The organism is uncultured Abiotrophia sp., from assembly GCF_963520105.1.
Classification (GTDB): Bacteria; Bacillota; Bacilli; order Lactobacillales; family Aerococcaceae; genus Abiotrophia.
Genome location: NZ_CAUQPN010000007.1, coordinates 56,120 through 112,485, shown reverse-complemented (window position 1 = coordinate 112,485; position 56,366 = coordinate 56,120). Strand labels below are relative to the sequence as shown.

Sequence of the window (56,366 nt, the reverse complement as noted above, 5' to 3'; positions counted from 1 at the left end):
GACTAACAAAGAGCTGGCCACCCCCGCGATGGCTAAGCCAAGTTGGTAGGGTCAGTCCCACCATTTCGGCCATGGCTAGACAGAGCAAGGGCAGAGCGAAAATAGCCGACTGCCAGAAACGACGCCAGAGGGCTGCTTGGTGGCTGGCCTTGGCTTGGGCCGCTTGATCCGCCTCTTGCTGGATTTGCGCCTGGCTAGCTCCAGCTTGATCTGCTAGGACCTGGGCTTGATAGCCGGCCTCTGCCACGGTTTGGCAAATTATTTCTTCATTAATAGCGCCTGGCTGGTAGGTCACCGACAGGACTTCAGTGGCCAGATTGACGCTAGCCGCGCTGACTTCTGGCAGGCTGCCGACTGCAGACTCAATATTGGCCGCGCAAGAGGCACAGGACATGCCTGTCAGGGCGAAGTTTTGCGTAACTTGGGGCAGGACCAAATCATAACCGGCCGCCTGGACCGCTGCCTGCAAGTCTAGGGGGCTGACACTCCCTTCTGTCTCCAGGCTGACTTTTTCAGTTGCTAAATTCACTTGTGCTGACTTGACGCCCGTTACGGCCTGCAGGGCCACTTCCACTGCATGGGCACAAGAAGCGCAAGACAAGCCTTGAACCGCATATTCTTGTGACATGGTCATCACCTTCCTTAATCTCATTTTTAAGATTACAAGTGTAATCCACATTTCTAGTATAACACTTTAGATTACATTTGTAAACCCCTCTTTTTTCTCAGACTTAAGACCGATTTTACTCTTTATGACAGAATATCCCTTGACGCATTATACTATGCGTTGTATAGTATAGGTGTAGAAAGGAAGAACGCCTATGGAAGCTCAACTCAAGCGTGGCCTTTTGGAAGTCTGTGTATTGGCCGCCCTGCGCCAAGAAGACTCCTACGGCTACAAAATTGTCAAAGATGTTTCGGATTACATTCCTATCTCCGAATCCACCCTCTACCCCATCCTCAAGCGACTGGAAGCCAACCAGGCGGTGGCTGCCTACTCGATTGAGCATAAGGGACGCCTACGCAAGTACTACCGCCTGACCCATGTCGGCCACAGTCAAATCCAGAACTTTCTTCAGGACTGGGACGCCGTCATGAAAGCCTACCACTTTATCCTAGGAGATGATCGACATGAATAGATACGACTTCAAACACCAACTAGCCCGACGCTTGTCCGGCCTACCCGAGGAAGAACTGGCCACCACCCTGTCCTTCTTCGACGAAATGATTGATGACCGCCTAGACGAAGGCATGACCGAGGACCAAGCCGTAGCGGACTTGGGTGACTTAGATGAAATTGCCAACCGGATTCTAGCGGAAATGTCACCCTTTGAGCGGGTCAAGCAAAAACTCAAACCCAAACGCCCTATTTCGGGTGGCCAATGGGTCTTGATTGCCCTGACCTTCCCTATCTGGTTGCCACTTATTATAACGGTCGGCGCTATAGGCTTTGCCTTGGTATTGGTGATGGCATCCCTACTTTTCGCCTTCTATGTCACGGTCTTTGCCCTTATTTTCGGCGGTGCATTCATAGCGGTGACCAGCCCCTTCACCTCCGGTTTCAACCTGGTGAATGCCCTCTTCAACTTCGGGGCAGGTCTTTCCCTAGTCGGTCTAGGTCTCCTATTCTTGCCATGGGCCCAACGCGGCTTCCGCAATCTCAACCATCGACTGCGCTGGATTCACTCTCGTCGCGACTAGACTCACCTAGAAAGGAGCTTATTTATGAAAAACCTGACCAAAATCGCCATTTTACTCATTATCATTGGTCTCTTGTCCATTGGGACGGCCTTCGCCCTATCGGGTGGCGACCTGACCCGCTTCAGTATGGCCGGAACGCCAGAGAACAAGCAATACCAAGCCTCAGCTAGCGATGTGACCGAGTTGGTTGTCAATGCTTCGATTGCTGATGTGACCGTCACAGGCGCTGACCAATCCGACATCAAGATTGACTATACCGAAGATCGTAGCATCAACTATAACATCAAGCAAGAAGGCTCCCGCCTGATTATGCAATCCAAGGGTCAGTTCTTCTTCTTCAATTTCTGGGTCTTCAACCCCTTCGGCATTTTCAACTCCCACAAGATTAACATTACGGTGCCTAAGGAGTTGGCCGCCAAAGTGGACGTCAAATCTTCAACTGGGTCCATCACCGTCCGCGACCTTAACCTCAAGGACAACCTCAAACTCGACGACTCGACTGGCGACATCCAGCTAGAAAAGGTTAAGGTTAGCAAGGATATTAACGTCTCTGCCTCGACGGGTAAGATTAGCCTTGACCAGGTTTCCGGCCAAAACTTTGACCTATCTGCTTCAACGGGTGATATCCGCACCAAGCAAACCCAGGCTAGTGGTACGACCTTCAAGGCCAATAGTTCAACTGGGGAAGTGGACATTCAGGACTTGAATGACGTGTCAGACATTGATCTCTCCTCCTCAACGGGTGATATCAAGGCCAAGATTCAAGGCAAACGCAAGGACTATCAAATCGACACCAAGACCATGGGCAACAAAACCCAAGAGAACGAAGGCGCCAGCAAGAAATTCAAGGCCCATTCGTCAACTGGTAATGTTAACGTCCAATTCTCGGAATAATAGAAATCAAAAAAGAGGCCCTAGGGCCTCTTTTTTTGTCTGCCTGCTTCTGGCTTGTTCTGGCTTGGCCACGGCGACCGCTCTAGGCAAAGTTAGGCCCTTGTGGCGGACCGGCTTCAGCCAGCCTACGGCTGTCTTCCGCCTTGGCGGTCTATGGTGGCCTAAGTCGCTTTGCTCCAAGGCCACTCATACGCCCGCCATCCTAATGCCACAAGGGCTACTTTACCCCGCAGCCTCCGCGGCCAAGCCTATTAATTATTGTATCCAACCTCACCACTTATTTCTAAAAAAATGTTTAAACGATAAATGAACTACTTCTTTATACTGTTTCTGTAGTATAGCAATAAGTATTTAAAAGATAGGAAAATCTTACACTAACTATATCTCTCTGACACTGTTTTCGCGATATGTGCAATCTCTGGATATATGAATCCTTCATCTATTCCAATATATTTCAGCTGCTTAAGGATCTCCTCTTTTTTTTCCGAAGGAATTTCAATTTCACAAAGGTTGGTGACAGAGGACTTGATTGAATCGTCTACTTTTTTTTGTATTTCTTCTAGGGCCTTTCCACTAACTGTGATATAGCTAGGAACAATAAATGCCCCTCTTTGATTTTTGATTCTTTCATTAATTTTGGATGACTTAACTACATAACTCTTTAGTATGTCTTCATAAATTGCGTATGGAAAATTCAAGGGTTCGGTAACACCTGAGTATAATCTTAATTTATCAAGGAAATCGACTATAATATCTAGTATGAATCGTAACATAATTTTTTGATATCCAGATAAATTTAGTTCATTCTTGCCTTGGTTCCTTAGATAGTTAATAAATTTGTAAGAGCTATCTACCTTTTCTATATAATCTACTATATTATCCTTAACTTCCTCTATCTCCCCACCCTCTTCGATATTATCTTCTTTCTCAGTGTCTTGCTGAACAACAAAAGGTATATCAGGTTCTTCTAATCCAAGAATTCTTTTATTCATTTGAGACCTGTTATTTTTGAATTCATCATCGAATATATCCTTAATGCCATCAACGGTAATTTCTCTACTACATACCCTTTTATATAAAGTTGATTCATTTGGAACCTCTTTTCTAAAAACAGAAAAGAGTCTAATAAAACGGTCAATATCTACCTTATCTATAAAACTTAAGGCTGTTTGCAAAGCAATTTCTTTCTCAAAATAGTGTTTCTCCCTTGATATATCTGACCCATAAATATATACCATTCCATTTTCTTGACTGTCACCGTAACACGCAAAAAATAATCCCACTAAAGGATTCGAACTAAGATCTAAGATATTCGTCACCGCTCCATAATGCTGAACTTCAACAATTTGTTCAAACACTTTACTACCGAATGTTTGAATGGGCCACCCTAATTCTTCAAATAACTCAAGATAATAGTTTTTTGATCCAACTTCTAGCATTTTTTTATGTTGACCTCGATAAATACCTGGGACTCTATTGTCAAATTTTCCATTTTCACCTCTATAGTATATATTGTAATCACTCCCTTTTTCGTCCCTTTCCCTCATTAGTTTTTCTATTTTCTCCATATATTGAACAAGCGATTTAATTTTGCATACCATTATAATTCTTATCCCCCTAAAAATAGAATGCTATTCACGATATAGATACACGTTATCATATAATCTAGGTCAAATCAGAAATATAAGTAAGGTGCTCCAATAATAAGATTCCATTCATTTTGAATTTTTTGCATATGTATTCTGAATTATAGATTCCCAAACTTATGTTAGTTTTCCAACTCATTGTAGGTCCAGTTAACGACCTTATGTACTCTCAAAAAAATTGCAGGATATGATAATTATCAACAACTCATACGGCTTCACCCTTGGACTTATGACTTTTACTTACAGTCTTATTATAGTCCTCACAAAGAAAAAAACAAGGGCTTACATGGCTTAAATATAGACGATTTGTGTCTCATTCTAGACTAATTCCCCCTAACTTTGCCACTACCTTAAGGAAATTGGGGCGGTCAAAGACTTGCGCCAGGGGCTCAATTTTTAACGCTAGTCCCCAGCCTTGACCTGGTCGGGTGCGGGCAAAGTGGCCCTTGTGGCCTGAAGGATGACGGGCGTATGAGTGGCCTTGGAGCGCAGCGACTTAGGCCACCATAGCCCACCAAGGCGGAAGACTCGCCCGGCGAGGCTGGAGCCGGTCCCGCCACAAGGGCTCCACTTTGCCCTAAGCACCCGACCAGGCCAAGGCAGTTCAAGCCACACAAAAAAGGACCCAGCCCCTAACAAAGAGGCTGGGTCCTTTTTAAAACTAATCAAATGCTGGCATTAACTCTGGGTTCTGAGTGGTTTGGAAGGAGACCTGACCCTCTTGGTCAGGTTGGGCTGTGGCTTCCAAAATATAGGCATGATTGTGCCGCTTAACGAAGGCAATCACCTGTTTGCCATCTAGGCGCACATAAATAGCCGTCACTTCATAGTTGAGGTCGCTCTTGCCTAGCTGCATGCCATAGAATTGGAAGCTTGCTGCTTGGCCGTCCACTTTGGCTTGGTTAAGGACTTGGTCGGGAACCGCCAAATCATAATATGACAAGGCTGTAGCTGGGGTTGCGGCCTGGTAAGTTTGGCCTTGGGCCTTACCGTAGGCTTCCATGACTTGGGCAATATGATCCTTTCTAATGTCACTTGGCCCCGCGATTGTGCCCTCATCACTCGTCTGGCCACTGTCCCGATTGTCAGGATTGAGATACTTAGCAAAGCCCTGACTCAATTCCTGATTCTCGGTCTCTTTGAAATCTAACTTATCGCTGTCAGACAAATGGGCCTGACTGTAGAGGACTTGGGGCTGGCCTTGATGGAGAGTGAAGAGGTAGAGATGACGCTGACTTGGGTCCGAATCGGTGGTCTCATAGCTATCCAAGACCAGGTAATCGTACCGAGCGTTTTTGACATTGCCCATGATATTCCAGGTCGCGGCTTGCCCATTAACAGTGGCGTTTTTGAGCCGATTACTGCTGTCGCCAATGCCGACAAAATCCTCCAAATGTAAAGGACGATAGTCTTGCTTCATACCTTGGGCCCACTTGAAGAAGAAGGAAGCAAAGGATTGCTTATCCCAATTGAGATAGTGTTGAAAATCTGCTGATTCCTGCTCAATGCGTTGACTATCTTGGGGGTGGAGACCCTTAAGCCGCTCCCCTTCCTGATAGGCCGCAGTAAAAGGCGCTTGGACTGAAGACCGCGCATCTTCACTCAGCGAATCGCGGTAGTCCAGCTGTTTTTGATAGGCAGCTTGCATCTGCTTGAAATAAGAGGGCTGAGCCTGACTGCTAGCCGGCTCCTGGCTGGCTTGCGAGGCTCCTTGAGATTTGGCCTCACTTGCTGACTGACTACTTGACTGGCTGCGACTGGATTGACTAGTAGACACACTGCTGACGGATTCACTGGTCACAGAATTCGCGACCTGCGTGCTAGTAGCTCCCTGATTGCCTTGACCATGCCCACACCCACTTAGGGCTAGGGCACCAATAACCGTACCGACGAGTAATGCATATCGCTTACTCATGGTGACGCGCCTCCTTTTTGGTTGTGACTTTTACTTACAGCCTTATTATAGTCCTCACAAAGAAAAAAACAAGGGCTTACATGGTTTAAATATAGACTATTTTATGTCTTATTCTAGACTAATTTGTCACCCTAACTTAGGCACCAACTTAAGGAAATTGGGGGCGGCCAAAGACTTGCGCCAGGGGCTCTGTTTTCAACTTGCTCCCCAGCCTTGACCTGGTCGGGTGCGGACAAAGTGGCCATTGTGGCCTGAAGGATGGCGGGCGTATGAGTGGCCTTGGAGCGCTAGCGACTTAGGCCACCATAGACCGGCAAGGCGGAAGACAGCCTTAGGATGGCTGGAGCCGGTCCCACCACAAGGGCCCACTTTGCCCTAAGCACCCGACCAGACCGAGGCAGACACAAAAAGACAGAGGTCCTTCAGACCTCTGTCCTCCACAAGCTATAGCTTGTCTTATTTACCGAATGACTTAACGCGATCTTGGTCAGCCATGTATTCTTTGTCGCCAGCTGGCGCTACCACGCTACCGAATGGTGCTTGAGCACGTAATTTCCAAGTAGATGGGATATTGTATTTAGCGGCTACTTTCTCGTCAACTAATGGGTTGTAGTGTTGCACGTTCATGCCGATGTTTTGTTCAGCCAATGCCAACCATACTGCGTATAAGTTGATCCCGTGGGCTTGTTCTGACCAGATTGGGAAGTTGTCAGCGTAGAGTGGGAAGTTAGCTTGTAAGCCTTCTACGACTTCTTGGTCTTCGAAGAAGAGGATGGTCCCAGCCCCTGCTGCGAAACCTGCTAAACGACCTTTAGTCCCTTCAAAAGCTTCCGCTGGCGTTACCTTTTCAAGTTCGCTATAAGCAATCTCGTTCCAGAAGTCTTCAGACTCTTTGCCGAATAAGATGACGGCACGGCTAGATTGAGAGTTGAAGGCAGATGGTGCTTCCTTCATGGCTTTTTCTACGATTTCAACAAGGGCATCCTTAGAAACTGACAGTTCCTTACCGAGTGCATAAATTGAACGACGTTTTGCTTGTAATTGGTTAAAGTTTGACATATTAATTACCTCTATTCTTTCTATTTTATATATTCTAATCCCCAAGGGATATTTAATTTACTTATATTATTGAGCGCTTTGCGCAATGGCCTTTTCTAAATCATCCACCACATCTTGCATGGTGATGCGCTTGAGTTCATTTTCCATGGCCGCTTGGATCTGTATCAATTTGCCATCCACCGCTTGGTGAATATTGCGGCCTACCGGACAGTCCTGATGTGGGTTAGGATGGAAATTAAAGAGCCCATCCTTGTCAACACTGTCTACCGTGACATAGATATCATAAAAAGTGATGGCATCCAGGGGCTTGGCCAAGCGTGACCCCCCACTGCCTTGACGCGACTCGATAATGCCCGCCGCCTTCAAGCCGGATAGGACCGACCGCACGACCACGGGGTTGACCTGAATACTCTCCGCTAGGAAGTTGCTGGTCACGCGCTGCTGGTCTTGTCTCAAATAGATGACGGCCAATGAATGGATTGCAATGGTAAAGCGACTTGATATTTGCATAGACTCACATCCTATTTCTTACTTTCTTACCATGGTTGTGACGACTTAAGGCTGCTTAAGCAACCGTCTGCCTGGTTTACCATTGGCTACTGGGACAACTCCTTAGTCTACCCTCCTTTATTGTCAAATGCCAACTTGTAACTTTAATCGTTACAAGTTCATGCTTAAATCTTATCACCCACTCTTTTATTTGTCAACCCCATTGACTTATAATTTTTAGAGGTCCATTTTTCCTTGATATAGAGCCATTCTTAGCTAATCAAACTAGGTTAGATCGAGTGCAAGGACAAATTTCTTTGAGTCCTGCAGGTTAGCCCCCTCCCATTTGCCCTAAGCATAAACACGAACGAGGCCATTTTTCTTGGCCCCGGCCATTCGTTTTTTAGCCACAAGGCCTGACATTTCTGTTATAATCATAGCAGAAGCCCCTTGCAAGGGCTGGCCATTACCAAGCATTCTAGGAGGACCGCTAATCCATGACCCATCTATCTGATATTGAAATTGCCAACTCTGTTACCCCTCGTCTCATCGAAGACATCGCTGCTTCAGTGGGCTTAAAACCCCAAAACCTCTTCCGCTACGGCCATCACATCGCCAAAGTGGACCTGGCTTCCCTGCCCAAAGAAGCAAGCAAGCCAGGCAAACTAGTCCTAGTGACTGCTATCACCCCTACGCCTGCCGGCGAAGGTAAGACTACGACTTCAGTAGGTCTGGCTGATGCCCTGAGCCTGATTGGCAAGAAGGCCGCCATCGCCCTGCGCGAACCCTCCCTTGGCCCAGTCTTTGGGGTCAAAGGTGGCGCTGCTGGGGGCGGCTATGCCCAAGTCATTCCTATGGAAGATATCAACCTGCACTTTACCGGAGACTTCCATGCCATCGGCGCGGCCAACAACCTGCTGGCAGCCATGCTGGACAACCACATCCACCACGGCAATGCCCTAGGCATCGACAGCCGTCGCATTACCTGGAAACGGGTGGTCGACATGAACGACCGCCAGTTACGTCATATCGTCAACGGCCTTCAAGGCAAGATTAACGGCGTGCCGCGCGAAGACGGCTACGACATCACCGTGGCTTCCGAAATCATGGCGGTCCTCTGCTTGGCGACTAGCCTGTCCGACCTCAAGGAGCGCCTGGCCCGCATCATCGTGGCCTATACCTTCGACGGTCGTCCCGTGACGGCCGCTGACCTCAAGGCTGAGGGCGCTATGGCCACCCTGCTCAAGAATGCCATCAACCCTAACCTGGTTCAAACCCTGGAAGGCACTCCTGCCTTTGTCCACGGCGGACCATTCGCTAACATCGCCCACGGCTGTAACTCGGTCCTAGCTACCAAGCTAGCCCTGCGCCAAGCCGATTATGTGGTCACCGAAGCTGGCTTCGGCGCTGACCTAGGGGCAGAGAAATTCCTAGACATCAAGTGCCGTCTGGCTGACTTAGAGCCTGACGCAGTAGTGCTAGTTGCTACCATCCGGGCCCTCAAGATGCACGGTGGCGTGCCTAAGACCGACTTAGGTCCTGAAAATGTGGAAGCTGTCAAGGCTGGCTTGCCTAACTTGGACAAGCACTTGGCTACCATCCAAGAATCCTTTGGCCTGCCAGTGGTAGTGGCCATCAACAAGTTCCCAACCGACACTGAAGCTGAACTGGAGGCCGTCTACCAAGCCTGCCAAGCCCGTGGCGTCGACGTGTCCATTTCTGATGTTTGGGGCCAAGGCGGGGCCGGCGGCCGCGATTTGGCTGAGAAAGTAGTGACTCTGACGGAGGCTCCTAAGGACTTCCGCTACATCTACGACCTGGAAGATTCCATTCAAGACAAGATCACCAAAATCGTCCAAAAGGTCTACGGTGGTGCAGGCATCAGCCTGACCCCAGCGGCCAAGCGTGAGCTCAAGGAGCTGGAAGACCTGGGATTCGGCCAGTTGCCAATCTGTATGGCCAAGACCCAGTACTCCTTCTCCGACAATGCTAGCCTGATTGGGGCACCTAAGGACTTCACTGTCACCATTAAGAAACTCAAGGTCTCAGCTGGCGCCGGCTTCATCGTGGCCTTGACCGGTGACATCATGACCATGCCAGGCCTGCCTAAATCCCCTGCCGCTGAACGTATCGACATCGATGCCAACGGCAAGGTGACCGGCCTCTTCTAATCTAATCCGAAACAAGCAAAGAGCCCCTGCCAGATGGCAGGGGCTCTCTTTATTTATCTTGTAAACTTGGTAAGTAATGCAGCAAGGCGTGGGCCACGCCGTCTTCTTGATTGGACAGGGTCACATAGTCGGCCTGGGCCTTAATGGCCTCACTGGCATTGGCCATGACCACCGCCTGACCTACCACCTGGAACATGGCCAGGTCATTGGTCCCATCGCCAAAGGCCATGAGTTCCTGGCGGGTCAGCCCTTCTCGCTCCTGAATATACTGGATACCCAGGGATTTCTGAGCCAGACGCGGCGTCACTTCCAGATAAGGAATGCTGGTCTGGTAGAGCCCGATTTCGGCTTCTGGATAGGCTGCCGGCAAATAGGCTTTGACTTCTTCCATGAGCTCATGGTCGAAGGTTACCAGCATGAGCTTGAAGACCTTGCGCCAAGGGGCCTGGAAGAAGTCCTCATAGTCCACTAGGACATAGTCTAGACCAGTCAAGTTCTGCTCGTAGGCCACACAGTCATCGTAGCGGTCCACAAACCAGGTCTGGTCGTCGAAGACACTAATGCTGAGGTCGGGATAGCGCCCTCTTAAATCCAGGACTAGGGTCTTGGCTAATTCATAGTCCATCCGGACCTCATGAATGACCTGGTAGCCCTCAGGGCTAGCCTGGAAGATATAGCCCCCATTGAAGCCCACATGGACATCATGCAGCCCCAGCTGGTCGATAGCTTCCCGCATTTCCATAGGCGAGCGGGCCGAAACCAGGGTCAGGGGCAGGCCCACTTGGCGAATGACCTGGGCCGTCTCCGGGCTAATGCGGCCGTCCTCCCGCAGAATGGTTCCGTCCATATCGGAAAAAAGATGTCTAATCATGGCTGCCTCCTTGCGAGCTTGTGCTTACTAATCGTTGACAGACGCCTCAATTATTGAGAATAAATTTCTCAAAATTGAATATTTTCATAAGAAGCAAGAAGGTTACAATCACGAGTACTACTAAAACCGTGATGAAGACCACTGTTTCAAAGACACCTAGAATTAAGACCCCTGTGGATTGAGAAAGCAAGATACCGATGATTGGCATTACGATGATCATGGATACCCCTTGGGCTGACTTACTGTTCTTCAAATATTGTGAGCTGCCAATAATCAGCAAGATTGATAAAAAGACCAGCAGAGGCGAAATCACTAGGATTACTAATATCCAGGTCAGATTAGGCAAGATCAGATGCCCAAAATAGCCCCAGCCTAGTGTATTCACCACTAAGGTATAAGCCAGAGAGGAAAGCGTGGACAGGGCCAAGGACGGCAAGGCACAACCTAAGGCTTTTCCTAGAATCAGGACTTTTGGCGATAGGGGCGTGTATAAGAGGCCCTCCAAAGTCTTGTGCTCCTTCTCCCCAATAAAGCTGTTGCTGGCTAATAGCGTCGCAAACATAATAGGCTGCAACATAAATAGCGGTAAGAAGAAGTAGGTCAGGACAGCGTAGAGGGGTATGGTTTCCTTGGTCAGATAAGCTGGATAATCGATCAGCTTAAATTGTTCAAGAAAAGTATTAAGACCCACGATGCTAGCCGACATTTCCTTACTCGTGCCCACTAGTAATATGAGTGTTGGAAGGACAATGCTAAAGATAATGGCCATGGACAGTAAGGACAGCAGTAAGCCTTTCTCCTTGACTAATTCCTTGTATTCCTTTTTGATCATGACCTTTAATTGCTGTCTATTCATGGCTATCTACCCCAATAATTCTAAAGTATATTTCTTTGACGGTTTCCCTTACTTTATAGACATAATGAATGTCATTGCCTTTTTGAACTAAGCTTCTGACCAGGTCAGCTAGCTGATCCTCGTTCTCCACTGACATGGTAAATTCATCCTGCAGATTCCCGCTTACTTGACCATGGGCATCTAATTCTTTGATATGGTCGGGCATAAATTTACCCTTAAAATGAACTTGCTTATCTTGGCGGCGTAGCTTATCCACTGCATCGCTGATCAGTATCTTTCCTTCAGAAATAATGCCAATACTATCGACCACGCCATCCATCCCATATAGATAGTGGGTGGACATGATAATGGTCACGCCCTCTTGCTTGAGGGTCTTAATGAAGTCATAAAACTCATCAATGGCAGCTGGGTCTAGCCCCGTCGTCGGCTCATCCAAAATCAAGACCTCAGGATTATGAAACATGGCTCTAGCCAGCATGACTTTCTGCCGATTACCCTTACTGAGACTCCCTACTGGCATGTTAGAATAGGCTTCTAAATGAAACTTCTGCTTCAACTCATCTAGTCTTCTTTTGATAGTGGCTTGGTCCAAACCATAGATTTGACCCCATAAGGCCAGATTGTCTTCAAGCGTTAGATTTTCATAGAGATTGCCATCATTTTGAACCCCAATACGCAATAAGAGATCAGACCTGGATTGAGCGGTCAGCTCCTGGCCAAAGAGCCTAATGGTCCCCGTCTCGGCTTTCAACAAACCTAAAATGATACGAATCAGGGTAGTCTTCCCTGCCCCATTGGGTCCCAGCAAGGCGAAGACTTGACCTCTCCCAATGCTTAAAGAGACATCTTGAATAACCTGTTTTGATCCAATTTTCTTATTAACTCCATTAATCTCAATTACCATTAGCTTTTCGCGCTCCTCTTACGACATCTATCAAGCAAAGTATAATATATGACGGTGAACTCTGAATCTATTTGTATCTCTTTCTCATACCTTTGGACACTAATTTTGGCGCCTCCTTTGTAGCTAGCGTAACTAATACTCCGCCTTGGCAAAATACTCCTTGAGCTCGTCAATGGCGATTTCCAAGTCCACTTCTTCTACCTTCTTGGGCAGACGTAATTCTAGGACTTGCCAGTTAGCCAGGGACACAATCAGATAGCGAATTTTCTGCAGTCGGCCCCACCAGTTGCGTTGGTGGCGGCTAGGCTCAGCTGGCCGCATATTCTGGTCGGGCTCTTCCCAGTTAATATCGAAGTCCAGGGTCAGAATATCATTGAAATGCCAGACCTCTAGTCCATCGCCCCAAAAGATTAGGTGGTTCTGATAGACCATGCAGGTAATCTCCGGCCACTCCCGGTCGGGCTGGAAGTCATCGCTTTCCACTTGGGGATAGTTTTGGACTAGGTAGTGCCAACGCTCCTTATTGTGGCGGCGAATCAGCCAGCATTGGCGGATTAGCCAGAGCAAGCGAGCGATTAGAAGCGAACCAAAAATTAGAAGCGGGACGCCAACAAGATACATTAAGATTAGACTTACCAGGCAACGGGCAATGGCCCCATAACGAGAGCGAAGGCCAAGGCCATAGATGCGATGCCTCGGAAAATGACTATTAGGCAGAGGACCTGGTGGGGTAGCTTTTTGCGACATGGTTTACTCCTTGATTTGACAATCTAATGCTAAGCGCTCTTCTAAGTAGGCGATCTTAGCGAAGTCTTTATGATTATTTTGATCATTACGATAGGAATCCTGGGAGGAAGCCCGGTAAATGGCCAGATACTGGCTCATGGTAGGTAAATAGAAGCGGACCCCCTGACAGTCTTCCAAGGGCAGGTCCTCCAAGGGCACGCCGGCAAAGTCTGGCAAAGTATCCAGAGCGCCAAACTCTACTGAGCCGGCAGGCCCTTGGAATTCATGCTCGTGTCGGTCTACCAAGACATAGCCCAGATCCTCCATCAGGCCTTCAAGTAGCTCAAAGTCATAAATGCGTAAGTGGTCAGGCGCCTCCCACCCCCGCGGGTCACCCGGCACATGGATGTCCAGGTCGCGCGCCTGCCAGGATTGGCCCGTCCGGACCTCCAGACCGACCGATCCCATCAAGAGGGGCACAAGGCCCCGCTCATTAAGGGCTCTAGCAATGCTTAAAAAGGCTTCAAATAAGGGACTTGTCATCAACTAACTTAGCTCCCTTCTTAGAGGCTGGCCGCTTGGGCTTGAATTTTATCTAGGAAGGCCGCAATATTTTCTGGCTTGCTGCCTCGCACATAGGCTAATTGGCTTTGCTTGACTGGCTTAATGCCCACCATGCGCAGAATATGGCGAGCTAAAACGCGACCATAATCCTGCATGAAGAGGCGGGCGAAGAAGCCTACTGTATCGTGGGTGGTAATGACCCAACCCGTTCGACCCTTCAATAAGGCTTGAGGGATTGGATTATCACTATAATCGTAGGCAAAGCCCTTAACCAAGACGCGATCAACAAAGCCCTTGAGTATAGCAGGCATGCCACCCCACCAAATGGGATAGATGAAGATCAGATGGTCAGCCCAAGTCACCAAGTCGCGATAAGGGGCCATTTGCGGGTCCTTGTCTAAATCGCGACGTTTATGGTCTTGGTCGAAGACTAGGCAGGGATCAAAGCCCTTTTCCTTATGCTCCTGGTAGAGATCTAGGGTCTTGACCTCATGGCGGCCCTCCAGCCCAGCCTGCACTCGGGCTAGAATCTGAGCATTGAGACCTTGATGATTTGGGTAGGCATAAACAATTAAGACTTTCATAGTGATTACCTCCTTATAATCTATGACGTGTTACTCGACTTGCTCCTCCTCGGCTAAGAGACGTTGGAAGCCATACTCGTAGAGGTAGCTAGCCAGACGGGTCAGGACGACAGGACGCTGGGCAATTTCGGCCTGAACCCGGACCATAGCATCCACTGAAACCTGTAATCTCAACATGGCCTGGCGGTAGCGCCAGTGGTTGTAGACATTCATCGCGACTAGGAAGGCTAGGCATAGCGAGGTCAAGTTCCAGACAAACTGGTCCGGCCTTAAGGCCAAGAGCCCCGTCAGCATGGTCCTCAAGAAAGGCCAGGCCTGGTCCAAATGACCATTCAAGAATGTTACCACTAGGACCAAGAGCACGAAGCCCAAGACAAAGAGTAGACCATCTTGTAGGCTATCAAGCAGAGCCAGCAGGGACTGGATGATTTTCTTAGCGGTCAGACCACTCAGGTCCTGTTTAATCAGCTCCTGGTAGCGATCGTAGTCGCGCTCAGTCAGGTCAGCCTCTTCCCGCTCCAGCTGAAGGACCAGCTTGTCCCTGTCCTCTGGACTCAGTTTTCTGACATTGCTTGGCTCCATCTTAACACCTCCTTGATAGCTCTATTATAGCACAAAGGCAATTAGGCCCCAAGTCCTCCCCCTTATCCTTGATTTATGAGCCCAGAATTATTAAAATGATAGATGAATAGTATACTGTAAAGGATTTGACTGCGATTATGCAACTGCTTGAAGGCGTCTATGCCCCCCACCAACACAAACGACTCAAAGACATCCTCTTCCTAGTCATTGGCATCCTACTTTTTAGCGTCTATGCCGGCCTGCTAGTCCCTTATAACGGGATCGGGGCCAGTGGCACTATCGGGATTGGGCTTATTATGCAGAAGTATTTCGGCATTCCCATTGGGACCACCCAATTAGCCCTCAACGTCCCCCTCTTCTACATTGCCTACAAGTATATCGGCAAGCAATTTCTCCTACTAACCGGAGCTACGATCTTCGCCTCCTCCTTCCTCATTAACAACCTGCCCAATATGGTAGCCCCAGTTGAACTCAACGATTCCCTAGTGGCCGCCATCTTCTGTGGTATTATCTCGGGGATTGCAATGAGCTTTCTGCTGATTGCGGGGGCTTCAACAGGCGGGACCGACATTACCGGTAAATTCCTGGCCAAGCGCTTCAAATGGAGCATCCCGACGGTCTTCCTTATGCAGGACATCCTGGTCTACAGCTTGATCTGGCTGACCTTCGACATTCAACACGTCATGTATGCCCTGATTATGAGCTTCGTCCGTAACCAGACCATGAAGAACATCCAACGTTTCTTCTCGGCCTATATCCAATGTTCCATTATCTGTCTCAATCCGCAAGAAGTCGTGTCTGCCATCAACTCCCGTCTGGGCCGGGGCTCGACCATTATTGAAGTGGAAGGTGGCTATTCCCACCAGAAACAATACATGATCATCCTCATTATTCAGCAAAATGAGCTGCATACCCTCAAGAAGATTATCGCCCAAACCAGTCCCAAGTCCTTCATCACCATTACCAACATCAACAACATCTTGGGCAACTTCAAGGAACACTCCTACGAATTATAAGACAACAAAAAGGCCGGTACACACCCTATAAGTTGGATTATTTTATCCAATTTATGGGGTGTCTTTTAATGCAAATAAGCTATTCAGAACTAGTAAAGTATTATAAAAAAGGAGAGCCTAAGCTCTCCTTGTGATCACAACGTTTTATAGAAAGTCTTTTCTAGGGGTCACCTTAAAGCGTGCAGCCAATTCTCTAAGCTGATTATCGCTAATATCTTGTTTTATACGGCCCCCTTGAGCGCCAATTTGACTGTAAATCATTGCCGCTTTTTCAATCACCTCAATCAAGCCGTAGGTCTCATCGAGTGAGTTTCCAGAAGCAAAGAGCCCATGATGGGGCCAGACTACTACTGAAAAATCGCCCATTTTTCTTGCGGTTGCTTCCCCTATCTCTGTTGTGCCTGGTGTCATATAGGGAATGAGACCCACACCTTCTGGGAAAACCACTAAGGACTCGGCCTGCATTTTCCAAAGTAGTCGCGATAAGTGACGTTCATCCAAATCCTGAGTGAACGTTAGAGCAATTAAGTTAGTTGGATGACAATGGAAGATTACCCGATGGGCCGGATTAATCTTCAGACGCTCAATATGACTCATCAAATGGCTAGGAAATTCAGAAGTTGGTCGTCCGCCATCTTCAAAGCCCCAGACAACATCATAGCTTAAGCCATCATTTGAAATACGAACGAGCCCCAAGTCAAGCAAGGGTTGCTTAGTTACATTACGAAAATAGCGTCCCGTCCCCGTTACCAGATAGTATTGTCCAGCTAAATCGGATGCCTTAAAACCCAATTCATGACTTGACCTAACCTCAGAAATATCCTCGTAGCCCACAAGCTCTTCCGCGCTTAAGCGGCAGGAAACGTTGCCGCCGTTTCGCTCATCCCAATATCGTAGATAGGACTCATAGGTTACTTCACACATTTTTTTTACAAAGGAAGATTCTATAAATTTCATAGTTGCCTCTTTTCTAGTTTCGTTTACTTAATACTTCTTTTTCGTATTGACGGACATCGTCTAACCAATCCAGACCTACTGGGACCTTGTTTTGCAAGCAGAAATAATTCCAAACATCTGCATAAGGGAAGTCTTTCAGCTCCTCCGTGTAAGCCAAACGACCGGTAAAGTCAAAATGATTCTCCATAGCCTTCAAGTCAGCTGTTGGCTCAAGCAAGGCTTTTAAGAGAGCTTTTTGAGTATTACGGCTACCAATTACCCAGGCAGCAATCCGATTAATTGTAGCATCAAAGAAGTCTAAGCCAATTACTGTCTTATCCAACAAGTCATTACGTACTAGTTCTTTAGCAATATCTTGCAACTCGTCGTCCATAATCACCACGTGATCTGAATCCCAACGCACTGGACGAGATACATGTAGCATAAGACCTTTCCCAAACAAGGCAAGTGAAGATAATTTATTTGAGATTACTTCAGTTGGATGAAAATGTCCTGCGTCTAGAAGAATCATTTTGTCTCGCGTTAGGCCATAGCCCATATAGAATTCATGGGAGCCGACTGTATAAGCTTCCGCACCAATACCAAACAACTTACTTTCGACCGTATCTTGAGTACAAGCTTCATCCAGTTGTTCAGAGAAGATTTCGTCAAGAGACTCCATCAAGCGTTTACGAGGAGTTAGGCGATCAATCGGATTGTCCTTATATCCATCTGGCACCCAAAAATTGTTGTAACAGACTTGATTCAATTCTCTCCCCATGTATGCAGCAATCTTTCGACTTCGCTTCCCATGTTCAATCCAATAGTCACGCACTTCTTTGTCGGGGTGTGACAAAGTCAGCCCATCCTTCATCATAGGATGCGAGAAGAAGGTAGGATTAAAATCAAGCCCCACACCCTGCTCCTTAGCCCACGCTACCCATTTTTCAAAGTGCTTTGGTTCAATTTGATTCAAATCCACTTTCTCATCTGTATCCAGATAAATGGCATGCAGATTTAGCTTGTGTCGCCCAGGAATCAAGCTATAGGCCTTTTCCAAGTCTTGGCGAAGCTGATCTGGTGTTTTAGCAGCACCTGGGTAATTCCCCGTTGACATGATGCCCCCCGTCAGTTCACCATCCGGTGTAAGGAAGCCTCGTACGTCATCGCCTTGCCAACAGTGTACAGAAATCTTAATATTTTGAAGCCTTTCGAGGGCGTTATCGGTATTAATACCGATTGCTGCATAGCGTTCTTTAGCAACTTGATAGGCTTGTTTAATTTGTAATTCGTTCATGTTTTTCTCCTTAAATTTGCGGTCTGTAACATTCAAAACTACTAGATGACGCTAGCCAGTGACGAGCTTGCGAGAGATTCTCAAATTCTCCAACACTAATCATTTGTACCAGAATATTTCCAATCGCAGTAGCCTCTCCCGGCCCTGCAATGACTTCTTTCCCAATGAGATTGTCAGTTAACTGATTGAGCAAGCTCACGTTAGAACCTCCACCCACTACATGAAGGTAATCAATCGTCTTGCCACTTAAGTCTTCCAATTGCTTCAACTCCCTAGCATAAATACGCGATAGGTTAGAATAGACACACATGACTAATTCTCCCACAGTCTTCGGTATAGGCTGCCCACTTTCACGACAGGCGGCTTGAATCTCCTCAATCATGTTTTTAGGGTTGTTAAAACGATCATGGTTCAGGTCGATTTCTTGTAAAAAGGCATGTAGGCTTGCTGCTTGCTCTGCCATTTCCTGATAGGAAAATTGGTAATCTGTTAGACACGCAATCTCCTGCTAGCACCACATACCTGTGATATTTTTTAAAAGGCGGTAGGTATGATAAACACCCCACTCATTGGTGTAGTTTGCTTGATAGGTCTTAGCATTTACTAGGGGCAAGTCATTCTCTGACCAGGTCCCGCACAATAGAGAACCAAGTCCTTTACTTCAGCTATTTGCTTCTTAGCCTTTTTGGAAGAATCGAACAGAAGACCTGTAGCTATTTTTAGTGGCCTTTAAGCCAAGAGTTCTTCGAAGTCCATGCCACTAGAATTCTTATCGAACTGGCTGTTATAGAGGTCAGCATAGAAGCCGCCTTGAGCCATTAGCTCCTGGTGGTTGCCTTGTTCGATAATACGACCTTCCTGCATGACCAGGATATAGTCGGCATTTTTAATAGTCGACAGACGGTGGGCGATGACGAAGGAAGTCCGCCCCTCCATGAGGGTATCCATGGCCTGTTGAATCAGCTCTTCGGTCCGGGTATCCACCGAAGAAGTGGCCTCGTCCAAGATCAGCAGTGGTGCATCCTTAAGCAAGGCGCGGGCAATGGTCATGAGCTGCTTTTGCCCGACCGACAAGGTGACCGTGTCATCCAGGACCGTGTCGTAAGCCTTAGGCAGGGTCATAATATAGTGGTGGACGCCGGCCGCCTTGGCTGCCTCGACCACCTGGTCGTCACTAATGCCAGTCTGGTTGAAGATCAAGTTTTCCTTGATGGTCCCTTCAAAGAGCCAGGTGTCCTGTAGGACCATGGCGAAGGCATCGTGGACTTCTGACCGCTTCATTTGGGCCAGGTCTACGCCATCAATGGCGATGGTCCCCTGGTTGATTTCATAGAACTTCATAAGCAGGTTAACAATGGTGGTCTTACCTGCCCCAGTCGGCCCTACAATGGCAATCTTCTTACCAGGGCGGGCTTGGGCCGTAAAGTCATTAATGATGGTTTGATCAGGTGAATAACCGAAGGTGACTTGGTCGAAGGTGACCTGCCCCTTAATCTCGGTCAAAGCCTGTGGCAGTTGGTGGTCATCCGCCATTTCTTCTTCATTAAGGAATTCGGAGACCCGACTCATGGCCGCCCCCGCTTGTTGTAGGGAGGTCATGCCTTGGGCCAATTGGGAAATGGGTTGACCGAAGATCCGCACATAGACCATAAAGGCCACGATGGTCCCCATGGTCACGCCACTGCCCTCCTGCAGGGCCAAGATAGCCCCAACGATAATAACCAGGACGTAGGCGAAGTTCCCAATGAAAATCATAAGCGGCATCATAATGCCCGAGATAAATTGAGACTTCCAGATGCTGTCATGGAGTTGGTTATTAAGCTTGGCGAACTGTTCTAGAGACTCAGGCACGGCATTGTAGCTGGTGACCACATTGTGACCTGAATAAGTTTCCTCGACAAAGCCATTGACGGCCGCCAAGTTGACTTGTTGGGCCTTGAAGAAGGCTTGGGCCCGCATACCGATAAACATAATCAGGATAAAGCCCACGAAGACGGAAACCACCGTCACTAGCGATAGGATGGCATTGGCGGTGAACATCATAATCAGAACCGCGATAATCATGATGACCGAAGAAATCACATTGGCCAGACTCTGGTTAAGGGATTGACCGACGGTATCCACATCGTTGGTCACCCGTGACAGGGTATCCCCTTGGGAGTGACTATCGAAGTAGGACAAGGGTAGACGGTTAATCTTAGTGGCGATGGCCCGGCGCAGACGCTGGGACAGACGCTGAATCATGGTGGTGATAATGAAGCCTTGTAGGTAGTTAATTACTGCCCCAAAGGCGTAGAGCCCGGCTAGCAAGAAGCCCACAGCTGAGATGGCCTTGAGGTCCATCTTGCCTGACATGCCTTGGCCAATCAGGTTGGTCATTTCTTCCAACTTACGTGGCCCGTAGACCGTAATCATACTGAAAATGGTCGCCCCAATCAGAGCCAAGACCAAGGGCAGTTGAAAGCCTTGAATATAAGGTTTGATTCCCTTAAAGAGGGATGGTTTGGATGTCTTATTGGCCATCTTCTAATTCCTCCTTGGATAATTGAGAGTAAGCAATTTCGCGATAGACTGCATTGTCTTTGAGCAATTCCTTGTGGGTCCCCTGGCCGACCACTCGACCTTGGTCTAGGACCAGAATCAAGTCAGCCTCCATAATGGTGGAAATCCGTTGAGCCACAATCAACTTAGTCATGTGGGCCGTCTCCTTGGTCAAGGCCTCACGCAAGATACGGTCGGTCTTATAATCCAGGGCAGAGAAGGAATCGTCGAAGATCAGGATTTCTGGCTTACGTGCCAGAGCCCGGGCAATGGCCAGGCGTTGACGTTGACCACCCGAGAAGTTGGTCCCGCCCTGAGCCACATGCTCGGCTAGGCCGCCTTCCTTGGCCTCCACAAAGTCCTTAGCTTGGGCCAGTTCAAGGGCCTGCCACATCTTGGCTTCCGTCAGTGGGCTTTCTAAGCTATCCCCCATGTCCAGGTTGGACTGAATGTCGCCCGAGAAGAGGACGGCCTTTTGAGGAATATAACCTACCCGCTTGCGCAGTTCAGTCAAGTCGTAGTCGGCCACGTTGACGCCGTCGACCAAAATTTGGCCTTCTGACACATCGTAGAAGCGTGGAATCAAGTTAACCAGGGTGGATTTGCCTGAACCGGTTGAGCCGATAAATGCCACGGTTTGACCGGCTTGAGCCTGGAAGGACACGTCCTGGATGACCGGCTCGGCTTCTTGGGCATAGCGGAAGGTCACATTTTGGAAGGTGACTTGACCCTTAAGACTTGGGTCTGGAGACTGGCCTTGGGCTGATAAATGAATGCTTGGTTCTAGTTCTAAGACTTCATTGATCCGGCCCGCTGCCACCAAACTACGGGGTAGGATGAAGAAGATAATCCCCATCAAGAGGAAGCCGATGACAATCTGCATGGCATAGGACATGAAAACAATCATTTCGCTGAAGAGGCCAACTTTATCAAATAAGTTAGCGGAGGCAATGAGATAGGCCCCGATCCAATAGATGGCCAGAGTCAAACCTGAGGAAATCCCCGCCATAATAGGGTTGAAGATAGCCATGAGGTTGTTAACGAAGAGGTTGAGTCGGGTCACTTCATTGTTAGTGGCTTCGAACTTAGCATCTTGGTAGTCCTCAGCATTATAGGCCCGAATAACCCGAATCCCCATCAGACTCTCGCGGGTAACGGCATTGAGCTTATCGGTTAATTTCTGAATGACCGCTTGCTTAGGAAAGGCCAAGGTCATGAGGACTACAGTCATTAAAATGTTGATTAAGACCGCTACCCCCACTGCCCAAAGCCAAGCCTCGGACTTGCCCACAATCTTGGTCATTGCCCAAATAGCCATAATAGGACCGCGAACGATGACCTGGAGGCCCATGGTAATCAGCAGCTGAATCTGACTGATGTCATTGGTGGTCCGGGTCAAGAGAGAGGGAATACTGAAACGCTTGATTTCAGCATCTGAATAGCTGAGGACTTGGCTATAGATGTCCGACCGCAAACGGGTGGTATAGCTAGCGGCTAGACGGGCGGCTAGGAAGCCCACCATGACCAGGCTGGCGAAACTAGCTAGAGATAGGCCCAACATGAGGGCTCCTGGACCCATTAACTGATCTAGGCCCACGCCTGGCGTTTGTAAGAGTGTGGCTACTTCCTTCATATAACTTGGGACTTCTAAGTCCAAGTAGACGGCTAGGAAGATGAAGGCCACGGTAAGACCCACCATGCCCCATTCGCGGGCGCTGAGTCGCTTAATTAATTTAAACATGGTCTACTCCTTTATATTGAATATGTTCCAGATTTTGCGTCAAGTGGCGGATCACCCGATGGAAGACTTGCAAATCTTGCTCACTGAGTCCTTCCAGCAATTGGTCGTGGATGGTCTTTAAGAAATGACCGACCTGGGCTTGCTTGACTAGACCTTGCTCGGTCAGGGTCACATACTTGCGCCGCTTGTCGCGGGAATCCGGCTTAATGTCAATCAGCTGATTCTTCTCCATACGCTTGAAGAGCTGGCTAGCCACAGGCTTGGAGATTTTCATTTTCTCTGCGACTTCCATCATAGTAACCGGCCGTTCTTGGTGGTGGAAGAGATAGGTCACTACCCGTCCCTGGGGACCGGCTAACCAATCCATACCGGCTTCCTTGGCTAGGTTCTGGGCTTGATTTTTAAGACGATGGCTGAAGACCACCGTGTCATGGATACAACCTTCCATTGGCATCCCTCCGTCAATAGTTATCATGCTAACTATTCTAGCATAGGCCTGCCCCCATGGCAAGTTGTAGCCTCTCGACAAAACTTTAGAAATACTTTAGAATTGCTTGAGAGATATTTGATTTTTAGGTCCTATACTAAGAATTATCAAGGAGCCAAGCTCCACATTAGCAGAAAGGACGTGTTCAACATGACCCCCATCCTGACCACCCAGTCCCTAACTAAAAACTATGCCTCTGGCCCGGCCCTGACCCAGGTCAGCCTCAGCCTAGAAGAAGGCGACATCTACGGCTTAATCGGCCAAAATGGAGCCGGTAAAACTACCCTACTCAAGCTTATTACCAGACTCATTCACCCTAGCTCCGGTAGCGTCTCCCTCTTCGGCTCTAGCAGCGACCGGGAGTGGAGCCAGGCCCTGGCTAGAGTGGGTGCCGTCATCGAGTCGCCAGCCGCCTTCCCTAATCTGTCGGCCTACGAGAATCTGCGCTACCAAGCCACCCTCCTCTGCCTGCCCCAAGCCGAGCAAGTCATCCAGGAGACCCTAGAACTCATCGACTTGCAGAATGCTGGCCGCAAGCCCTTCAAGGACTTCTCTCTGGGCATGAAGCAACGCCTGGCCATCGGTCTGGCTATCTTGGCCAAGCCCGATCTGCTCATTTTGGATGAGCCGGTCAACGGCCTAGACCCCATCGGCATTAGCGACTTGCGCGCCCTCCTCCTCCGCCTCAACCGCGAGCTGGGCATGACTATGATGATTTCCAGCCACATCCTAAGCGAACTGCAACAAGTGGCCAACCGCTTTGGCTTTATCAAAGACGGACGGCTAATTAAGGAAATCTCCAAGGCCGAATTCGATAGCCTGTCCGAAGACTATATTGTCCTCAAGACCCATGCGGTGGAAGCTGCCAGCCGTCTGCTAGAAAGCCAGTTCAGCTATCCCTTCAAGGTGGTGGCCGAAACGGGTGAAATCCATGTCTTCGCGCCTGCCAACCAGTTGTCGGCTGTCAATACCGCTCTGGTTCAAGGCCAAGTGGCCCTGGATGAGATTTATTATGCTAAGCAGAACCTAGAAAACTACTTCACCCAATTGATTCACGAGGAGGATGCTCACCATGTTAGCCATTCTTAAAGCCGATTTCCGCCGCCTGATTCATTCAAAGGGTTTCTGGACCATGGAAATCCTGCTCCTGGCCTTCAACTTCCTCATTGTCCTCCTAGCTCATCCTACCGTCCTCAAGTTTATCTCGGGCCTCCAAGGAGTCAGCGGTGCCGAGGGCCTGGAGCAGCTGAGATTGGACGGCTTGACCGCCGTCAGCCAGGCCATTGAAAGCGGAGCTGGTATTCAGATCTTTATGCTCTTTTTGACCCTCTACTTGGTGGGGCCTGAACTCAACCACCAACTCTATAAAAATTCTCTATCCGCCGGCATCTCCCGCTTCAGCTACTACTTCAATAAATGGCTGATGATTTTCCTCTTAACCGGCTTCAACCTCTTCCTCTACACCAGCACCCGCTATCTATATGCCAGTCTCTTCCTGGATATGTTGGGTCTAAGTCCCGAGGTGCTTGGACAAGGAGTCCAAGTCCTCCTGCTCCAATGGCTCTTCATCCAATTCTGGGTGGCCGTCATCCTGACCCTCCTCCACTTGACCCACTCCATCCCCATCAGCCTGGTCTTTTTCTTCCTATTCGGACCTTCCGCCAATTATCTGGCCATGCTCTTGCCAAAAATCACCTGGCTGCGCTACGTCGATGTGCAAGCCAACTTCGCCCTCCATCAGACCCCAACCTAGCCCTGGCCGTGGGCCTGTCACTAATCCTAAGTACCATCTTCGGCTGCCTAGGCTACCAGATTTTCAAAAGACGTGACTTATAATAAAAGAAGCTAGGATGTAGGTCCTAGCTTCTTTTTATTCATAATATTCATATCTACTTGCATAGGCTTCAATTTATCAACACTCTATTATCGCTAGTTAGAATTCTCTTTCCTTTTCGAGTAAAATTTCATCTTGAAAAGCACCTACTAATTCATCAATTCGACTTACAAGATTAATATATCTAATATCATCAGAAAATATGTATCTGATTATCTCTAGTCGGCTAATTTGTTTTTCTAACACCGGAATTTGGCTTCCAATCCCACTAGTAAAATACTTATGAAAATGAATCTTCATGTACGTTGATAGACCGTATCCCCTATCTTTCATGAGATTATATGCACCTATCATATCATTTGGATCTAAAACTTCAGTACCTATATTAATTACTTTTATAAACTCTTCTTCATCCGAAGATCTACTTAATAGTTCCTGTATTAAATCCTGCCTATTCTTTAATAGCTCTTTCAAACACGAATTACTATAGTAAAATACTAAATCGCCCTCTCTTATAATATAAAGAGCAAACCTCATAATTAATTCATCAAAGAACTCATAATTTTTTAGTCGGTAAAGAATGCTCTCCAATATTTGTCCGTTAAGAGTCTTGTTTCTATATAGTTCCTTAAGTACTTCAAGTCCAAAGCTTAGATTATGTTCAATCAATAAGCCAAGTAAGGAGCAAGATTCATCTATAGGTTTATCTAGATTCGAAAAATAGAGACTCTCCAAGATGTCATAATTAATAACTTTTACTATTTGTTTAGCCTCTTCTTCACGTATATAATTTGGTATCCAAAAATATTCAGAATCAGATTTCAAAATACCTTTCGATAGAAAACCCGGACAGAACTCTTCAAATTTCAAAAAAGATGTAATCGAATAGTACAATGGGACTGAATAATCCTTCAATAGCTCAATAAGGCTGTCATATTGTTCTTTTGTAATCTCTTTTGCCATTATGAGAGTTGCTAACCGCCATTCACTTTTATGAAAATCTGGTATAAAACTTAATAGGACGCTATAGTTAAGAGGGGAAACTTCACGTAAAAAGTCGGACGGGTGGAATCCGAATGGCCTATAATTTGATTTTAACATAGCTTGGATAAATATACATTGTTCTAAAAACGGCAAATTTTTATATAGATTATACAACACATGTTCAACATTATTACCAGAGAGCTTTTCATCTACATCGGTTATTAGCTTTAGATTTACGAAAAATGGTTCCCATTCTTCCTCATATTCATTTGCAATCCTGACGATCTCTTCCTCATGTATAGGCTTATATGGATATGCTAAACTACGCGACGAAATAATGCCGTAAACCTTTTGACGCTCTGAAACTTCATATCCTTCAAAAGCTTTGCTACCAATTTGATTGGCTAACTCAGATAATTGATATAGTGCCTTCTCTTCTAATACAGAAAGATTTTGCATCTCACAGAAAAATGCACTTCTTATCTTCGCCAAATCAGATTTAATCATCTTAGAATGAGATTCTAGATATTGTTTACTGTCTACACTATAGTTTAGCAGCATATTGATAATGTATTTTCTATGTTCTAAGTCCCCCGATATATATATATTACTCAGATTTTCTAACATTGTTTCTCTATACCCTATGAGAACCTCATTGTCAGGAAATGTGTAAGTAGTATGAGAAAAATAATTTTCCATAAAAATAGCACTTTCGCGACGCAGCTTTAAAAAATCTTCGTACACAACGACATTGAGGCTCATTATATTTTTTATATCAAGATTGATAGCCTTACATAAGATTTCCATGGCTTCTTCCATAAAATAATAGTATCCGCCATTCTTTAGGAAATAGTTAAAACAATTGACTAATAAATTAAAAACCTGATCAATTATACTTGGCTTATGACTTAAGTATCCAAATAAGAGTTGCAACGAGATCTTAATGTGATCAGTCTCAATTAATGTGCTTAAAAGTATGAGTAGTTTATCGTGAACTGGATTATTCTTATTTGATATCTGCTCAATAGATATAGGAACTGGTAATATCTCTTCATTCGCCTGCAATATAGCTTCATGAACAAATTTGATTGTTTCATTCGGTACCAAAGAACCAAAAGACAACAGAAATTCTTCTCGAACCTCACAATCATCATTCGGTATTTTAGAGTAGTAAGTGGCCGCTCCCTTCTGAACGGCATTCCAAAATTCTTCTTCTTCATAATATGTTTGAGACTGAGCTAGTATTTCTACAAAACGCTTCCTATCGATGCTATATAATATTTCAAATAGGCGGATAATATCATTTTTTCTAGTACTCAAGTACTTGATTACTACATAATCACCTAAGGTTTGATCCGCAATCTTGCAAATGCAGTCATTATGAACATCAATGAGCTCTTTATTATGGAGTCCTTTGATTCGACCTTCTACCTCTAGATCATTCACTTGAAGTAACTTTGCTAATTCAGAATAAACTACATTTTCTTTTCTATCCTTATACTTAAGCCTATACAAAAAATAAACAATGAACAAGATATCTAAGTCTTCAGAATCTATTTCATTTGACAATAAAATATCTTCATAGTAATCCCTTAATATTTCATAATGATTCGCGTAAGTCTTCGATTTATCTTTTTTCGATAAAATTGCTGCCAAAACCAATAATCGAGGGTTGTTTTGTCCGGCCTCAATAAGATCTTGAATAGTCTTTGAATGAATATTGTCGTCCGAAAACTGCCTAATTAAATCTTTTCTTTCATCTAACCCCAGTTCTTTTACAGAGATTTTCATATATTGATATTTCTTAAGATATGACTCAATAGATTCTCTGGAATAAGATCTACAGGTTACGATAAATTTTATTTTTTCATCAATATTTAGTAATGAAATAACTGCCTCATAATCCGATACCAAATTGACATCATCCATGAAAACTACTGTATCTTTGCCTCCGTCAATAAATCTCTTAAGGTCTTGATAAGTCGCCTGTCCGTTGCTTTTTATACATAGTACAATGTATCCTTTTTTCTCCAGTTCCTTACATATTTCAATTCCCAATCTTGTTTTGCCCACTCCAGCATTGTCAGCTATTAGCAAAACTTGAACATCCGATTCTATTATAGATACATAATTGTCTACGCTCCCACCTAAATAATCATTTGAAATAGGTGCATTAGTTTTACTATGATCATGTATTTTTATGAAACTTTCAATATCCCATACTTGATCAGTAGATTCACTCACCCCTAAAATATCTCTAGCAATGTAATGATAACCAATATTTGAGTATAACGTATATGCAATCTCATTGATACCAATCAATTCTAATTCAAAAGGGCTTGCCTCTTCTTCAAATTTTGCTTTCTTTTCAGGCCCAATATTTGAGCTCGTATGACAACATATTATTTTTTCTATCTGTTCAGTACCTAAGCCGAGCTTTTCAATCTCTTCCTTTACAGACTTAATATCCCCCGATATTTTCTTTTCTACTTGTGAATGAGTCCCATACATCACAAAAATTTGCTTACCATTCGGAAGTACTAAATAAGTATCTGGAATTCCTTTTGTAGGCTTATTTGTTCCTTCTTGTGATCCTAATGCGTTAAGTTTATAGCCCGGAAACTTCTTCGCTAAAAAAGCGTCACCTAGTTTCTGAAATTCACCTCCACTCAGCTCTTTAATTTTATTCTCAATCGTATTTATCAGTGACATATGTGCATCTCCATTATAGTTAATGTAAATCTATATATCCTATTATTTAGGGAGTAAAATTATTACAGAAAAATCTAGATTCTTACTACTCAATAGAAGGCTTCCACCTAATAATTGGACCACTTGCTGACTAATATAAAGCCCCAGGCCAGAAGAAGACTCGACTTCTGACAGATTTTCTGAATAGAAGCGTTTGGTCAAGTAGCGGACCTGTTGGATGGGCTGGGCCATTTGGTTATCAAGGCGAATTTGCAGCTGGTCCGCTTGCGTGCTCAGGCTAATTCGCCCCTGGCCCTTGCCATGTTTAAGCAAGTTGCCTAGCAAGTTCTGCAGGACCCTCACCAGGAGTTCTGGGTCGGTCTCTAGCCAGATAGGACCTGGTGCCAGATCCAAATTGACCCTAAGTCCCGCCCTTTGGAAGGCTTCATAATAGGTCAAGGCCGTCTCCAACAAGAGCTGATGGACATCCACGCGCGCAAAGCTTGGCTTGACCTCGTGCTCCAAGACCCGACGATAGTCCAAGAGGGCCTCAAGCCTGCCCGAGACCTGCTTAAGTTGCTGGTGGACCTTTTCCAAGGACTGGACATCGGGTAGCTCTTGGGCTTTGACCTGCTTAAGGGCTTGCTGGGTATAACCCGAAGCAATGGTGAGCGGGGTCCGGATATCGTGGGCAATATTGCTGATGGCTTGGTCCAAATCCCGCCGCTCCTGTTGGCTGGTGAGCCGCTCGGCTTCCTGGTCCTTGAAGACTTCTTGGACAGCCTGGCTCAAGTCCACTAGAGTTCGACTCTGTTGGCTGAGACGCAGGCGCCCTTGGGATTTGGTCTGGCGCTTGGTCTCAATCTGCCGGGTCAGCTGACGGATGGTGTAGCTTTGATGAAATAAATAGAGGATGGTCCCCAGGAGACAGAGGCCTAGGCCCAAGCTAATTCCCAACATTAGGTCGCCTCCCCTCCTGGCCGGACGCCTTGAGCTAGGCGGACCCCTAAGCCCCAGACCGTCTCAATATAATCCTGGCTATCATCTAGCTGGCTGATTTTCTTGCGCAGGTTGGACAGGTGGGTGTTAAGGGTATTGTCGCCCGGAATGAAGGCATCCTGCCAGACCAATTCATAGAGCAGCTCCTTGGTAAAAATCCGCTGGGGCTCGCCTAGCGAGGTGGTTAAAATGCCAAATTCCTTTTTAGACAGGCGGACTACTTGGCTCTCACGACTGATTTCAAAGCTATCGGCCTGGAGTTGCAACTGGCCTAGACGGGTGGTCGCCTGGCTTGGCTGACTGCTAGCGCCCGCCTCATGGCCAGCTGTCCGCAACTGGACGGCCACCCGGGCATAGAGCTCCTCGAAGTCGAAGGGCTTGACCATGTAGTCATTGGCCCCGGCCAGCAGCATCTGACTGATCAGCTTCTTGTCCCCCAAGGCCGTCAGCATAATGACCGGCACCTGGCTAAAGGCCCGGATGGCCTCTAGGACAGCCTGGCCATTCATGCCCGGCAACATATAGTCCAGCAGGACCAAATCCACCGGCTGTGACTGGCAGTAAAGCAAGCCCTCTGTCCCGGCAAAGGCTGAGACCAGTTCATGTTCCTGGCCCAGGGACTGCTTAATCAGGTCATGAATATCCTGGTTATCTTCGATAATCAATATACGCGCCATAGCGGCCTCCTTTTATGGGATGGTTAACAAAGATTAGTCTTGGCTTGGAGCTGGACTTTCAGCTGGTGGGGCTGCTTGTTCTTGAGCTTCAGGTGTATGAGCTGCCGACACTTCTCTTGTAGCAACTTCTGATTCAGCAGATTCAATTTCAAGTGCTACTTCTTCAGCCACTTCTCTTACAGGTGCTTCTTCAGCCGCCTCTAGTTCTTGAACTTGGTCACCTTCTGCTGGCGCCCCTTCTAAGACGGGCGCTGGCTCTTGTTCCGGCTTCTTAAGCAAGTAAACTTGGCCGGCAAAAATCAAGCCAACTACCACTACTAGACGAACCAATTCCACGTCGTCTGTGGCAGGTGAACGCAAGGATAGGATCCAGCCTACTAAGAGAGGTAGATAGATTTTCCAAGTGGCAAAACCACCCAAGAATTCAGACTTTCTCTTAAAGCTCAGTAAGAGAATGCCCAGATAGTAAACAGCCAAGCCGGCATAGCTTAGGTCCACAATATGACTGATGCGTACATAAGGGGTCATAAAGCCACCCAAGGCAATAATGACAAGACTCAAGCCAATCATAATCACATAGTGGCTGTAAATAAAGCCAGCAGCTGACTGGTCGGCCCCTTGCGGCACTCGGTCGATTTGAACCTTATAGTGGAGAATGAGGCAGGCAATGAGGATAAGACCTAGTAAGGTGGTCGTTTCCAGAGATAGGAAGGTACCCAAGCTGAGGACAACTAAGCCGGCTGAGTACATCATGGTCATGAGCGAAGTGCGGTCCTTCAACCGGTCGAAGTCCAGGGCTGGCACTTGGCGGTCACGCAAAAAGTAAAATGGCGCTAACCAGCCAGCTAGAATTGCTACTACCAAAGCAGCGACGCCCCATTCATAAGACAACTTGGTGCCCAGCAGGAGCAAGCCCCCTTGAGCCAAGAAAATCAAGCCATGACTAGCGGCAAAGTATTTGTTCTGGTCGTCCTGGGCCTTGAGCCATTGAAGGCCGTAACGTAGGGCCAGACTGAGGCTGAGGAAGGCCAGACATGCTGACAAGAGGACCCAGCTATCCTTCCAAGAAGCCGTATTGCCTTTAAAGAGGAAGAGGAAAACGGTCATATCGAAGAAATGACAGACATAGTCCAGGGGCCCTTCCTTCAGGTAACGATTGTTGTAAGCGGCTTGGCTGAACCAGACATAGAGAATGACCGACAGAGTCAAGGCAAAACGCCAGATCAGGTTGGTCTCCAGGGGATACTTGGTAATATCTGCTAACATATAGAGCAGAGTGAACAGGCCGGTAACAAAAACAAAATCATAAAAAATTTCTAAAACTGAAACGCGTTTGGTTTCTAACATGGCATTCACCTCATTTTATTGATTGGTCTTGAGATATTTGAGTCGAAGTAAGCAGTGATTCCATTCATCCCAGAGATCTGGGAAGACTTCAATGGCCTCGTAGCCACAAGCCTGGTAGAAGGCATTGGTGGCATCATAAGCCTCATAATGACCCGGGGCCACCGTCTTGACCTGCAGATAATGATAGCCCTGGCTGATAGCATAGTCTTCAGCCACCGCCATGAGCTGACGCCCTAGTCCCTGGCCCTGATGGGCTTTGAGGACGCCCATGCAGTGGATTTCCAGACAGACAGGGGAAGTTTCTTGAAGGGTGATAAAGCCCCAGCCCTCCCCTGCTTGAAAGCAAACCCGGTCGCTGGCCTGGTCAATGTATTCCTGGGTGGAGTCGGGCAGACCAAACCATTCAGGCAGGTCGGCTAAGACCTTGGCCACTAGTTGTGAGCGATCTTGACCTGCTTCTACTAATAGGACAGAGTAAGTTTTACTTTCTCTCATGATAGTCACCTCGTATTGATTAATTAGCATTTAAGCATTTGAGTTGAAGTAAGCAATAGAGTTCTTGATTCTATGGATTAATTGATCTTGAGATACTTGAGTCGAAGTAAGCAGGGATTCCATTCATCCCAGAGATCCGGGAAGATTTCTATGGCCTCATAGCCACAGGCCTGGTAGAAGGCATTGGTGGCATCATAGGCCTCATAGTGTCCCGGGGCCACGGTCTTGACCTGCAGATAATGATAGCCCTGGCTGATAGCATAGTCTTCAGCCACCGCCATGAGCTGACGCCCTAGTCCCTGGCCCTGATGGGCTTTGAGGACGCCCATGCAGTGGATTTCCAGACAGACAGGGGAAGTTTCTTGAAGGGTGATAAAGCCCCAGCCCTCCCCTGCTTGAAAGCAAACCCGGTCGCTGGCCTGGTCAATGTATTCCTGGGTGGAGTCGGGCAGACCAAACCATTCAGGTAGGTCGGCCAAGACCTTGGCTACTAGTTGTGAGCGGTCTTGACCTGCTTGCACTAATTGAATCATGTCTTGTCCCCCTTTGGCTTTTTCTTAGGCTTGGGTGCCGGTAATTCAGGCCACATGGCTTCAAACAAAGCCAGGACATAGCCTGATTGCTCTAGGCCCTCCACCTCAATCATGGGCTTGGCGCCTGGATAAGGAAGGACATTGGCTTCTTTGCCTAGATAGGATAGGGCGGCAGGCACCGGCTTGACTAGCAGGCGGTTATCGTAGAGGCCGCCCACTAATTTGCCTTGATAGTAGAGCAGGTACTCGCCCATCATAGCCCGACTGGTGACCCGCTGGTCCTGCTGGCAAAGGTCTAGGATAAAGGCTAGATAATCCGGACTGGTGGCCATCCTAGTCCCCTCCCTTCAAATAGTCCTTAAGGTAGGTCAGATTGCCATAGGCTTCTAGCTCCAGGGGCTCAGTCGTCAAGACCATGCCTCGCCCAGCCGGGTCGCTTGGTACTTGGAAGGCCAGACCTAGACGGCCAGGTGCCTGGCCAGGTGCCCAGGCAATGTAGAGGGTCTTGAGGTAGCCGTATGTGGCATCCTCGGACTGGAGGACGGTCTGGGCATAAGCATACCAATCGCCGACCTTGTAGAGTTGGTTGAGGATTTGGTCCAGATAGTCCTGGCTGACCTGCCGGCTGTCTGGCACTAAATGGGGCAAGAGACGTAACTCTACGCTATCTTCGGCGATAGTAGCTAGGTCTATCTTGACTGCCCCCAAACTTCTGAGTCCTTCTAACACCTTATCACTCCTCTGTCGGATCCTTGGCTTGGTCCAAGGCCTGGAATTTGGCCTTCATGGTTGGGTTCTTGCGAGTCAGCTTCTTAACGCTGACATCATCCAGCTTGTTGTTGGCCAGGCGCAGCTGGTTCTCGCTGGTCAACAGAGCCGTCTTCACGGCCTCCATACGCTTGATGGTCTTGTCGATTTCCTCGATGGCTTTGGCGAAGTTGTTGCTAGCTGAGTTATAGTTTTTAGCGAAGGCTAGTTTGAAAGCGTTGAGGTCTTCTTCAAAATGGGTAATGTCAATATTCTGCTCCCGCATCTGGGCCAGTTCCTGCTTGTAATGGAGGGCATTCATGGCCGCATTGCGCAAGAGGGTAATCATAGGCAGGAAGAATTGGGGCCGAATGACATACATCTTGTCGTAGACATAGGACACATCCACGATTCCGCTATTATAGAGCTCATTGTCGGCTTCAAGCAGGCTAACCAAAATGGCATACTCGCAGCCCTTTTCCCGCCGGTCCTTGTCTAACTCCTTGAAGAATTGTTCATTCTTCTTCTTGCTGGCGGTCTCGTCGCCTTCGTTCTTCATCTCAAACATAATGGAGAGGATTTCGACACCCTGGTCGTCATACTCGCGGTAGATATAGTCCCCCTTGGAACCAGTCCGGGCATCATTGTCCTTGCCGAATTGGGCCTTGGGAAACATGCCCATACGGTTGCGATTGAATTCGTACTCGCAGTGCTGCTCCAGGCTCTCGCCAATCATCTTGGTGGACTGCTTGGCCTTGAAGTCCTTGTAAAACTCAATGGTTTCGTCCTTCTTGCGCAGCTCCAATTCGTACTTTTCTTGATCAGCCTTGCGCGACAGCTGGGCTTCCTTCTCCTGTAAGGCCAGCTGGTTGGCGACCGCATCGCGCTCCTTCTCCAACTGGGTCTTGGCCGTTTGCAGGGCTTGTTGGTGTTCCAACTGGGCCTGCTTGAGTTGGAATTCCAGGGCTTGAATGGCCTGGTCCTTGGCCGTCAACTGGCCCTGGAGGGCGGTCTCGGTTTCCTTTTGAATCAGGGCCTTCTCGGTCTCAAATTGTTGGATTTGATGTTGCAGTTGGCTTAGTTCCTGGTCCTTCTGGGCCCGCAAAGCCTGCTCCTGGTTCTGATAGCGCTGTTCGGCCAAGTCTAGGGCCTGATGGAGGCGAGCCTGCACTTCGGCATCGAATTCGGCCGTCCGCACCTGGGCTAGCAACTCGCTATATTGGGTTTCATTAATGGTAAAGTGGGTCCCGCAATGGGGACACTGGATTTCTTTCATATAAAACGGGGACTCCTTTCATCACTTTGTCTTCTCTATTATAACAAAAAAAGCCCCCGGCTTGTAGTGGGAGCTAGGCTTGGACAAGTGGCGCTTGCCTATTATTCGTGAATTGTAAGCGCCAAACTTGGAAAGGGCTTGGTGTCAGTTTAGTGAGGCCTCAAGCTCTGGCCTCGCTTAGCCAATCTTGGCTAGGGAGCGTGACCGGCTTCAGCCAGCCTGCTGGTCTATGGTGGCCTAAGCCTAGGACATAAAAAATGGCGGTATTGCTACCGCCATTAGCAACTTGCCAACTAAGCAAGTCTATTTTTTAATTATTTTTAGCTTCTGCCACATAGCTATGGAAGAGAGACGCATAGTGATCATATTGATCGGGGTAGCCCTTGCGCAAGTTACGCAGAAAAGCCCGTTTGACTGGCGTCGTATAACGGAAATGAATGTAGAAGAGCGCGATAAGCAGTGTACCCAGCAAGCCACCAAGGGATGAGAGGACAGACCCAAATTCGACACCCGGCTTGCTGAAGTATAAAACCCCTGCCGCTGCAAACAGGACAGCCATGATAATAATGACCCACTTAAAGTTCTTGTCTAGGCGTGCCTGCACCTCTGCTAATTCTAAAATCACACCTTGTAACTCGCCATCTGTATAGACTCCTTCACGTAGGTTACGCGCCGCGTCACGAGAGAGCACTGTCCGTGTTGCCATCTAATCATCCTTTCTAGTCAACTTAGATTAGCCTAACTATATCACTCTTTGCCTTCCGATTCAAGGCAAGCCCTCTTGCCTGATTCTTTGAATCCTCTAAATGACTATGATACAATGGGACAAATATAGCAATACCCACTCAATAGGAGCAAGCAAATGAACTACCAGCATTATTTTTTCGACTTTGATGGCACCCTGGCTGATTCCAAGAAATGTGTCATTCAAGCCGTACAGGAAGCCTTCCAGCACAAGGGTTTGACCCAACCCTCTCCGCAAGTAATCCTTAACTTCATGGGCATTCCCATCGAAGCCTCTTTCCCACAAATGAGTGACCAATCCTTAAGTCCTGATCAGCTTGAAGACTTATTTGCTGACTTCCGTTCCGCCATGGTGGCCTATGAACCAGAGGGGCTGGAAGTCTATCCTCATATCCATCAAGTCCTAGAACAACTCCAAGCGCAAGGCCGCCACTTATACATCGTGACCAGCAAAGCTGGACCGGCCCTAGAACGAAATCTGCATTTGCTTAACTTAAGCCACTACTTCACGGATAAGATTAGCTCCGACCAAGTCAGCCACTACAAGCCTCATCCCGAAAGTCTCCTAACCTTGCTTGAACGCCACCAGCTCGATCCAGCCCACTGCCTTATGATTGGGGATGCAACTTTCGACATTGACATGGGAAATGCGGCCGGGGTGGCCACCTGCGCTGTCACTTGGGGCAGCCATGACCGAGCACAACTTTTGTCCTCCAAACCCCTTCATGTGGTTGAGTCGGCGCTTGACTTACTGACCCTCTAATAAAAATACAGGCATCATGATCTTGATGCCTGTATTTTTTGCCTTTATCCTTCTAAAGCCTCTAGCAGTGCCTGGCGCATCTGGGTCAGCTCGGGTTCCTGCAAGCGCACGGACTCGTCCGTCATTTCCTCAAAAGGCACCCACCAGACGGGACCTCGTCCCTGATGGCCGTAGGTCCCCATATCGCCGGCGCGACGTGGGAAGAGATGCCAGTGCATGTGGGCATCGCCATTGCCTAGCAGTTCGACATTCATCTTCTCTGCCCCAAAGGCCTTGGCCACCGCTTCTTGAACCTGAGTCATTTCAGCTAGGAAGGCTAACTTAGTCTCAGGGTCTAGGTCATGCAGCTCCCGCACATGTTGCTTGGCTAGGAAGAGCGTATAGCCCTTGAAGTATTGGTGGTCACCCAAGACCACATAGCCAGTGGACAGTTCCTTAACTAGGTAAGGATTGCTGCCTTCCTTAATCATCTCGATTCGTTGACAAATTAAACACATGGTCTGGGCTCCTTTACTGCACTTTTGCTTTGACCCGATTATAGCATAAGTCGCCCTCTCATTCAAAAAAGCGCCCTAGGGCGCTTTTTTGACTTATGTCTAATCCTCCAGCACTTCTAGCTCGAAGCGCATGCCACCCTCGATGGCATAGAAGTCATGGGCAATATGATAATTTTCCAGCAGGTTATGAACCATATAGAGACCCAAACCGGTCCCCTTGTTGCCCTGTTGGTCGCTGTCCTGGTGACTAAAAATGTCATAGGCTGACTGAAGGGCTTGGTCAGACATGGGCTGACAAGGATTGTCAATTCTTAGCTTCTGCCCCTCCCGATAGATGCGGATGGTGCCGCCTGGTGTGGAGTAACGGACCGCATTGCTCATGAGGTTGGAGAAGACCTTGCGGAAGGCTGACTCACTCATAGCCAGGGTGGCCTGGTCGAGTTGGCAGTCAATCTGCAAGTGCTGAGCCTGGGCCAGGACTTCATAGTCAGCCAGGACCTGAGGCACAATGGTCGCCACATCCAGTGGTCCGGTCTCGGCCTGCCATTCTTGCAGTTTGGAGAGTTCCAGAATTTCCTTGACTAGGCCAGATAATTGGTCGACCTTGAGCATGGATTCATCCAAATAAGTGTCCCGGTCGGCATACTTGCCTACCTTCCAACGCATATTTTCTAGCATAATACGCAGACCTGCCAAGGGCGTCTTGAGTTCGTGAGAAGCACTGCGTAGGAAGTCGACCTTGAGCTTCTCTAACTCCACCATGCGCTGGTTCTTCTCTTCCAGTTCATCAATAACAGCTAGGAGATGGCCGTAGAGCTCGTTGATTTGTCGCTCCATCATGCCCAGCTCATCCTGGCGGATATTAGCAAAGAAAGCCGTCCGATCCAACTGCTTCATGCGCCCGGTCATGACCGCCATGCGGCTGAGAGGCCGAGACAGGCTGCGGGCGTAGACATAGGCTACCACCACTGCCAAAGCCACCGATCCCCCTAGGGACATAGGCAGTAAGGTCAGGGTCACCCGCGTGGCCTGGCGGACCACTTCGGTAGTGGCAACAAACTGAACTAGCAGGCGTTTCTTATCCCGCGTCACCACTTCCCGCTCTTCGATAATGACCGAGTTCTGGTCACTGTCCTGATTATAGTTGAGGTTACGGCCGAGTGTCTTGGTATAGCTAGAACCTTGGGGCTGCATAAAGGCCGTAATGCCCTCGTTCTTAGCATAGACTTCCAGGGCTGTCTCCACTTCTTCTTCATCGACTTCGGCCAGGTTTTGGACCATGGCATCGGCCTTGTGGCTCAAGTCGGTCTGGCGATCATTGAGATAGAAATGGGGAAAGACCAAATAGATGGAGAGATGGGCCACTGCCACCAAGGCTAGCAAGATGGAGATGGTCCAGATAAAAATTTTTGGAAATAAACTTAGTCGTTTCATTTTAGCTCCAATTTATAGCCCACATTTTTTACCGTGACAATACAATCCAATCCTAAGTTCTTGCGCAATTGCTTGATATAGACGTCCACTACCCGGTCAAAGGGTGGATCATCCTGATTGGCCCAGACATGGTCGAGAATTTGCGCCCGACTGAGGACTTGGCCTTGGTGGTCCAGCAAGAGCTTGAGAACTGCCAGCTCCTTAGGCTTGGTATCCGCCACTTCCCCCTTATAAGTCGCTTCATAGCTTGAGAAGTTGACTTTGCTGTCCTTGTATTCCCAGATGTCAAACTCGCCGTAATGGCGCTTAAGCAAGGCTTCAATGCGCTTAGCTAGCAGGGCAAGGGAGAAAGGCTTCTGAATATAGCCATCCACCAGCAAGTCGAAGGTCTTAATTTGGGCTTCTTCATCGGCCACCGCCGTCAACATGAGGACTGGCACTGTACTGGTTTTACGGATTTCTGCTAAGACTTCAAAGCCATTTTTCTTAGGCATCATAATATCTAAGAGGACCAGATCCACGGATACCTCCCCAAAGAGGTCCAGGGCTTCTTGGCCATCAGCCGCCTCCCAAACAAAGTAGCCTTGACTGCGGAGAAATTCGCTGACTCCTTCGCGGATGGCTGCTTCGTCTTCTACAATCATCAGATTCATGGGCGCACTTCCTTTCACATTAAAATCTTAAGTCAATTATACCACAGAAAGTAGGATTAGCCTGCGCAAACCCTACTTTCCATGGTAAAAAATATTATGGACTTCCTAGCCTACACTTGAACCAAATTCTGAACATTATCTACAAATGGAAGTCCTTAGGTGGAGAATAAAGGGGTATCTAGAACCCCTCATAGGCCGGTCAAGGCGTCATTGCTTGGACTGAGTGACGAGAGTATGTAAGTGACAATGACGGCGACTTGGCCGGTCTATGAGGAGTTCTCGATGACGAGAACTCACCCACATTTTTGGCCTATTGATGGTCGGCCAAGAGTGATTTAGGTTGCTTACGCATGAGGGTAATGGAAGCTAGGAGTACTGCTACCAGGATGACCACCAAGCCTAAGGCTACTACCCAAACCATATCCATGGCTTGTACTTGGACGGATAATTCGGTCAAGGTCTTGTTGAAGCTATCGATGGCTGCCCCGCCCCCAAGCGTGGTGTTCTTAGCTTCCGCTGCCAATTGTTGACCGATGCTTTGGTTGACACTTCCCAGAATGGTGTTCCCTACCCATTGGCTGACAGGTCCACCTAGGAGGAAGGCCCCCACAAAGCTTGCCAGGCTGACCATAAGCACTTCTACTAGGAATTGAGCCAAGATTTGTGGCTTGGTCATCCCTAGGGAGAGACGAATCCCCATTTCCTTACGACGACCGTTCATCCAGAGGAAGAGGATCAACATGAGAACAACACCTGAGAAGATCAGGCTGCCCAAGAGTAACTTGTCGGTCATGCCATAGACTAAACCAATTGATTTTTGCAAGGATGGGAAGTTTTGGCTGCTCTTAACCAAGCTGTATGCCCGCCAGTTAATGGACAACTTCTTAGCTTCAGACATAATCTTGTCTAAGTCATGGTTCCCGTCAACGAAGAAGCTAGCATCTTGATAGATAGCCGTCTTGTCTGTATAACCATAGAGCTTTTGAGTGGTCTCTAAGTCGGTCAGCAGGTTGTTTTGGTAGAGCTCTTGGATGGCCGTTACCCCACCCTTGTTTTTCCCGCTGAAGGTCCCCACGATGGTGACTTCAGTCGTTTCGTTAGCTTGCTTTTCATTATCGGCATCATAGATGTTGGACTTGAGCTTGAGCGTGTCCCCTACCTTGAGGCCGTTCTTCTTAGCAAATTCTTCGTGGACCATGGCCACGTTCTTGTCTTCAGGCTTAATGTGACGGCCTTCAGCCAACTTGAAGGTTTCGGCGCTAAAGCGATCATCCAAGGAAGAGTCATTGGTCCCGGTCAACATGGCTGCCTTACCGAAGCGACGTTGACGGTCGGCATCAATCCGTGGTAGGCCGTCTTGGGAAACCAGTTCCTTGTCCACTAAGTCGGCCACAATCCCCATACGTTTGACCACTTGGCTAATACCATCTAGGCCTTGAATGGCCGCGATGTCCTCACCACGCAAGTTCCCACTCCCGCGGTTGGTCCCTTGGTTGTTACGGCGATCGATTTCCATCGAGAAGGAAGAGCTGATGCCCTTGAAGGTTTCTTTGGAGGCCACGTCGGTTGCCCGCTTAACAGCCAAACTACTTAAGGAAACAGTGGACATGACTAAGAGAATAAGGAAGATAATCAGAGTCTTAAATTTTTTACGCCAGACATAGGCCCAAGCATTATTCAATAAACGCATTGTGCTTCCCCCTCTCTACTTGACTTTATGTCCGTTAGCAGCTTTCAGCTTACCATGACTGAGTTCTAGAACCGTATCCGCTGCCTCTGCTACTTGTGGGCTGTGGGTCACGACGATGACACATTTGCCTCGTTCATGGGCAGCTTGACGTAAAATGTCGATGATTTCTTGGGCGGTCCCTTCGTCCAAGTTACCGGTTGGTTCATCCGCTAAGATGATTGGCGCCTCGCTGGCCAAGGCCCGGGCGATGGCCACCCGTTGTTGTTGGCCCCCAGATAACTTGAGGACGTTACGATGAATTAAGTCTTGACCCAAGCCTAGTTGTAAGAGCAAGTCTTCGCTAGCTTCCGCATTGGCTAGGCGCACATTTTCTAGTGGCGTCAAGTAGTCAATCAAGTTGTAGTTTTGGAAGACCAAGCAAATATTGTGGCGGCGGTGGGCACTATAAGATTCTTGGGCAATGTCTTTGCCTTGGAAGAGGACTTTACCTTTGGTTGGGCTATCTAAGCCTGCCAAGAGGGATAAGAAGGTCGACTTACCAGCCCCAGATTTACCCACGACAGCGTAGAAGGTGCCAGCATCAAATTTGGCGTCTAATTCCTTGAGGACACTCTCTTGTGCCCCTTCATAACGATAGTAAATGTTGTCTAATTTCAATAATGTCATCATGATCACTTCCTTAACTGAGTTGTCCTAGGATTTCCTTAGGTTTTTTGGTGAGAATTAAGCCGGCACAAGCCATGACCGCTACTACGATAATGAGGAGAACGACGCCATAACTTGTTGCGACTAGGCCAGCCTGCCAAGTTGGGGCAGCAGCCGCGAAGAGTTTGCGGACCTGATCTGGCAGGTCATTGGAGACTAAGAGGCTGGAGAAGAAACTGTTAGCCAGTGGATAGGCGACTGCAGCTGCAATTGCCCAGGCCCCAATGGAGAGGCCCCAGAGCTCTAGCAGGATTTGGCCAATGATTTGGCCCTTGGAAATCCCGATTGAGAGCAGAATGCCGAATTCATGCACTCGTTCCCGCAAGCAGAAGAGCAAGACTAGGAAGAGGGTAATCACACTGACCACTAAGACCGCGCCGGTCATGAGGGTCATGAGAGACTGGAAGCTAGCAATAGGTGCCGCCACCTGGTCAAAAGCTTGGCTATTGGCTGTCAATTGGGTTTGGTCCCAATCCAGCGACAAGGCCTTAACGTGGCTAATGACTTGGTCTAGTTCCTTAGGATTTTTCACCCGATACTGAGCCAGACGCACTTGATAGTCGTCTGCTTGCCGCCCGTAGAGGGCTTGGCTGCTAGCGTAGTCGGTGTAGAGCCGGTTCTCGGTCAAATCGGAGCTAAGCCCGGTGAAGGTCTCACTGCGTTTGCCGCTATAGATCCCGACAATCTCGAATTCCTTGGCCTCCCCGTCCTTGGCTTCCCCACCTTCTGTTAGCTGGGTGCCCTTGAGACTAATCTTATCGCCTAGCTGGAGCTGATTGGCTTCTGCAAAGGCCTCGTGGACCATGACCTTGTCTTTGTCATCTGGCGTCAAGTGGCGCCCTTGGCTCAGGGTCAAGGCCCCGCTAGCAAAATCTAAGTCGGTCTGACTGTCTTGGCGACCTTGAATGGATAAGAGCTGATTAAAGATATCGTCGCCTTGGTCACGCTGTACGGCTTGTTGGGCCTGAATGACTTGGCCGGACTCAAACTTGGCCAGCCCTTCTGATTTGTACTGAACGTCTGCTACCCCTTCTACTTGAGCCACTTGACTAATGTCCGACTCTTTCATACCTGCCTGCAAGCCCTGACCTTGGAGCTGGAATCCCGCATTGGAGAGGGACAGGAGTTTATCTTGAACTTGTTGGGTACTAATCTGAATCGCGAAAACAGCTAAGACAGCGGTCGTGATCAGAGATAAGATGAGGAAAAGCAGCCCTACTCTGACTCGCTTACGGCTGACATAGGCCCAAGCACGCTGATACCATTTCATACGAGTCACTTCCTTTCTGCTGATTAAGAACTAACTATAGTATGCAACCCCTGTGTGAAGTTGATATGAAATTGTGAAATAAATTTTTGTCTTCTTCAATAAATGAAAAATCCAGCCCCTATCCTGGCTTGAGAACAGGATAAGGGCTGGGTTTTTATAGAAAAAAATTAGCTAGCTGGACCCCCAACTCGAATGGCATAGGCATCCAGTAAAATTCGACCAATAACCTGCAAGGGCAGGCGAGACCTTACTTCATAGTCAGGAAAATAAGAAATTTCTGATTTATAGCCTACCAAGCTAATATCGGCTAGCTGAGCTAAACTGGAGCCACCGTTAGCGGTCAGGAGAACTAGGGGGACTTCCTGGGCCACACAGGTCTGGGCAGCTGCCACCAACTCCTGAGTCTGGCCATTAAGGGAAATCAAGAGTACCAGGTCTTGATCCGTCAGGCGCTTGCTGATGGTACGAATAATATTGGGGTCGGTATAGAGCTCACAGGTCCGCCCTAACAAATGGAATTTGACTTCCATCTCACTAGCAATCAATTCACTTAAGCCGCGAGCAAAGAGATAGACCTGGCTAGCCCCTGCAATGGCTTGAATAGCATCTTCAATCTGGCGCTTATCTAAGAGGGCCAAGGTTTGCCGGACTTCAAGGTCATTTTTCAAGATAACTTCTTGAATCTTCTGATCATTATCATCCAGGATTTGAAAAGTGGTAGAGCTTGCCTGATCACCCCTGAGCTTCTGTTTAATCGCGTGCTTAAAGGCTGTAAAGCCATCATAGCCTAACTTCTTCATCGTACGGACAATGGAAGCCGTAGAGACATTGGCTTCTTGACTCAACTTGGTGATGGACAGACTGGGCACCTGGCCTAAATGGGCCTCCAAATAGGCTACAAGATGACGCTCGGTCGCCGTTAAATGTTCTAGCGCAAACATAGACTCCCTCCTCCGCAATTCTGTAAATATTTTCCTAGCTATCGTCGTATTTAGAAAAGATTTACAGGAAAACTTCTGTCATACTAAGTATAACAAAAGTCCCATCTCAAACCAAGGAGGTGATTAAATGATTTATACCTGTACCATGAACCTGGCCATTGACCTCTTCATCAAAACTCAAGACCTAGTCCCCTTCGTGGTCAACCGTACCCAAGAGGCAGATTACCAGCCCAATGGCAAGGGCGTCAATGTCAGCTTCATCCTTAAGAAACTGGGCCTAGACTCAACGGCGCTTGGCTTTAGCGCAGGTTTTACGGGCCGCTTTATCTCAGACCAACTGCTTGCAGCGGGTATCCAGACTGCCTTCATCCCTATTCCTGGGATTAACCGCATCAATGTCTTCACCCGCGTCACTAGCCAAAATCTGGAGTATAAGTTGGTGAATCAGGGGCCTAGTCTAAGTCCTGACCATATCCAGCAACTCCTAGCCCAGATTAAAAAGCTTAAACCCCAAGACACCCTAGTCATCTCTGGCAGTCACCCCCAAGGCGTCACCGATGACACCTATCTGGCCATCGGCCAAGCTGCCCAAGCTCAAGGCTTCCAACTCATTCTAGATATCTCCAGTCCGGTAGTCTTGGACCTCTTGCCTTATGGCCCCGCCCTGATTAAGCCTAATGATGAAGAGTTAGCCCACTGGTTCCAGGAAGAAGCCCTTAACCAAGATCAGCTCATCTATTATGGTCGTCAGCTCTTAGCCAAGGGCGCCCGCCAGGTTTTACTATCACTAGGTCCGGACGGTGCCCTCTTATTGACGCCAGAACTAGCCCTTAAAGCTTCGGCGCCCCAAGGCCAGGTCGTCAATACGGCTTGCGCCGGTGACACCTTATTAGCAACCTTCATCGGCTGTCGCCAACAAGGGCTATCCTATGAAGCTTCTCTAGTCAAGGCCGTAGCAGCGGGCAGTTCGACAGCCTTTCGACCTGGACTGACAGACTTCTCAGATGTAGCAGAACTCAGTAAAAGCATAGAGCTTACATATTTATAAGGAGGAATTTGCATGACCAAGTATGATTTGATTGCGGCAACCGGTTGTCCAACCGGGATTGCCCACACTTTTATGGCCCAAGAAGCCCTAGAACAAGCAGCTAAGGCGGCTGGCGTTACGATTAAGGTCGAAACTCATGGTCAAATGGGGATCGACAATGAATTAACGGCCCAAGAAATTGCGGATGCCAAGGCGGTCATTATTGCCGCTGACAAGGATGTCCAGGCTGAACGCTTCGTGGACAAGCGCATCATTGACGTCTCCGTTGGTCAAGGCATTAAGCAAGCCGCCCAACTGATTGAACAGGCGCTAGCGGGACAAGGCCAAGTCAAGTACCCTTCCAACCAACAAGTGGCAGCGGAAGATGCTCTCTTAGGGACTAGTGCCCCAAACCTTGGCGGCCAATCCTTTGGGCGAGATATCTATAAGCACCTCATGAATGGGGTCTCGCATATGCTCCCCTTCGTGGTCGGCGGTGGGGTGCTGATTGCCCTATCCTTTGCCTTATTCGGGATTTATTCCTTCGATCCTAATCATGAATCTTACAATCCAATTGCCGCTAAACTTAAGGACATTGGGGGCACAGCCATGGGTCTCATGACGCCCGTACTAGCAGCCTACATTGCCCAGAGTATTGGTAAACGCCCTGCCCTCGTCACAGGTTTCGTGGCAGGGACCATTGCCAGCACTGGCGGTGCCGGCTTCTTAGGCGGTATCGTCGGTGGTTTCTTGGCTGGATATACCATTCGCCTCTTAGAAGTCGTCTTCAAGGGCCTACCTAAGACCTTGGACGGGCTCAAAGCCATCTTCCTCTTTCCACTCTTCGGAGTGCTGATTACAGGGCTGGTTATGATGTGGCTAGTCACTCCAATGGCTGGCATAAATGAAGGCATGATGACCTTCCTACAAGGTTTCCAAAACTCTAACCCGATTATCCTGGGCCTAATCGTGGGCTGTATGTCGGCCTTCGACATGGGTGGTCCGGTTAATAAGGCAGCCTATGTCACCGGGACCGTTCTCCTAGCCCAAGGCAATACGGCCTTTATGGCTGGGGTCTCTGCAGCCTGCATTGCTCCACCACTCATTACGGGGATTGCGGTCTTACTCTTCCGCCAACGCTTCGATTCCAGTGAACGTAATGCAGGGATTGTCAACCTCATCCTGGGTAGTACCCATATCACCGAAGGGGCGATTCCTTTTGTAGCCAAAGACCCACTCAGAGCTATGCCTATTATGATGATTGGTTCTTCCGTCGCAGCCATCCTGACCTATCTCTTCAAGGTTCAAGTTCCTGCGCCTCACGGTGGTTTCCTAGTCCTACCAGTCGTGACACATCCCTTATTATGGGTCCTAGCTATCCTGATTGGTTCTGTCATTGGGGCGGTCCTCTTGGGCTTGTCTCGTCCAGAACCTAAATTGTAGGGGGCGAGAATTGCATGCTACTTTCAAATGACGCTATTTACCTCAACCAGACACTGACAAGTCAGGCAGCTGTCTTCGATTTTCTGGCCAAGCAAGCAGTGGCCCTGGGTGTCGCCACAGATTCAGGGGCAGTTCTAGCCAATCTGCAAGAGCGCGAGGCCCTAGGGACAACTGGCATGATGGATGGATTTGCTATTCCTCATGCCAAGGATGCGAGCATTAAGGAAGCTAAGGTCATAATTTTGAAACTAACTTCAGGCATTGACTGGCAAAGCATGGATGGCCAAGCCATTGACTTTATCTTTTGTCTCATGATTCCTGATTCTCAAGCAGGAACTACCCACCTCAAGCTTCTCTCCCAGCTAGCCCGGCTTCTAATGCGCCAACCGGTCAAGCAAGCGCTAAAAGAGGCCCCGAGTCCACAAGCTATTCTCCATATTTTGGCTCAGGAACTTGAATCCTAGCCAGCCAAGCTAAAAACCACCCTGCCATCAGTTCGGCCGCTGATGGGGGGTGGTTTTTCATAGAGGGGACTTGATTTAGTTGCTTGAAGTTGTTTCGTCTTTCTGATCGCTGGCTACATTAGTACTTGAGCTAGAAGAAGACTGGGATGAGCTTTGGTCTGAAGATGAGGAGGCCTCGCTTGCCTTGTCCTCTTCAAAGTTAGTCACTGGCAGGCTCTTGTCCTTGTCAGCGTCTTCTAAGACTTCGGAAGTAAAGGACTTGTTGCTTTCCAAGATACTTGGGCCACCATCTTCCCCGGCTTGGGTAATGGCCTTATACTTGTCGCCTACGCGGGTGTCGACCTTACCATTGAACTGGGCGTGCGCTAGCTCGATGGCTTGTTTAGCCAAGATAGCTGGCGAGAAGAGCGGTTCTGCCGGGTCATCCCCACCGAAGACGGCATTGGTCTTGGATAGGCGGGCAATAATATCTGACACTTGTTCCCGCAAGTCATAAGACAATGGCTTGTCTTGGACGTGTTGGGTCAAGAAGTAGAGATGCTTCATGGCTTCAACCCCAGGCCGGTCGTTGGCGTCCTTGAGGGCCGCCACATAGGCTGCTAAGCGGCTTAAGCCCACTGCGTCTTGGGCTTCAATGGCCTTGTTGGCTTGTTCCCGCAATTGGTCGGCAGTCACGCCATAGTTAGTCAAGTTCAGCTCGCTGATGGCCTTTAGGATGCTCTCGTGTTGGGCATTCAGTTTGGCCAGGCGTTCAGATAGCTTGTCGCTATTGTCTTCAATTTGGAAAATGTAGCGGGCGGCAAAGCGGTCTAAGAGTTGGAGGAAGCCTTGGGTCGAGTTGCCCTTGTCCTTGAGGCTTTCTTCAATATCCTGTAAACCGGCATCAATCCGGGCTAGGGCCACTTCTTGGCCGGCTAGACGTTGGCTAGCGACTTGGCGCAGGGTGGCAATATAAGCTTTGACTGTCGCTTCATCCAAATCCCCCGGCACATGGATGCTTGGCAGGCTGGCCAATTTGTTGGCTACATAAGCCTTGGCTCCTTCCACATTGCGGATGCGGATATTGTGGCTGTGGTCACCATGTGGCACCTCGAAGTAGCCATCGCGAATGCGAATAATGCGCTGAGGAATCCCCATGCGTTTGGCAAGGCCTGCTAGTTCGCGGGCAAAGCGTAACTCAGGGTCAATGCTTGAATCCTGACTAGGCACTTCCAAAGTCCAGAGTGGCACTACCCAAGGATGGATGTGAGACTTGTCTTGGCCTTGTTCCGTATTTTGGAAGGCAAAGACTTGGCCTCGGTAGTTGCCGGCATCATCATAGACGGCCTGCAACTTGATGGTGTCCCGCTCTACCCCATAGGCATAGCTGATGTAATCCAGATGCCCTTGAATCTCAGGAGAATCTAAGGTCAAGAGGGAAGTCGGACCTTGTGGCGTGCTTGGTTGTTCTGGTTGACTCGGAGCCGGACTTGGACTAGCTGGCTGATCCACTGGCAGACTTGGCGTCGCTGGTTGACTTGGTCGGGTCAATTGATCGGCTGGATGACTTGGCGCTACAGGTTGGCTTGGGCTGGCTGGCCGACTAGCGACTGGGCCATTTGGTCTTGGGCTGACTGGCTCATCATCGAAGGACAGATTGCCTAAGCCTTGACCGCAATCCAAGACATCGTGGAAATGGTCGCCGTGAGGAATCCGCACTAGGCGGCAGCCTCCTGGTGTGTGGGCATTAGGCACAGTTGGCGCATTGGCCAAGTCCCGTTTGGAGATAAAGTGGAAATGGTCACCGTGACGAACTACATAGCCATCCGCATTCTCTTCGACAATATCGGCTGGGTTAAAGACATAGTGATCGTCCCCACCCCTTCTTGAGCTGCTAGCCCCTGCTTGGGCCTGGTCTTCATAGATGGCGTCCACTGGTGGCTTACCATAGACAAAGTGATAGTGGTTGCCGTGTTTCTTAAGGTAGCCGTTGGCAAAGACCTTACCCACGATGACCTTTTGCTTGCCCATTTTTTCCTTGAATTCTAGCTCTAGCTTATCCAAAGCCAAGGATTCTTTTTCGGCTTGGGCTGCGGCCAGATCGCTAGATAATTGGCCCTTGTCGCTTTCGGCCTGAGACATGGCCGTTTGGGCCTCTTGCAAACGGGCTTGAGATTGACTGAGATCTTGGTTAAGGCCCCACAAACCGGCCCCGGCGCTCAAGAGAATGGCGCCATTAATCCCCCATAAGAGGATGCGTTTTTTAGTCATGAATGATGACTCCTTTTATATATAATGGTAATTCTTACGTTTAGCATCTTACACCCAATCGTAATGATTGTCAATAGTATAATGAAAAAATATTGCACTACTTGTTAAATAGTGTGCCAGCATCAAAAAAAGCCCCCTGCTATGAGGGAGCTGAGTGATAAGATTTAGGAAATACCTACCATATCTAAGTAGAGTTGGTGGGCATAACTGTCGGTCATGCCTGAAATGAAGTCCGTGGCCAAGAGCAGGCGCAAGTAGAGCTTCTCTAATTCTGACCTACCTTGCGCAAAGTAATGGTAGGACCGCTTCTGGCTCTCGGAAATAATGCCAATCTTCTTAAGGTCCACATAGTCTAGTCGGCGCGCTGTATCGTAAGCTACGAGTGGTGGCACGAAGCTATCCAGCAGATAGGTCAAAGTCGAATAGCCCGCTATTTCCAGGCGCAGAATCGACTTGTGGTCATAGATTCGCTCCTCAGAAATAGACCGCAACTGGGCATAGAGCGGCGCCACATCCGAGTCTTTGAAGAGATCAAAGTCGTAGGTCCCGGCCATTAAGTCAGCATAATGTCTCACGAAGGACTGGGTGGCGCCGGCAATCAAGACATTGCGCAGGTGCTCGAAGAAGCGGTTGATGCTGAAGATTTCTTCATCAATGGTCTCCAGAATGTAAACCACCTGGCGCGAAGCCTGGCTGTCTTGGGCTGACTGCTTAAGGCTGGCTAGCAAGTCCGCCTTGACCATGGCGAAGGTCAGCACCCCCTTGCCTAGGGCGTCTTCCATATCGGCCACCAGATAGGCAATATCATCAGCCGCTTCTAGGATAAAGGTCAGCGGATGACGTTGGTTGCCCGCCCCCGTTTGGCCAGTAATGGCTTGGAAGAGGTCGACCTCAGCATGGAAGTAGCCCACCTTCTTATGGGTGATGGCGCCGGTCTTAGGCTGGTGGGAAGCCCGTGTGTATTTGAGAATGGTATTGAGGGTCGCCACGGTTAAATCCAGGCCATCAAAGCTGCCCTTGAAGTCGTGGAGCTTGGCCGCAATCCGCAGGGCCTGGGCATTGCCCTCAAAATGATAGAGATCATGAACATAGTCACTGGCCAGAAAGTCCTGGGCCAGTTGGGGATCCAGCTGCTCGCTCAGAATGGCTGGCAGGCGCTTCTTGAACCACTGACGGATAATATCCTCCCCAAAGTGACCATAAGGCGGATTGCCAATATCGTGCAGGAGACTAGCGCACTCGACAATACGAGCGATGTCGGCCTGACGGACAATGAATTCCTGCTGGCTGACTGCCAGCTCTGAATCTGCCACGCCTTCCAGCTGATCCGCCAGACTAAGGGCAATCTCCGAGACCAGGGTCCGGCCAATCATAGCCACCTCCAGGGAATGCGTCAGGCGCGTATGAATAAAATCCATCCGCTCCAAGGGAAAGACCTGGGTCTTGTCCTGCAACCGTCGGAAAGACGGACTGGTCACAATTCGTTTGTAGTCATCATCAAATTCGTTACGATGCTGGGTCGAGCTACCCGATAGACGGGCAGTAGATAAAAGATCTGTCCATTGCATAAGCCGGACCTCCTTGTCTGCTGGCTGGGGAGGGTTAAACTAGGTGTCAGCCAGCCTATGTTGCTTCCTTATTATAACAAAATCTCAAGCCGGCATAAAGAAAGACACCCGGGTGGGTGTCTTGGGTTTAAGTAGCTGAATGAACATTTTATTGGTCTAAGGCTTCCCGCAAAGAATCGATTGTAGAGTAGCTTGGTTCCGATGGATCATGCGCAATGCGTCTGCTTTTGTTGATTGCTTGGGCAGTTAGTGACTTATCTTGTACTCTTAAATCCTGAGGTGCTTGCTGATTTAGCTGGTCTGAATGACTGTAGTTGGGTGCCAGTATATCTTTATGGTAGTGGTTTTTATTGCTCATGACAACCGCCTAATCAATAGAACCATGTTTTGCTAGTGACAACTTAGTTGTTAGCCTTCAAAAATTCGCCTATCCCTGTCGCAATTTCTTCGGGCGCATAATCATGCACATAATGCCCCACATCCAAGCGTTTAATGGTCGCATTAGGCACTTGCCCAAAGCTATCTTGCGCCATTTGGTACCAAGCCTCACTAGAGAAGCTGGTCCCACTTGCATTAGACACATAGAGTAAAATAGGGACGCTTGGCAGAGGCTTGTCTAAAACTTGCTTAGCATTGCTTGCTGACATCTCAAGTTCATTGCCAATAGCAGTCGTCAAGGCCTGCTTATAAAAAAGTGCCTTGTAATTCGCTATTTCTGCTTGCGTCAGATGGCCTGATTCAAGGGCAGGAGCTGCCTTCTCTGCAGGATAAAGAAAACGCCCATAGCCTAACTCAAGTAGCATTTGCCCTACCTTAACTACAAAAGTTGGAACCTTTACTTTGTCATAGCTTTGTGGCATGGCCATATCGAGGCCAACAATAGCAGAAATTTCTTCTGGATGCTCTTGGGCCCAGTAGAGAGCCTCTAAGCCAGCCATGGAATGAGCCACTAGAACATAAGGGCCTTGAATACCAGACGCTTGCAACGCTTGACGTGTCTGTCTATTCACGGTTTCTATATCTCTAGGACTATCCCCATCATCACTAAAGCCATAACCGAGCCGCTCGACTATGACAATGCGATAATCCGGCGCTAATTGCGTCGTCAGCGCCTTAAAGTCCAAAATAGGCGATGTTGTGCCCCCTCCAGCTAACAAAACCAGTGTCTTGCTACCCGAACCAGTCACATAGACATTTAACTGCTTACCCTCAACCTCAACTCGATTACCAATCGGCGATAAATCATTAGCCTCTCTAGATAGGGCAAGACGATGATTAAGATAGACACCTAATGTAACTAGCACTATGGCTAAAAGCACATAGGCTAATAGTTTTCTTAGACCTCGCCAAAATCTCATCACTTAGCCTCCTCCACTTTTTATCACATGCTTACCCTACCACTTGTATAGTACTAGGTCAATAGATAAGAAGAATAAGATTAAGGCCAGCTACCTAAATAGCTGGCCTTACTAATTTGATAAATCTCCTAGTCATCCACGCCCAGAATCTCGTTGATGTTGTTTTTATAGAGAATAGCCTTAGCCCCGTAGACTGCTTGGATGCCGCCATGGACTTCCAAGACATCGACGGCACCGATGGCCTTGAGGGTTGGCTTGTCGACCTTGCCTGAATCTTTGACTGATACACGCAAGCGAGTGATGCAGGCGTCGACTTCTTCAATGTTTTCAGGACCCCCTAGGGCTTCAATGATTCTAACGGAATCTTGCTTGAGGCTGTCCTTGGTGTCGACAACTGGCTTAGCATCCTCGTCCAAGTCCTCTTCCAGACGACCTGGCGTTGGCACGTTGAATTTGGTGATGAACCAGCGGAAGACCACATAGTAGAGGCCGGCCCAGATTAAGCCAAATGGAATTTGTAAGAGCCAGTTGGTCTTGTCATTCCCTTGCAGAATCCCGAAGAGGGAGAAGTCGATGACCCCACCAGAGAAGGTGTTCCCGATGGAAATGTTGAGGATGTCGGCAATGAAGAAGCTGACCCCATCCAGGAAGGAGTGAATCACATAGAGGAAGGGACTCACGAAGAGGAACATATACTCGATTGGTTCTGTAATCCCGGTGATAAAGCTGGTCAAGGCAACCCCGAAGAAGAGACCTGCATATTTCTTACGACGGTCTTTTGGCACCAAGTGGTACATAGCCAAGCAGGCAGCTGGCAAACCGAACATCATGGTTGAGAAGCGGCCAGCGAAGAAGCGAGTGCCTTCGGTGAAGAGACCTGTGTGGTTTGGATCTGCCAATTGGGCGAAGAAGATTTTTTGTGCCCCGGCTACGGTTTGACCCGCAACTTGAGCCACCCCACCCAACTCCGTGTACCAGAACATTGGGTAGATCATGTGGTGTAAGCCGACTGCCCCACAGAGACGCATGAGGAAGCCGTAGAGGAAGGTCCCAAACGGACCCGCTTGGGAAATGTAGTCCCCAGTTGATACCAGCCATTGTTGGAATGGTGGCCAGATTAGGAAGAAGACGCCCCCTAAGAAGATTGAGGCAAAAGATGTCACGATAGGCACAAAGCGAGAGCCCCCGAAGAAGCCCAAGACCTGTGGCAACTGAATATTATGATAGCGATTATGGAGCCAAACCGCACAGGCACCGACCGCAATGGCGCCAATGACCCCAGTGTCGATGGCCGAACCCTCTGCCATATAGAGTTTGACTAAGGCACCAATGGTGGCTTTCATGACCAGATAACCGGTCACCCCAGCTAGGGCTGCCGTCCCCTTGTCGCGCTTGGCAAGGCCGATACAGAGACCCACACAGAGCAGGAGGGACAGGTTGGCGAAGACAATTTCGCCGGCCGAACTCATGACTTGGAAAATAGCTTGTAAGCTTGGATTATTCAATACAGGATAGGTCGCTACCGTGGTCGGATTCGACAAGGCGCCCCCAATCCCCAGCAATAGCCCGGCTGCCGGCAGAATAGCGATTGGCAGCATAAAGGCTTTCCCGATTTTTTGTAACAACTTAAACATGGTACAAAGACCTCCTTTGATTGTTAGGTGCTTCAGAAGTCTCGCATCGGAATCCTCCTGACTCACTCCTTTGGTCCCTTCTTCCAAGGGACTCGTGGCCCTTCCTGGCCTGGCTACCTCCTTTCCTGGTCTGACATGATCTTGCATAAGTTGCGATGCGAATGCGCAGGGTTATCTGTAACCCTTTACAAATTCATTATAATCGGATTGAAAGGAAATTTCAACTTGGAGGGGAGGCTTGACTGACACTCTAGATAGGTATATACTTAGTATATACATTAAGAGAGGTGATTTTATGGAGTCACAAGCACAATACCGGACCACACTATCCCAATGGGGCAATTCTAAGGCCGTGCGCCTACCTGCTGCCATTCTCAAAAAGCTAAATCTATTAGACAATCAAACTCTACTGGTCTCTGTCGAGGACAATAGCATTCGCCTAAGTCCTGAGCACAAGCAACCTTCCACCATTCATGAATTGTTTGCTGAATGGGATCAAGACGATGTTCGAGAAGGCGAACTTGATTGGGGCCAGGCGAAAGGTCAGGAACTAGAATGGTAATCAAACAAGGCGATATTTTCTACGTTGACTTCAACCCCAGCAAGGGCCACGAGCAGAAGCATCGTCGCCCGGCTCTCGCTCTAAGCCATAGCCTCCTGACTAAGTTCAGTGGCTTGACCATCGTGGCCCCCATCACCACCACTAGTCGCAACTTTCCCACCTATCATGAGCTGACTAGCACCCACACCATTCAGGGCAAGGTCATGCTAGACCAGACCATGACCCTAGACTTGGCGGCGCGAGGTGTCGCTAAGGTAGAGGAAAGACTATCTCAAGAAGAATTGAAGCTTATCTTGGATAAGTATAAGTTGCTGTTTGATATGGAGGATTAGGAATAAACAAAACGCCATCGGCTCGGTATGATGACCTAGCGATGGCGTTTGCTTGGTTTAATGCGACTTAAGGTCCATAAACAAATGCGCTTGATCCTGAAAACCATGTCCTAGTCGGATAATCCGCAGCTTTTGTTCTTTGGGATATAGCGCATAGTAGACAATATAGTGACCAATGATTTTCCGTCGAATGCCTATAGCTGGCAAATAGGGATTGCGCATCCGCTCCCCGCTTTCTGGGAAAACTAGCAAGTTTTTCAAACACTCATGGAGTGCATCAAGAAACTTTTTAGCAGCTTGCTGATTCTTAAGTTCCTTGGTCAGATAGTCCAGAATCACTTCTAAATCTTCTTCTGCCTTCTGAGTGAACTCATAACTATAGGTCATAACGCTCCCTCATATCCGCGATAAGGGACTCACCGTCTCTTAGACGCTGCTCTCGAATATCTTCCAGCCCTTGATATAGAAATTTTGCTTCTTCCATTTGAAGGAGGGTCTTCTCATAGTATTCAATGTCCATGACGACTAGTCGTCCGTAGCCATTCTTAGTGACGAAGACTGGGCCTTGTTCCTCTTGGCAATACGCTTCAACTGCCACTGTGTTTTTTAAATCGCGCATGGGAATAATTTTCATCAACGCCACCTCCTTGAATGGCTATATTATACCATAAATTTAGACACATATATAGTCATTTATAGCAAAAGGCCCCCTTATCTAATCATAAGGGGACCTTTTCTTCTTATAACTGATAGACCATAATGTGTTCATTGATATCTGGGTCAAAGCCTAGACCTAGCAAAATCTTCTTCATAGGCTCGTTACCGTCCACGTAATCGGCCACCACCTTGGTCATCTGGGTTTGCTGCTTGGCCATTTCAACTACTGCTTCAATGGTCTGCCGGCCGTAACCTTTGCCTTGGAAGGCTTGGTCAATTAGGAAGCGCCAAACAAAGACATGCTGCTCCTCTGGATCCAATTCATACATAATGAAGCCAACTAAATCCTCATCTGCATAAATGGCTTTGGGATAGGTAATGCCTTCGGCACGGTAAAACCAAGCATCTGCCAAGGATCGGACGACAGGAGACACAAATTTGGCCGCCTCTTGCTCTGGAGTAATCTTGAGATTTAAGACTTGGGAGTAGTTGTCGCTTGTTATCTCTCTAAAGGTAATGGTCACACTCGTCACTTCCCTATCATCTTACTTGACTAAATCACTCAAGAGATAGGCATCCACCAAGCGCTCGGTCGCCTCCACGGAGTCCACATGGGTCCGCTCATAGGAATGGCTGGACTCGATGCCGGCACCACAGAGGGCGTGCTTGACTTCGGCACCCGCTGACATAGCGGCCGAGGCGTCGGAACCGTAGAATGGGTAGATGTCTAATTTATAAGGAATGTCCTTGGCCTTAGCTAGCTCCACCAGGTGTTGGCGGAATTCATAGTGGTAAGGGCCACTAGCATCCTTGACACAGATAGAGACCGTATACTCGTCGGTCTGCTGGTCGTCACCCATGGCGCCCATGTCAACCGCCAGATACTCCACCGCTTTGTCCGACAGGCTAGAGTTAGCCCCGTGTCCCACTTCCTCGAAGACCGAGAAGGCAAATTGGGTCGTCACCGGCAGGGTGATGTCCTCTTCCTTATAACGGCGCAACAAGTTAAGCAGGATAGCGGCAGACACCTTGTCATCGAGGAAGCGAGACTTGATGAAGCCTGTGTCGGTGATGGTGGTTCGTGGGTTGAAGGAGACAAAGTCACCCACTTCAATACCTAGGGCGCGGGTTTCTTCCTCGTTGGTAACCTTGGCATCTAAGCGGACTTCCATGTTGTCTTGAGTCCGCTCAGCCGTCCCCGCATCACGGTAGACGTGGGTAGAAGTCTGGTGAATGAGAATTGTCCCAGATACAGTTTTGCCGGTGGCCGCCACATGGACGGTACAGTTCTCCCCTTCGATCATATTCCAAGGAAAGCCGCCCACCTTGTCCAGCTTGAGCCGGCCGTCGCCTTTGACCGCGCGCACCATGGCCCCCAAGGTGTCAACGTGAGCCGTCACGATGCGGTGGTGGTCATCGTCCTGGCCCGGCACCGTCACATGTACCAGTCCTTTGGAAGTGCGTACCGGTTGGTAGCCCATTTTTTCCAGAGTCGATACCAAATAGTCCTGAACGCCGCGCGTGTAACCCGTAGGCGACGCGATAGCTAGAAGTTCTTGCAGATAACTTAAGGTTGGATTCATCCTAATGCCCCCTTGAAAATTGTTTACACCTTCATTATAACACAAGTTTGGATAGGCGCCCTATCTTTTTGCGTGACAAATGGGGCGGGTGCCCGCAGTCACGTCGTGTTGGAGCCCCAACACGACATCGCCCTCCTCCAATGCGACGTGGCTGCACCTTTTGGCTCCTTTTTCGCTCAAAAACCAAGTTCATCGCCTCCACCACGTCGCGTTGGAGCCCCAACACGA

57 protein-coding genes are annotated in these 56,366 nt (G+C 48.4%); 13 read left to right on the top strand and 44 right to left on the bottom strand.

Going from position 1 to position 56,366, the window contains the following annotated elements:
• A partial coding sequence (locus RWO08_RS07735) for a copper ion binding protein (protein WP_314211697.1) occupies window positions 1-628 on the bottom strand: 628 nt, incomplete at its 3' end.
• Window positions 629-821: 193 nt separating this feature from the next.
• Here RWO08_RS07735 and RWO08_RS07730 point away from each other — a divergent pair.
• The 3 genes from RWO08_RS07730 to RWO08_RS07720 are packed head-to-tail and all read left to right on the top strand — an operon-like array spanning window position 822 to window position 2,595.
• The gene (locus RWO08_RS07730; protein ID WP_303887146.1) at window positions 822-1,139 is read left to right on the top strand and encodes a PadR family transcriptional regulator; all 318 of its coding nucleotides are present in this window, start codon (window positions 822-824) and stop codon (window positions 1,137-1,139) included.
• Window positions 1,132-1,701, top strand: a complete 570-nt coding sequence (locus RWO08_RS07725; RefSeq protein ID WP_314211696.1) for an HAAS signaling domain-containing protein — start codon at window positions 1,132-1,134, stop codon at window positions 1,699-1,701. The genes RWO08_RS07730 and RWO08_RS07725 overlap by 8 nt, the downstream gene beginning before the upstream one ends.
• A gap of 24 nt (window positions 1,702-1,725) precedes the next feature.
• Window positions 1,726-2,595 carry a DUF4097 family beta strand repeat-containing protein gene (locus RWO08_RS07720; protein ID WP_314211695.1) on the top strand — a complete coding sequence of 290 codons (870 nt, stop codon included), beginning with the start codon at window positions 1,726-1,728 and terminating at the stop codon, window positions 2,593-2,595.
• Between the two features lie 374 nt (window positions 2,596-2,969).
• Here the strand turns inward: RWO08_RS07720 and RWO08_RS07715 are convergent, their stop codons facing one another.
• The 4 genes from RWO08_RS07715 to RWO08_RS07700 form a co-directional block, all read right to left on the bottom strand.
• The gene (locus tag RWO08_RS07715) at window positions 2,970-4,196 is read right to left on the bottom strand and encodes an FRG domain-containing protein (protein ID WP_314211694.1); all 1,227 of its coding nucleotides are present in this window, start codon (window positions 4,194-4,196) and stop codon (window positions 2,970-2,972) included.
• Window positions 4,197-4,902: 706 nt separating this feature from the next.
• Window positions 4,903-6,156 carry a DUF4767 domain-containing protein gene (locus tag RWO08_RS07710; RefSeq protein ID WP_314211693.1) on the bottom strand — a complete coding sequence of 418 codons (1,254 nt, stop codon included), beginning with the start codon at window positions 6,154-6,156 and terminating at the stop codon, window positions 4,903-4,905.
• 456 nt (window positions 6,157-6,612) lie between these two features.
• Window positions 6,613-7,215, bottom strand: coding sequence for a nitroreductase family protein (locus RWO08_RS07705; RefSeq protein ID WP_314211692.1), 603 nt, complete (start codon window positions 7,213-7,215; stop codon window positions 6,613-6,615).
• 66 nt (window positions 7,216-7,281) lie between these two features.
• Complete coding sequence (locus tag RWO08_RS07700; protein ID WP_298077076.1) at window positions 7,282-7,725, bottom strand: Rrf2 family transcriptional regulator; 444 nt, start codon at window positions 7,723-7,725, stop codon at window positions 7,282-7,284.
• Window positions 7,726-8,201: 476 nt separating this feature from the next.
• Here RWO08_RS07700 and RWO08_RS07695 point away from each other — a divergent pair, with 476 nt between their 5' ends.
• Complete coding sequence (locus RWO08_RS07695; RefSeq protein ID WP_314211691.1) at window positions 8,202-9,875, top strand: formate--tetrahydrofolate ligase; 1,674 nt, start codon at window positions 8,202-8,204, stop codon at window positions 9,873-9,875.
• Window positions 9,876-9,924: 49 nt separating this feature from the next.
• Here RWO08_RS07695 and RWO08_RS07690 read toward each other — a convergent pair whose 3' ends face one another.
• The 7 genes from RWO08_RS07690 to RWO08_RS07660 all read right to left on the bottom strand — a co-directional run bounded on the left by RWO08_RS07690 (window position 9,925) and on the right by RWO08_RS07660 (window position 14,962).
• The gene (locus RWO08_RS07690) at window positions 9,925-10,746 is read right to left on the bottom strand and encodes an HAD family hydrolase (RefSeq protein WP_314211690.1); all 822 of its coding nucleotides are present in this window, start codon (window positions 10,744-10,746) and stop codon (window positions 9,925-9,927) included.
• Between the two features lie 46 nt (window positions 10,747-10,792).
• Complete coding sequence (locus tag RWO08_RS07685; RefSeq protein WP_314211689.1) at window positions 10,793-11,602, bottom strand: ABC transporter permease subunit; 810 nt, start codon at window positions 11,600-11,602, stop codon at window positions 10,793-10,795.
• On the bottom strand, window positions 11,595-12,506 hold the full coding sequence (locus RWO08_RS07680) for an ABC transporter ATP-binding protein (protein WP_314211688.1): 912 nt from the start codon (window positions 12,504-12,506) through the stop codon (window positions 11,595-11,597). The genes RWO08_RS07685 and RWO08_RS07680 overlap by 8 nt, the downstream gene beginning before the upstream one ends.
• A gap of 132 nt (window positions 12,507-12,638) precedes the next feature.
• Window positions 12,639-13,253 carry a hypothetical protein gene (locus RWO08_RS07675; RefSeq protein WP_314211687.1) on the bottom strand — a complete coding sequence of 205 codons (615 nt, stop codon included), beginning with the start codon at window positions 13,251-13,253 and terminating at the stop codon, window positions 12,639-12,641.
• Window positions 13,254-13,256: 3 nt separating this feature from the next.
• Window positions 13,257-13,775 carry a phosphoribosylanthranilate isomerase gene (locus tag RWO08_RS07670; RefSeq protein WP_291454603.1) on the bottom strand — a complete coding sequence of 173 codons (519 nt, stop codon included), beginning with the start codon at window positions 13,773-13,775 and terminating at the stop codon, window positions 13,257-13,259.
• Between the two features lie 20 nt (window positions 13,776-13,795).
• The gene (locus RWO08_RS07665) at window positions 13,796-14,380 is read right to left on the bottom strand and encodes an NAD(P)H-dependent oxidoreductase (RefSeq protein WP_314211686.1); all 585 of its coding nucleotides are present in this window, start codon (window positions 14,378-14,380) and stop codon (window positions 13,796-13,798) included.
• Window positions 14,381-14,410: 30 nt separating this feature from the next.
• On the bottom strand, window positions 14,411-14,962 hold the full coding sequence (locus RWO08_RS07660) for a hypothetical protein (protein ID WP_314211685.1): 552 nt from the start codon (window positions 14,960-14,962) through the stop codon (window positions 14,411-14,413).
• Window positions 14,963-15,099: 137 nt separating this feature from the next.
• Here RWO08_RS07660 and RWO08_RS07655 point away from each other — a divergent pair, with 137 nt between their 5' ends.
• Complete coding sequence (locus RWO08_RS07655; RefSeq protein ID WP_291427422.1) at window positions 15,100-15,978, top strand: YitT family protein; 879 nt, start codon at window positions 15,100-15,102, stop codon at window positions 15,976-15,978.
• Window positions 15,979-16,122: 144 nt separating this feature from the next.
• On the opposite strand, the gene rhaD is transcribed toward RWO08_RS07655, so the two are convergent.
• The 6 genes from rhaD to RWO08_RS07625 form a co-directional block, all read right to left on the bottom strand.
• Window positions 16,123-16,935, bottom strand: coding sequence for a rhamnulose-1-phosphate aldolase (rhaD, locus tag RWO08_RS07650; RefSeq protein ID WP_314211684.1), 813 nt, complete (start codon window positions 16,933-16,935; stop codon window positions 16,123-16,125).
• 13 nt (window positions 16,936-16,948) lie between these two features.
• Window positions 16,949-18,211 carry an L-rhamnose isomerase gene (gene rhaA, locus RWO08_RS07645; RefSeq protein WP_070755894.1) on the bottom strand — a complete coding sequence of 421 codons (1,263 nt, stop codon included), beginning with the start codon at window positions 18,209-18,211 and terminating at the stop codon, window positions 16,949-16,951.
• 10 nt (window positions 18,212-18,221) lie between these two features.
• Window positions 18,222-18,674, bottom strand: a complete 453-nt coding sequence (locus tag RWO08_RS07640) for an FGGY-family carbohydrate kinase (protein ID WP_314211683.1) — start codon at window positions 18,672-18,674, stop codon at window positions 18,222-18,224.
• A gap of 266 nt (window positions 18,675-18,940) precedes the next feature.
• Complete coding sequence (locus RWO08_RS07635) at window positions 18,941-20,734, bottom strand: ABC transporter ATP-binding protein (protein ID WP_314211682.1); 1,794 nt, start codon at window positions 20,732-20,734, stop codon at window positions 18,941-18,943.
• Window positions 20,724-22,493 carry an ABC transporter ATP-binding protein gene (locus RWO08_RS07630; RefSeq protein WP_314211681.1) on the bottom strand — a complete coding sequence of 590 codons (1,770 nt, stop codon included), beginning with the start codon at window positions 22,491-22,493 and terminating at the stop codon, window positions 20,724-20,726. Before RWO08_RS07630 ends, RWO08_RS07635 begins: the two co-directional genes overlap by 11 nt.
• Window positions 22,486-22,968, bottom strand: coding sequence for a MarR family transcriptional regulator (locus tag RWO08_RS07625; RefSeq protein WP_314211680.1), 483 nt, complete (start codon window positions 22,966-22,968; stop codon window positions 22,486-22,488). The genes RWO08_RS07630 and RWO08_RS07625 overlap by 8 nt, the downstream gene beginning before the upstream one ends.
• 162 nt (window positions 22,969-23,130) lie before the next feature.
• On the opposite strand from RWO08_RS07625, the gene RWO08_RS07620 reads away from it, so the two are divergent.
• Together RWO08_RS07620 and RWO08_RS07615 are read left to right on the top strand one after the other, a co-directional pair.
• The gene (locus RWO08_RS07620) at window positions 23,131-24,069 is read left to right on the top strand and encodes an ATP-binding cassette domain-containing protein (protein ID WP_314211679.1); all 939 of its coding nucleotides are present in this window, start codon (window positions 23,131-23,133) and stop codon (window positions 24,067-24,069) included.
• Window positions 24,053-24,733: a hypothetical protein gene (locus RWO08_RS07615; protein ID WP_314211678.1), complete on the top strand. Its 681-nt coding sequence runs from the start codon at window positions 24,053-24,055 to the stop codon at window positions 24,731-24,733. The genes RWO08_RS07620 and RWO08_RS07615 overlap by 17 nt, the downstream gene beginning before the upstream one ends.
• A gap of 180 nt (window positions 24,734-24,913) precedes the next feature.
• Here RWO08_RS07615 and RWO08_RS07610 read toward each other — a convergent pair whose 3' ends face one another.
• From RWO08_RS07610 to RWO08_RS07565, 10 genes are all read right to left on the bottom strand, one after another.
• Window positions 24,914-28,510, bottom strand: a complete 3,597-nt coding sequence (locus tag RWO08_RS07610; RefSeq protein WP_314211677.1) for a hypothetical protein — start codon at window positions 28,508-28,510, stop codon at window positions 24,914-24,916.
• 42 nt (window positions 28,511-28,552) lie between these two features.
• The gene (locus tag RWO08_RS07605) at window positions 28,553-29,449 is read right to left on the bottom strand and encodes a HAMP domain-containing sensor histidine kinase (RefSeq protein WP_314211676.1); all 897 of its coding nucleotides are present in this window, start codon (window positions 29,447-29,449) and stop codon (window positions 28,553-28,555) included.
• Window positions 29,449-30,165 (bottom strand): response regulator transcription factor, encoded by a 717-nt coding sequence (locus RWO08_RS07600; RefSeq protein WP_314211675.1) that lies wholly within the window; start codon window positions 30,163-30,165, stop codon window positions 29,449-29,451. The genes RWO08_RS07605 and RWO08_RS07600 overlap by 1 nt, the downstream gene beginning before the upstream one ends.
• A gap of 33 nt (window positions 30,166-30,198) precedes the next feature.
• Window positions 30,199-31,512, bottom strand: a complete 1,314-nt coding sequence (locus tag RWO08_RS07595; RefSeq protein WP_314211674.1) for a low temperature requirement protein A — start codon at window positions 31,510-31,512, stop codon at window positions 30,199-30,201.
• A gap of 15 nt (window positions 31,513-31,527) precedes the next feature.
• On the bottom strand, window positions 31,528-32,007 hold the full coding sequence (locus RWO08_RS07590; protein ID WP_314211673.1) for a GNAT family N-acetyltransferase: 480 nt from the start codon (window positions 32,005-32,007) through the stop codon (window positions 31,528-31,530).
• 77 nt (window positions 32,008-32,084) lie between these two features.
• On the bottom strand, window positions 32,085-32,540 hold the full coding sequence (locus tag RWO08_RS07585) for a GNAT family N-acetyltransferase (RefSeq protein WP_314211672.1): 456 nt from the start codon (window positions 32,538-32,540) through the stop codon (window positions 32,085-32,087).
• Window positions 32,537-32,872 (bottom strand): competence protein TfoX, encoded by a 336-nt coding sequence (locus RWO08_RS07580; protein ID WP_314211671.1) that lies wholly within the window; start codon window positions 32,870-32,872, stop codon window positions 32,537-32,539. Before RWO08_RS07580 ends, RWO08_RS07585 begins: the two co-directional genes overlap by 4 nt.
• 1 nt (window position 32,873) lies before the next feature.
• Complete coding sequence (locus RWO08_RS07575) at window positions 32,874-33,269, bottom strand: hypothetical protein (protein ID WP_314211670.1); 396 nt, start codon at window positions 33,267-33,269, stop codon at window positions 32,874-32,876.
• A gap of 4 nt (window positions 33,270-33,273) precedes the next feature.
• Window positions 33,274-34,563, bottom strand: a complete 1,290-nt coding sequence (locus tag RWO08_RS07570; protein WP_314211669.1) for a DUF2130 domain-containing protein — start codon at window positions 34,561-34,563, stop codon at window positions 33,274-33,276.
• 310 nt (window positions 34,564-34,873) lie between these two features.
• The gene (locus RWO08_RS07565) at window positions 34,874-35,269 is read right to left on the bottom strand and encodes a hypothetical protein (RefSeq protein WP_314064245.1); all 396 of its coding nucleotides are present in this window, start codon (window positions 35,267-35,269) and stop codon (window positions 34,874-34,876) included.
• 156 nt (window positions 35,270-35,425) lie between these two features.
• Here RWO08_RS07565 and RWO08_RS07560 point away from each other — a divergent pair, with 156 nt between their 5' ends.
• Complete coding sequence (locus RWO08_RS07560) at window positions 35,426-36,070, top strand: HAD family hydrolase (RefSeq protein ID WP_314211668.1); 645 nt, start codon at window positions 35,426-35,428, stop codon at window positions 36,068-36,070.
• Between the two features lie 44 nt (window positions 36,071-36,114).
• Here RWO08_RS07560 and RWO08_RS07555 read toward each other — a convergent pair whose 3' ends face one another.
• The 7 genes from RWO08_RS07555 to RWO08_RS07525 form a co-directional block, all read right to left on the bottom strand.
• Window positions 36,115-36,567 carry an HIT family protein gene (locus RWO08_RS07555; RefSeq protein WP_314211667.1) on the bottom strand — a complete coding sequence of 151 codons (453 nt, stop codon included), beginning with the start codon at window positions 36,565-36,567 and terminating at the stop codon, window positions 36,115-36,117.
• A gap of 99 nt (window positions 36,568-36,666) precedes the next feature.
• Window positions 36,667-38,001, bottom strand: coding sequence for a HAMP domain-containing sensor histidine kinase (locus tag RWO08_RS07550; RefSeq protein WP_314211666.1), 1,335 nt, complete (start codon window positions 37,999-38,001; stop codon window positions 36,667-36,669).
• Window positions 37,998-38,654, bottom strand: coding sequence for a response regulator transcription factor (locus RWO08_RS07545; RefSeq protein ID WP_023391696.1), 657 nt, complete (start codon window positions 38,652-38,654; stop codon window positions 37,998-38,000). Before RWO08_RS07545 ends, RWO08_RS07550 begins: the two co-directional genes overlap by 4 nt.
• Window positions 38,655-38,964: 310 nt before the next feature.
• A complete protein-coding gene (locus RWO08_RS07540) occupies window positions 38,965-40,344 on the bottom strand; it encodes an ABC transporter permease (protein ID WP_314049996.1) in 1,380 nt (459 codons plus the stop codon).
• Window positions 40,345-40,359: 15 nt separating this feature from the next.
• Window positions 40,360-41,010 (bottom strand): ABC transporter ATP-binding protein, encoded by a 651-nt coding sequence (locus RWO08_RS07535; protein ID WP_035364132.1) that lies wholly within the window; start codon window positions 41,008-41,010, stop codon window positions 40,360-40,362.
• A 13-nt stretch (window positions 41,011-41,023) separates the two neighbouring features.
• Window positions 41,024-42,319: an ABC transporter permease gene (locus RWO08_RS07530; protein ID WP_314211665.1), complete on the bottom strand. Its 1,296-nt coding sequence runs from the start codon at window positions 42,317-42,319 to the stop codon at window positions 41,024-41,026.
• A 167-nt stretch (window positions 42,320-42,486) separates the two neighbouring features.
• Window positions 42,487-43,260, bottom strand: coding sequence for a MurR/RpiR family transcriptional regulator (locus tag RWO08_RS07525; RefSeq protein ID WP_314211664.1), 774 nt, complete (start codon window positions 43,258-43,260; stop codon window positions 42,487-42,489).
• Between the two features lie 127 nt (window positions 43,261-43,387).
• Here RWO08_RS07525 and pfkB point away from each other — a divergent pair, with 127 nt between their 5' ends.
• The 3 genes from pfkB to RWO08_RS07510 are packed head-to-tail and all read left to right on the top strand — an operon-like array spanning window position 43,388 to window position 46,194.
• Complete coding sequence (gene pfkB, locus RWO08_RS07520; RefSeq protein ID WP_314211663.1) at window positions 43,388-44,308, top strand: 1-phosphofructokinase; 921 nt, start codon at window positions 43,388-43,390, stop codon at window positions 44,306-44,308.
• A gap of 12 nt (window positions 44,309-44,320) precedes the next feature.
• Window positions 44,321-45,730: a fructose-specific PTS transporter subunit EIIC gene (locus RWO08_RS07515; protein ID WP_314211662.1), complete on the top strand. Its 1,410-nt coding sequence runs from the start codon at window positions 44,321-44,323 to the stop codon at window positions 45,728-45,730.
• Between the two features lie 14 nt (window positions 45,731-45,744).
• A complete protein-coding gene (locus tag RWO08_RS07510; RefSeq protein WP_314211661.1) occupies window positions 45,745-46,194 on the top strand; it encodes a fructose PTS transporter subunit IIA in 450 nt (149 codons plus the stop codon).
• 75 nt (window positions 46,195-46,269) lie between these two features.
• Here RWO08_RS07510 and RWO08_RS07505 read toward each other — a convergent pair whose 3' ends face one another.
• The 5 genes from RWO08_RS07505 to RWO08_RS07485 form a co-directional block, all read right to left on the bottom strand.
• Window positions 46,270-48,444 (bottom strand): pneumococcal-type histidine triad protein, encoded by a 2,175-nt coding sequence (locus RWO08_RS07505; protein ID WP_314211660.1) that lies wholly within the window; start codon window positions 48,442-48,444, stop codon window positions 46,270-46,272.
• Window positions 48,445-48,608: 164 nt separating this feature from the next.
• Entirely contained in the window at window positions 48,609-50,012 is a 1,404-nt protein-coding gene (dgt, locus tag RWO08_RS07500; protein ID WP_314211659.1) for a dGTP triphosphohydrolase, read from the bottom strand.
• 148 nt (window positions 50,013-50,160) lie between these two features.
• A complete protein-coding gene (locus RWO08_RS07495) occupies window positions 50,161-50,370 on the bottom strand; it encodes a hypothetical protein (RefSeq protein ID WP_023391690.1) in 210 nt (69 codons plus the stop codon).
• A gap of 43 nt (window positions 50,371-50,413) precedes the next feature.
• Window positions 50,414-51,370: an alpha/beta hydrolase gene (locus RWO08_RS07490; protein WP_311468480.1), complete on the bottom strand. Its 957-nt coding sequence runs from the start codon at window positions 51,368-51,370 to the stop codon at window positions 50,414-50,416.
• Between the two features lie 128 nt (window positions 51,371-51,498).
• Window positions 51,499-53,004, bottom strand: coding sequence for a PTS transporter subunit EIIC (locus RWO08_RS07485; RefSeq protein ID WP_314211658.1), 1,506 nt, complete (start codon window positions 53,002-53,004; stop codon window positions 51,499-51,501).
• A gap of 295 nt (window positions 53,005-53,299) precedes the next feature.
• Between RWO08_RS07485 and RWO08_RS07480 the strand changes: the two genes are divergently transcribed.
• Together RWO08_RS07480 and RWO08_RS07475 are read left to right on the top strand one after the other, a co-directional pair.
• Window positions 53,300-53,566, top strand: coding sequence for an AbrB/MazE/SpoVT family DNA-binding domain-containing protein (locus tag RWO08_RS07480; protein WP_303885341.1), 267 nt, complete (start codon window positions 53,300-53,302; stop codon window positions 53,564-53,566).
• A complete protein-coding gene (locus tag RWO08_RS07475) occupies window positions 53,560-53,898 on the top strand; it encodes a type II toxin-antitoxin system PemK/MazF family toxin (RefSeq protein WP_314211657.1) in 339 nt (112 codons plus the stop codon). Before RWO08_RS07480 ends, RWO08_RS07475 begins: the two co-directional genes overlap by 7 nt.
• Window positions 53,899-53,955: 57 nt before the next feature.
• On the opposite strand, the gene RWO08_RS07470 is transcribed toward RWO08_RS07475, so the two are convergent.
• The 4 genes from RWO08_RS07470 to RWO08_RS07455 all read right to left on the bottom strand — a co-directional run bounded on the left by RWO08_RS07470 (window position 53,956) and on the right by RWO08_RS07455 (window position 56,138).
• Window positions 53,956-54,285, bottom strand: coding sequence for a type II toxin-antitoxin system RelE/ParE family toxin (locus RWO08_RS07470; protein WP_314211656.1), 330 nt, complete (start codon window positions 54,283-54,285; stop codon window positions 53,956-53,958).
• Window positions 54,275-54,532, bottom strand: a complete 258-nt coding sequence (locus RWO08_RS07465) for a hypothetical protein (RefSeq protein ID WP_314211655.1) — start codon at window positions 54,530-54,532, stop codon at window positions 54,275-54,277. Before RWO08_RS07465 ends, RWO08_RS07470 begins: the two co-directional genes overlap by 11 nt.
• 106 nt (window positions 54,533-54,638) lie before the next feature.
• Window positions 54,639-55,079: a GNAT family N-acetyltransferase gene (locus RWO08_RS07460; protein ID WP_314211654.1), complete on the bottom strand. Its 441-nt coding sequence runs from the start codon at window positions 55,077-55,079 to the stop codon at window positions 54,639-54,641.
• Between the two features lie 21 nt (window positions 55,080-55,100).
• Window positions 55,101-56,138 carry a M42 family metallopeptidase gene (locus tag RWO08_RS07455; protein WP_314211653.1) on the bottom strand — a complete coding sequence of 346 codons (1,038 nt, stop codon included), beginning with the start codon at window positions 56,136-56,138 and terminating at the stop codon, window positions 55,101-55,103.
• Window positions 56,139-56,366: the final 228 nt, after the last annotated feature.

Coding starts and splice junctions, on each gene's coding strand:
- RWO08_RS07730 (WP_303887146.1), top strand. CDS start 822: ATGGAAGCTCAACTCAAGCGTGGCCTTTTGGAAGTCTGTGTATTGGCC.
- RWO08_RS07725 (WP_314211696.1), top strand. CDS start 1,132: ATGAATAGATACGACTTCAAACACCAACTAGCCCGACGCTTGTCCGGC.
- RWO08_RS07720 (WP_314211695.1), top strand. CDS start 1,726: ATGAAAAACCTGACCAAAATCGCCATTTTACTCATTATCATTGGTCTC.
- RWO08_RS07715 (WP_314211694.1), bottom strand. CDS start 4,196: ATGGTATGCAAAATTAAATCGCTTGTTCAATATATGGAGAAAATAGAA.
- RWO08_RS07710 (WP_314211693.1), bottom strand. CDS start 6,156: ATGAGTAAGCGATATGCATTACTCGTCGGTACGGTTATTGGTGCCCTA.
- RWO08_RS07705 (WP_314211692.1), bottom strand. CDS start 7,215: ATGTCAAACTTTAACCAATTACAAGCAAAACGTCGTTCAATTTATGCA.
- RWO08_RS07700 (WP_298077076.1), bottom strand. CDS start 7,725: ATGCAAATATCAAGTCGCTTTACCATTGCAATCCATTCATTGGCCGTC.
- RWO08_RS07695 (WP_314211691.1), top strand. CDS start 8,202: ATGACCCATCTATCTGATATTGAAATTGCCAACTCTGTTACCCCTCGT.
- RWO08_RS07690 (WP_314211690.1), bottom strand. CDS start 10,746: ATGATTAGACATCTTTTTTCCGATATGGACGGAACCATTCTGCGGGAG.
- RWO08_RS07685 (WP_314211689.1), bottom strand. CDS start 11,602: ATGAATAGACAGCAATTAAAGGTCATGATCAAAAAGGAATACAAGGAA.
- RWO08_RS07680 (WP_314211688.1), bottom strand. CDS start 12,506: ATGGTAATTGAGATTAATGGAGTTAATAAGAAAATTGGATCAAAACAG.
- RWO08_RS07675 (WP_314211687.1), bottom strand. CDS start 13,253: ATGTCGCAAAAAGCTACCCCACCAGGTCCTCTGCCTAATAGTCATTTT.
- RWO08_RS07670 (WP_291454603.1), bottom strand. CDS start 13,775: ATGACAAGTCCCTTATTTGAAGCCTTTTTAAGCATTGCTAGAGCCCTT.
- RWO08_RS07665 (WP_314211686.1), bottom strand. CDS start 14,380: ATGAAAGTCTTAATTGTTTATGCCTACCCAAATCATCAAGGTCTCAAT.
- RWO08_RS07660 (WP_314211685.1), bottom strand. CDS start 14,962: ATGGAGCCAAGCAATGTCAGAAAACTGAGTCCAGAGGACAGGGACAAG.
- RWO08_RS07655 (WP_291427422.1), top strand. CDS start 15,100: ATGCAACTGCTTGAAGGCGTCTATGCCCCCCACCAACACAAACGACTC.
- rhaD (WP_314211684.1), bottom strand. CDS start 16,935: ATGAAATTTATAGAATCTTCCTTTGTAAAAAAAATGTGTGAAGTAACC.
- rhaA (WP_070755894.1), bottom strand. CDS start 18,211: ATGAACGAATTACAAATTAAACAAGCCTATCAAGTTGCTAAAGAACGC.
- RWO08_RS07640 (WP_314211683.1), bottom strand. CDS start 18,674: ATGGCAGAGCAAGCAGCAAGCCTACATGCCTTTTTACAAGAAATCGAC.
- RWO08_RS07635 (WP_314211682.1), bottom strand. CDS start 20,734: ATGGCCAATAAGACATCCAAACCATCCCTCTTTAAGGGAATCAAACCT.
- RWO08_RS07630 (WP_314211681.1), bottom strand. CDS start 22,493: ATGTTTAAATTAATTAAGCGACTCAGCGCCCGCGAATGGGGCATGGTG.
- RWO08_RS07625 (WP_314211680.1), bottom strand. CDS start 22,968: ATGATAACTATTGACGGAGGGATGCCAATGGAAGGTTGTATCCATGAC.
- RWO08_RS07620 (WP_314211679.1), top strand. CDS start 23,131: ATGACCCCCATCCTGACCACCCAGTCCCTAACTAAAAACTATGCCTCT.
- RWO08_RS07615 (WP_314211678.1), top strand. CDS start 24,053: ATGTTAGCCATTCTTAAAGCCGATTTCCGCCGCCTGATTCATTCAAAG.
- RWO08_RS07610 (WP_314211677.1), bottom strand. CDS start 28,510: ATGTCACTGATAAATACGATTGAGAATAAAATTAAAGAGCTGAGTGGA.
- RWO08_RS07605 (WP_314211676.1), bottom strand. CDS start 29,449: ATGTTGGGAATTAGCTTGGGCCTAGGCCTCTGTCTCCTGGGGACCATC.
- RWO08_RS07600 (WP_314211675.1), bottom strand. CDS start 30,165: ATGGCGCGTATATTGATTATCGAAGATAACCAGGATATTCATGACCTG.
- RWO08_RS07595 (WP_314211674.1), bottom strand. CDS start 31,512: ATGTTAGAAACCAAACGCGTTTCAGTTTTAGAAATTTTTTATGATTTT.
- RWO08_RS07590 (WP_314211673.1), bottom strand. CDS start 32,007: ATGAGAGAAAGTAAAACTTACTCTGTCCTATTAGTAGAAGCAGGTCAA.
- RWO08_RS07585 (WP_314211672.1), bottom strand. CDS start 32,540: ATGATTCAATTAGTGCAAGCAGGTCAAGACCGCTCACAACTAGTAGCC.
- RWO08_RS07580 (WP_314211671.1), bottom strand. CDS start 32,872: ATGGCCACCAGTCCGGATTATCTAGCCTTTATCCTAGACCTTTGCCAG.
- RWO08_RS07570 (WP_314211669.1), bottom strand. CDS start 34,563: ATGAAAGAAATCCAGTGTCCCCATTGCGGGACCCACTTTACCATTAAT.
- RWO08_RS07565 (WP_314064245.1), bottom strand. CDS start 35,269: ATGGCAACACGGACAGTGCTCTCTCGTGACGCGGCGCGTAACCTACGT.
- RWO08_RS07560 (WP_314211668.1), top strand. CDS start 35,426: ATGAACTACCAGCATTATTTTTTCGACTTTGATGGCACCCTGGCTGAT.
- RWO08_RS07555 (WP_314211667.1), bottom strand. CDS start 36,567: ATGTGTTTAATTTGTCAACGAATCGAGATGATTAAGGAAGGCAGCAAT.
- RWO08_RS07550 (WP_314211666.1), bottom strand. CDS start 38,001: ATGAAACGACTAAGTTTATTTCCAAAAATTTTTATCTGGACCATCTCC.
- RWO08_RS07545 (WP_023391696.1), bottom strand. CDS start 38,654: ATGAATCTGATGATTGTAGAAGACGAAGCAGCCATCCGCGAAGGAGTC.
- RWO08_RS07540 (WP_314049996.1), bottom strand. CDS start 40,344: ATGCGTTTATTGAATAATGCTTGGGCCTATGTCTGGCGTAAAAAATTT.
- RWO08_RS07535 (WP_035364132.1), bottom strand. CDS start 41,010: ATGACATTATTGAAATTAGACAACATTTACTATCGTTATGAAGGGGCA.
- RWO08_RS07530 (WP_314211665.1), bottom strand. CDS start 42,319: ATGAAATGGTATCAGCGTGCTTGGGCCTATGTCAGCCGTAAGCGAGTC.
- RWO08_RS07525 (WP_314211664.1), bottom strand. CDS start 43,260: ATGTTTGCGCTAGAACATTTAACGGCGACCGAGCGTCATCTTGTAGCC.
- pfkB (WP_314211663.1), top strand. CDS start 43,388: ATGATTTATACCTGTACCATGAACCTGGCCATTGACCTCTTCATCAAA.
- RWO08_RS07515 (WP_314211662.1), top strand. CDS start 44,321: ATGACCAAGTATGATTTGATTGCGGCAACCGGTTGTCCAACCGGGATT.
- RWO08_RS07510 (WP_314211661.1), top strand. CDS start 45,745: ATGCTACTTTCAAATGACGCTATTTACCTCAACCAGACACTGACAAGT.
- RWO08_RS07505 (WP_314211660.1), bottom strand. CDS start 48,444: ATGACTAAAAAACGCATCCTCTTATGGGGGATTAATGGCGCCATTCTC.
- dgt (WP_314211659.1), bottom strand. CDS start 50,012: ATGCAATGGACAGATCTTTTATCTACTGCCCGTCTATCGGGTAGCTCG.
- RWO08_RS07495 (WP_023391690.1), bottom strand. CDS start 50,370: ATGAGCAATAAAAACCACTACCATAAAGATATACTGGCACCCAACTAC.
- RWO08_RS07490 (WP_311468480.1), bottom strand. CDS start 51,370: ATGAGATTTTGGCGAGGTCTAAGAAAACTATTAGCCTATGTGCTTTTA.
- RWO08_RS07485 (WP_314211658.1), bottom strand. CDS start 53,004: ATGTTTAAGTTGTTACAAAAAATCGGGAAAGCCTTTATGCTGCCAATC.
- RWO08_RS07480 (WP_303885341.1), top strand. CDS start 53,300: ATGGAGTCACAAGCACAATACCGGACCACACTATCCCAATGGGGCAAT.
- RWO08_RS07475 (WP_314211657.1), top strand. CDS start 53,560: ATGGTAATCAAACAAGGCGATATTTTCTACGTTGACTTCAACCCCAGC.
- RWO08_RS07470 (WP_314211656.1), bottom strand. CDS start 54,285: ATGACCTATAGTTATGAGTTCACTCAGAAGGCAGAAGAAGATTTAGAA.
- RWO08_RS07465 (WP_314211655.1), bottom strand. CDS start 54,532: ATGAAAATTATTCCCATGCGCGATTTAAAAAACACAGTGGCAGTTGAA.
- RWO08_RS07455 (WP_314211653.1), bottom strand. CDS start 56,138: ATGAATCCAACCTTAAGTTATCTGCAAGAACTTCTAGCTATCGCGTCG.